At 51.2% G+C, this 57,671-nt stretch carries 49 protein-coding genes and 1 tRNA gene (1 of these 50 running past the window's edge); 16 read left to right on the top strand and 34 right to left on the bottom strand.

Annotation, left to right across the window (positions count from 1 at the left end):
• The first annotated feature begins 457 nt into the window (after positions 1–457).
• Positions 458–1,327, top strand: coding sequence for a hypothetical protein (locus JMI88_RS17850; protein ID WP_201363281.1), 870 nt, complete (start codon positions 458–460; stop codon positions 1,325–1,327).
• Between the two features lie 91 nt (positions 1,328–1,418).
• Here JMI88_RS17850 and JMI88_RS17845 read toward each other — a convergent pair whose 3' ends face one another.
• The 14 genes from JMI88_RS17845 to JMI88_RS17780 form a co-directional block, all read right to left on the bottom strand.
• The gene (locus tag JMI88_RS17845; protein WP_201363280.1) at positions 1,419–1,925 is read right to left on the bottom strand and encodes a hypothetical protein; all 507 of its coding nucleotides are present in this window, start codon (positions 1,923–1,925) and stop codon (positions 1,419–1,421) included.
• Positions 1,926–2,004: 79 nt separating this feature from the next.
• Complete coding sequence (locus JMI88_RS17840) at positions 2,005–2,661, bottom strand: biotin/lipoyl-containing protein (protein ID WP_201363279.1); 657 nt, start codon at positions 2,659–2,661, stop codon at positions 2,005–2,007.
• A 98-nt stretch (positions 2,662–2,759) separates the two neighbouring features.
• Positions 2,760–4,385: a DHA2 family efflux MFS transporter permease subunit gene (locus JMI88_RS17835; RefSeq protein ID WP_201363278.1), complete on the bottom strand. Its 1,626-nt coding sequence runs from the start codon at positions 4,383–4,385 to the stop codon at positions 2,760–2,762.
• 509 nt (positions 4,386–4,894) lie between these two features.
• Positions 4,895–5,434, bottom strand: a complete 540-nt coding sequence (locus tag JMI88_RS17830; protein ID WP_201363277.1) for a hypothetical protein — start codon at positions 5,432–5,434, stop codon at positions 4,895–4,897.
• Between the two features lie 82 nt (positions 5,435–5,516).
• Positions 5,517–6,176, bottom strand: a complete 660-nt coding sequence (locus tag JMI88_RS17825; protein WP_201363276.1) for an HlyD family secretion protein — start codon at positions 6,174–6,176, stop codon at positions 5,517–5,519.
• Positions 6,177–6,290: 114 nt separating this feature from the next.
• Positions 6,291–7,919, bottom strand: a complete 1,629-nt coding sequence (locus JMI88_RS17820) for a DHA2 family efflux MFS transporter permease subunit (protein ID WP_201363275.1) — start codon at positions 7,917–7,919, stop codon at positions 6,291–6,293.
• 156 nt (positions 7,920–8,075) lie between these two features.
• Positions 8,076–8,732, bottom strand: coding sequence for a TetR/AcrR family transcriptional regulator (locus JMI88_RS17815; protein WP_201363274.1), 657 nt, complete (start codon positions 8,730–8,732; stop codon positions 8,076–8,078).
• 101 nt (positions 8,733–8,833) lie between these two features.
• Positions 8,834–10,138, bottom strand: a complete 1,305-nt coding sequence (locus JMI88_RS17810; RefSeq protein WP_201363273.1) for a hypothetical protein — start codon at positions 10,136–10,138, stop codon at positions 8,834–8,836.
• Positions 10,139–10,195: 57 nt separating this feature from the next.
• Complete coding sequence (locus tag JMI88_RS17805; RefSeq protein ID WP_201363272.1) at positions 10,196–12,433, bottom strand: protein kinase family protein; 2,238 nt, start codon at positions 12,431–12,433, stop codon at positions 10,196–10,198.
• A 4-nt stretch (positions 12,434–12,437) separates the two neighbouring features.
• A complete protein-coding gene (locus tag JMI88_RS17800; protein ID WP_201363271.1) occupies positions 12,438–14,606 on the bottom strand; it encodes a hypothetical protein in 2,169 nt (722 codons plus the stop codon).
• Between the two features lie 33 nt (positions 14,607–14,639).
• Entirely contained in the window at positions 14,640–15,527 is an 888-nt protein-coding gene (locus tag JMI88_RS17795) for a vWA domain-containing protein (protein ID WP_201363270.1), read from the bottom strand.
• A 352-nt stretch (positions 15,528–15,879) separates the two neighbouring features.
• On the bottom strand, positions 15,880–16,776 hold the full coding sequence (locus JMI88_RS17790) for a COG3942 and LysM peptidoglycan-binding domain-containing protein (protein WP_201363269.1): 897 nt from the start codon (positions 16,774–16,776) through the stop codon (positions 15,880–15,882).
• Between the two features lie 426 nt (positions 16,777–17,202).
• A complete protein-coding gene (locus JMI88_RS17785) occupies positions 17,203–18,315 on the bottom strand; it encodes a Gfo/Idh/MocA family protein (RefSeq protein WP_201363268.1) in 1,113 nt (370 codons plus the stop codon).
• Positions 18,316–18,476: 161 nt separating this feature from the next.
• Positions 18,477–18,893, bottom strand: coding sequence for a hypothetical protein (locus JMI88_RS17780; protein ID WP_201363267.1), 417 nt, complete (start codon positions 18,891–18,893; stop codon positions 18,477–18,479).
• A 228-nt stretch (positions 18,894–19,121) separates the two neighbouring features.
• Here JMI88_RS17780 and JMI88_RS17775 point away from each other — a divergent pair, with 228 nt between their 5' ends.
• Positions 19,122–20,162 (top strand): NAD-dependent epimerase/dehydratase family protein, encoded by a 1,041-nt coding sequence (locus JMI88_RS17775; RefSeq protein ID WP_201363266.1) that lies wholly within the window; start codon positions 19,122–19,124, stop codon positions 20,160–20,162.
• Positions 20,163–20,383: 221 nt separating this feature from the next.
• Here JMI88_RS17775 and JMI88_RS17770 read toward each other — a convergent pair whose 3' ends face one another.
• The 10 genes from JMI88_RS17770 to JMI88_RS17725 all read right to left on the bottom strand — a co-directional run bounded on the left by JMI88_RS17770 (position 20,384) and on the right by JMI88_RS17725 (position 31,802).
• Complete coding sequence (locus JMI88_RS17770; RefSeq protein WP_201363265.1) at positions 20,384–20,635, bottom strand: hypothetical protein; 252 nt, start codon at positions 20,633–20,635, stop codon at positions 20,384–20,386.
• Positions 20,636–20,655: 20 nt separating this feature from the next.
• Positions 20,656–21,384: a response regulator gene (locus tag JMI88_RS17765; RefSeq protein ID WP_201363264.1), complete on the bottom strand. Its 729-nt coding sequence runs from the start codon at positions 21,382–21,384 to the stop codon at positions 20,656–20,658.
• Positions 21,385–21,610: 226 nt separating this feature from the next.
• Positions 21,611–23,152: a tetratricopeptide repeat protein gene (locus JMI88_RS17760; protein WP_201363263.1), complete on the bottom strand. Its 1,542-nt coding sequence runs from the start codon at positions 23,150–23,152 to the stop codon at positions 21,611–21,613.
• A gap of 212 nt (positions 23,153–23,364) precedes the next feature.
• Entirely contained in the window at positions 23,365–23,739 is a 375-nt protein-coding gene (locus JMI88_RS17755; protein ID WP_201363262.1) for a putative quinol monooxygenase, read from the bottom strand.
• 146 nt (positions 23,740–23,885) lie between these two features.
• Positions 23,886–25,412 (bottom strand): MFS transporter, encoded by a 1,527-nt coding sequence (locus JMI88_RS17750; RefSeq protein WP_236022956.1) that lies wholly within the window; start codon positions 25,410–25,412, stop codon positions 23,886–23,888.
• Positions 25,413–25,516: 104 nt separating this feature from the next.
• Complete coding sequence (locus tag JMI88_RS17745; protein ID WP_236022955.1) at positions 25,517–26,290, bottom strand: sulfite exporter TauE/SafE family protein; 774 nt, start codon at positions 26,288–26,290, stop codon at positions 25,517–25,519.
• A gap of 330 nt (positions 26,291–26,620) precedes the next feature.
• Entirely contained in the window at positions 26,621–28,234 is a 1,614-nt protein-coding gene (locus JMI88_RS17740) for an amidohydrolase (protein WP_201363261.1), read from the bottom strand.
• 303 nt (positions 28,235–28,537) lie between these two features.
• Positions 28,538–29,476: an alpha/beta fold hydrolase gene (locus JMI88_RS17735; protein WP_201363260.1), complete on the bottom strand. Its 939-nt coding sequence runs from the start codon at positions 29,474–29,476 to the stop codon at positions 28,538–28,540.
• A gap of 29 nt (positions 29,477–29,505) precedes the next feature.
• A complete protein-coding gene (locus JMI88_RS17730; protein ID WP_201363259.1) occupies positions 29,506–30,429 on the bottom strand; it encodes a DMT family transporter in 924 nt (307 codons plus the stop codon).
• Positions 30,430–30,776: 347 nt separating this feature from the next.
• Positions 30,777–31,802 (bottom strand): methyltransferase, encoded by a 1,026-nt coding sequence (locus JMI88_RS17725; protein WP_201363258.1) that lies wholly within the window; start codon positions 31,800–31,802, stop codon positions 30,777–30,779.
• Between the two features lies 1 nt (position 31,803).
• Here JMI88_RS17725 and JMI88_RS17720 point away from each other — a divergent pair, with 1 nt between their 5' ends.
• Positions 31,804–32,469 (top strand): transaldolase family protein, encoded by a 666-nt coding sequence (locus tag JMI88_RS17720; protein WP_201363257.1) that lies wholly within the window; start codon positions 31,804–31,806, stop codon positions 32,467–32,469.
• Between the two features lie 1,091 nt (positions 32,470–33,560).
• Complete coding sequence (locus JMI88_RS17715) at positions 33,561–34,457, top strand: DUF4118 domain-containing protein (RefSeq protein WP_201363256.1); 897 nt, start codon at positions 33,561–33,563, stop codon at positions 34,455–34,457.
• A 174-nt stretch (positions 34,458–34,631) separates the two neighbouring features.
• Here JMI88_RS17715 and JMI88_RS17710 read toward each other — a convergent pair whose 3' ends face one another.
• The 4 genes from JMI88_RS17710 to JMI88_RS41220 all read right to left on the bottom strand — a co-directional run bounded on the left by JMI88_RS17710 (position 34,632) and on the right by JMI88_RS41220 (position 39,144).
• Positions 34,632–34,820, bottom strand: a complete 189-nt coding sequence (locus tag JMI88_RS17710) for a winged helix-turn-helix domain-containing protein (protein WP_201363313.1) — start codon at positions 34,818–34,820, stop codon at positions 34,632–34,634.
• 225 nt (positions 34,821–35,045) lie between these two features.
• The gene (locus JMI88_RS17705; RefSeq protein WP_201363255.1) at positions 35,046–35,867 is read right to left on the bottom strand and encodes a class F sortase; all 822 of its coding nucleotides are present in this window, start codon (positions 35,865–35,867) and stop codon (positions 35,046–35,048) included.
• A 228-nt stretch (positions 35,868–36,095) separates the two neighbouring features.
• The gene (locus tag JMI88_RS17700) at positions 36,096–36,731 is read right to left on the bottom strand and encodes a class F sortase (protein ID WP_201363254.1); all 636 of its coding nucleotides are present in this window, start codon (positions 36,729–36,731) and stop codon (positions 36,096–36,098) included.
• Positions 36,732–36,942: 211 nt separating this feature from the next.
• A complete protein-coding gene (locus JMI88_RS41220; protein ID WP_505712011.1) occupies positions 36,943–39,144 on the bottom strand; it encodes a hypothetical protein in 2,202 nt (733 codons plus the stop codon).
• Between JMI88_RS41220 and JMI88_RS39430 the strand changes: the two genes are divergently transcribed.
• The 7 genes from JMI88_RS39430 to galU all read left to right on the top strand — a co-directional run bounded on the left by JMI88_RS39430 (position 39,140) and on the right by galU (position 44,114).
• Positions 39,140–39,313, top strand: a complete 174-nt coding sequence (locus JMI88_RS39430; RefSeq protein WP_236022951.1) for a hypothetical protein — start codon at positions 39,140–39,142, stop codon at positions 39,311–39,313. The two genes, JMI88_RS41220 and JMI88_RS39430, sit on opposite strands and share 5 nt — an antisense overlap.
• 174 nt (positions 39,314–39,487) lie before the next feature.
• A complete protein-coding gene (locus JMI88_RS39425) occupies positions 39,488–39,643 on the top strand; it encodes a hypothetical protein (RefSeq protein ID WP_236022950.1) in 156 nt (51 codons plus the stop codon).
• A 635-nt stretch (positions 39,644–40,278) separates the two neighbouring features.
• Positions 40,279–40,728, top strand: coding sequence for a hypothetical protein (locus JMI88_RS17690; RefSeq protein ID WP_201363252.1), 450 nt, complete (start codon positions 40,279–40,281; stop codon positions 40,726–40,728).
• Between the two features lie 217 nt (positions 40,729–40,945).
• A complete protein-coding gene (locus JMI88_RS17685; protein WP_201363251.1) occupies positions 40,946–41,350 on the top strand; it encodes a Fur family transcriptional regulator in 405 nt (134 codons plus the stop codon).
• 100 nt (positions 41,351–41,450) lie between these two features.
• The gene (locus tag JMI88_RS17680; RefSeq protein ID WP_201363250.1) at positions 41,451–42,038 is read left to right on the top strand and encodes a VIT1/CCC1 transporter family protein; all 588 of its coding nucleotides are present in this window, start codon (positions 41,451–41,453) and stop codon (positions 42,036–42,038) included.
• Positions 42,039–42,203: 165 nt separating this feature from the next.
• Entirely contained in the window at positions 42,204–42,707 is a 504-nt protein-coding gene (locus JMI88_RS17675; RefSeq protein WP_201363249.1) for a hypothetical protein, read from the top strand.
• Positions 42,708–43,244: 537 nt separating this feature from the next.
• Positions 43,245–44,114, top strand: coding sequence for a UTP--glucose-1-phosphate uridylyltransferase GalU (gene galU, locus JMI88_RS17670; protein ID WP_201363248.1), 870 nt, complete (start codon positions 43,245–43,247; stop codon positions 44,112–44,114).
• A gap of 317 nt (positions 44,115–44,431) precedes the next feature.
• Here the strand turns inward: galU and JMI88_RS17665 are convergent, their stop codons facing one another.
• On the bottom strand, positions 44,432–45,628 hold the full coding sequence (locus JMI88_RS17665; RefSeq protein WP_201363247.1) for a M20 metallopeptidase family protein: 1,197 nt from the start codon (positions 45,626–45,628) through the stop codon (positions 44,432–44,434).
• 205 nt (positions 45,629–45,833) lie between these two features.
• Here JMI88_RS17665 and ada point away from each other — a divergent pair, with 205 nt between their 5' ends.
• Entirely contained in the window at positions 45,834–46,898 is a 1,065-nt protein-coding gene (gene ada, locus JMI88_RS17660; RefSeq protein WP_201363246.1) for a bifunctional DNA-binding transcriptional regulator/O6-methylguanine-DNA methyltransferase Ada, read from the top strand.
• A gap of 44 nt (positions 46,899–46,942) precedes the next feature.
• On the opposite strand, the gene JMI88_RS17655 is transcribed toward ada, so the two are convergent.
• The 3 genes from JMI88_RS17655 to JMI88_RS17645 form a co-directional block, all read right to left on the bottom strand.
• On the bottom strand, positions 46,943–47,683 hold the full coding sequence (locus JMI88_RS17655) for a hypothetical protein (protein ID WP_201363245.1): 741 nt from the start codon (positions 47,681–47,683) through the stop codon (positions 46,943–46,945).
• Between the two features lie 487 nt (positions 47,684–48,170).
• Positions 48,171–51,230: an RNA polymerDNA-directed RNA polymerase subunit B gene (locus JMI88_RS17650; protein WP_201363244.1), complete on the bottom strand. Its 3,060-nt coding sequence runs from the start codon at positions 51,228–51,230 to the stop codon at positions 48,171–48,173.
• A complete protein-coding gene (locus JMI88_RS17645) occupies positions 51,230–51,802 on the bottom strand; it encodes an RNA polymerase sigma factor (protein ID WP_201363243.1) in 573 nt (190 codons plus the stop codon). Before JMI88_RS17645 ends, JMI88_RS17650 begins: the two co-directional genes overlap by 1 nt.
• Before the next feature lie 54 nt (positions 51,803–51,856).
• On the opposite strand from JMI88_RS17645, the gene JMI88_RS17640 reads away from it, so the two are divergent.
• A complete protein-coding gene (locus JMI88_RS17640) occupies positions 51,857–52,120 on the top strand; it encodes a hypothetical protein (RefSeq protein ID WP_201363242.1) in 264 nt (87 codons plus the stop codon).
• A gap of 245 nt (positions 52,121–52,365) precedes the next feature.
• On the opposite strand, the gene JMI88_RS17635 is transcribed toward JMI88_RS17640, so the two are convergent.
• Together JMI88_RS17635 and JMI88_RS17630 are read right to left on the bottom strand one after the other, a co-directional pair.
• Positions 52,366–53,103, bottom strand: a complete 738-nt coding sequence (locus JMI88_RS17635) for a COG3942 and LysM peptidoglycan-binding domain-containing protein (RefSeq protein WP_201363241.1) — start codon at positions 53,101–53,103, stop codon at positions 52,366–52,368.
• Positions 53,104–53,359: 256 nt separating this feature from the next.
• Positions 53,360–54,076 (bottom strand): CHAP domain-containing protein, encoded by a 717-nt coding sequence (locus JMI88_RS17630; protein ID WP_201363240.1) that lies wholly within the window; start codon positions 54,074–54,076, stop codon positions 53,360–53,362.
• 383 nt (positions 54,077–54,459) lie between these two features.
• Between JMI88_RS17630 and JMI88_RS17625 the strand changes: the two genes are divergently transcribed.
• The 3 genes from JMI88_RS17625 to JMI88_RS17615 form a co-directional block, all read left to right on the top strand.
• A tRNA-Phe gene (locus tag JMI88_RS17625) sits at positions 54,460–54,532 on the top strand.
• Positions 54,533–54,897: 365 nt separating this feature from the next.
• Positions 54,898–56,634 carry a pentapeptide repeat-containing protein gene (locus JMI88_RS17620; protein ID WP_236022960.1) on the top strand — a complete coding sequence of 579 codons (1,737 nt, stop codon included), beginning with the start codon at positions 54,898–54,900 and terminating at the stop codon, positions 56,632–56,634.
• Positions 56,635–57,359: 725 nt separating this feature from the next.
• A protein-coding gene (locus JMI88_RS17615) for a beta-sandwich domain-containing protein (protein ID WP_201363238.1) crosses the window boundary here: on the top strand, positions 57,360–57,671 show its 5' portion. It continues 2,226 nt past the right edge of the window; the window shows 312 of its 2,538 coding nt (coding positions 1–312); it begins with the start codon at positions 57,360–57,362; its stop codon lies off the right edge, out of view.

Below are 57,671 nucleotides of genomic sequence, written 5' to 3'. Positions count from 1 at the left end.
AGCATTGGCGCTGCTCGCATAATAATATCCATTACTTGCAGTGCAAGTTCTGGAAATCCAATCTTCTATATCGGCAATGATGAATCCATTAAATAGATAAATATATAGATAGCGATCTTAGCAAACTGGGAGACAGATAGTTGCGATAAAGCACCTTTTCATTCAATCCTCTGGTAGGCGTGAAGGGTGTTTTTTGGGGATTCCTGGCGGTGCATGTTTATAGTTGCCTTCTGTGTTTATGAGATGCTAATAACCCTTTGTGTTTAGTATGCCTTATAGGTTTATTTTAACTGGCTTGATGCTATATAGTCGCTATCTGTTATTTGTAGACTGATAGTTATTTTTCTATACACACATATATATACATGTTATGATAGTGCAATATATTGGATGTCGACATATTTCTCGTAGAGTTATGTGCTGCTTCTGGCGGCAATAAGGAGGGATACCTTATTCAATGAAATGCATACGATGTGGATACAAATTGTTAGATGGAGCTCCAATCTGTCCAGGTTGTGGACTACCGACTTCTCAGCCTCAGCAACCAATAAATTATGGCCCAACACCATCGCAACCCGGTAATTATGGTCCTCCAATGGGTCCGCAGCCATCACAGCCCGGGTTAGGCGCGTATGGGCCTGTACCCGGTCAGCCTCAGCCTTCTCAGCCTGGTCTGGGTTCCTATGGTCCGCCACCGATGCCTTATATGCCGCCGAAAAAGAATAGTAATGCGGGCCTGTGGGGTTGCCTGGGTGGCGGCTTGCTGATATTGTTGATCTTTTTATGCATTATGGCTGCGGTATGGCAGCAGAATGTGGTAAGGTCGGACAACGATGCCAATGCAACAGCGACTGCTAATAGCGATGCGACTTCAGCCGCTAATACCGATGCGACTTCGACCGCTTACGCGATTTCGCTGACTCCTACCCCTTATCCACCATACTCTGAGAGCAATCCACCTTCACACCTGGATTTTTCGGGTACCGCCCAGAGTATCCTGACGAATGCGCAGCTGGCCAGTGCGGTATATAGCGATAATCAGCCGAAAACAATATCTTCGCACTTCCAGCCATATGATCATGTTTATCTGACGTATAATCTGACCGCCGGTCATACGGGCTACGCGATGGCCAAGTGGTATAGCCAAGGGGATAGTGGCAAGGAAGGCGATGTGCAGCCGCTGGATGGCCGGGAGGGTCCCGGCTATTTCTCGGCGACCTATTATGATGCAAGTCAGGGAGCGGTTGAGCTCTACTGGTGCGGCAAAGCCGATTGCAGCGATCGGCAGCTGGCCTGGGTGCGTCCCTTTACTATTGACCCGTCTTAGCATGGTCGCCGGACCAGAATAGGCTTCTTTCCTCTAAAGCTGCCAGGCAGCACTACAAAGTATGACCGCAGCTTTAGAGGAAAATGGACGACTAGTCTTTATGTACTTCATCAGGACCGTAGGTGACAGGGCGATAGTATGATGCGTCGTGACGGCCGCGTTCATCCATCCTTTCGATGACGCCACTAAGCTCTACGAGGCTGCGCTCGATCTCTTGCGATTGACGCTGCAGGGCGCGCAGCTGGCCAGCTAGCTCATAAACCTGTCTGTTAAGAGACTGGATGCTGGTGTCCTCGTCATAATAGTGAGGAGCCAGGCTGACCCCCGATCGGGAAAAGCCCGTCGTCTCTTCAGTTCGATCAGCATAGCTTCCCTGATTGTTGGCCATTGCAGGCTTGCGCTCCATGACAGGAGTCATCTCGGCAGTAGGAGCGGTCGCGCTGGGTGAGCCAGCGGTCTGGGCCGCCATCAGCTCGGTCTGGGCCTGGTTATTGGGTAGCTCGGGCTTTCTACGCTCACTACTGTCTCCTCGGGCCAGAAAAAAGGCGAGCAGCAAGGCCACAATAGCTACAGCAATGAGTCCACCAATAATGAACATGCTTCTTCCTTTCGACGTAAGGAACGCCTTTGATGGCGTCCCTCCATCTTACAAGCTTCTTTCCTTCCAGCCTGTTTGCTTAGTGCACGTGAATGATGACTTCTGCGCTCATACCTGGTACGACATTGTCGTTACCTACACCATCCAGGCTAATGACAACGGGTATGCGCTGCGAAACCTTGGTGAAATTGCCGCTGGCATTGTCGGAGGAAGGTAGCAGCGAGAATGAACCGGCGGTCGCCGAGACAATATTCTGGACGTGGCCCTTATAATTGGTGCCGCTAAAGGCATCGATGCTCACATCGACATCTTGATTGACCTTAATGTTATTGATGGCGCCTTCATCCACATAAGCGGTGATCGTCAGATTGCTGAGGTCGGCGACCTGAGCCAATGTCAGACCTGGTGAAACTGTTTGTCCCTGGGCCACAGGCACCTGAACGATCGTGCCCGCGATGGGGCTGGTGACATCTATATCGTTTTTCGCGCCAGTGGTTGGGGTCGCCACAGTGATGGTACCAATGGTCTGGCCAGCGGTTACTTTATCACCCAGTTTGACGGATAATGTGATTAACTGGCCGGCCTGGGGACTGCTCACGCTTAAGATATGCCCGCTAACCTGGGCATCATCGGTCTGATAGTAGTTGTAGTTATTCCAGATCCAATATCCTACACCGCCGGCAATCGCCAGGATGGCAACCATGATTAAGATTGGAACAAAAACCATACGCCGCATGGTACGTTCTCTCCTTCGACATTCGTATCGTTAAATTACTTGATGTAACATCATCTATAAATGGTTGTCTATAAAATCGGACGCAAGGTCCGAACCTATTAAACCGCCATCATGGCCTCTTCGCGCGCTTTCGCTTCTTCGTCGTTCAAAGGCTCTTGCTGGACAGGCTCATTTTTACGCCGACCGGAGCTAACAAAGAAGGCCGCCACCACAGCCACCAGCGTCAGAACCAGGCTAAGCCAGAAGGCATCCTGTATCGCCAGGATATACGCCTGCCGGCGCACCAGGCCGCTGATGGTGCTCAAGGCTGTCCCATAAGCCGCCAGCGTAGATGCTCCATGCGAGATAAAAAGAGCTTGCAGGCGCGGCACCAGTTGTCCCAGCGGGGAGTCTGGTGTGACTTTTTCAGCCAGGTGTGCATAGTGCAGGCTGGTCCGACTCTGTACCAGCGTGGCCACAATGGCGACCGCCAGCGAGCTACCCACAAAACGCAGGGTGGTACTGACCGCTGTCGCCTGGGCCAGCATACGCGGCCGGATCTGCGCCAGGGCCGACACCATCAATGGCTGCATACAGAGGCCAATGCCAAAACCGCGTAGAATTAAGAGCAATTGGAACGATGTATAGGGAATGTAAAGATCTAAAAATGTAAAGCGCCACATGGCGATGGCGGTGATAATCAGGCCCGGAATAACCACGGCCCGCACGCCCAGGCGATCCACCAGACGGCCACCAACTACCACAGCAATCATGGAGGCAAAGGCCTGTGGCAGCAGGAGCAGACCGGCCTGGAAGGCGCTGAGCTGACGTAGATTTTGCAGGTAGACCGGGACCAGGAAGAGGCCACCAAACAGGGCAAAGGTGACCAGGATACTGGCAAAGCTACTGGTTGAGAATGAGTGATCTTTAAACACCCGCACATCCAGCAGCGGCTGCAGTCCCTGGCGTGCCCGGCTCAGTTCTACAAAAATGAATATAACCAGTAGCAGGCCACCCGAGATCAAGCATCCCAGCACAAGACCAGAGGTCCAGCCAGAGGTGCTGGCATCAGATAGTCCATAGAGCAACAGGCCTAAGCCAATCGCTGAGAGCACAAAACCGGATATATCAAAACTGGCGTGTGTATCCGCGCGGGCTTCGTGGATATAGATCGCCGCCAGGATCAGGCCGATAATTCCCAGAGGGACATTGATATAGAAGATGAGTTGCCAGCCGGCAAAGGTAACGATGTAGCCACCCAGGGTAGGACCGAACGCGGGCGCCAGTAGAATAGGAATACCCAGCACGCCCATGGCCGTACCACGCTCCGAGGGGGCAAATTCACGATACAGCAGCGTGATAGCGAGCGGGGAAAGAAAGGCTCCCATAAAGCCTTGCAGCAAGCGGAAAGCAATCAGTACCGGCAAACTCCAGGCCAGGCCACACAGGGCGGACCCCAATGTAAAACCTGCCAGCGACAACATATAGAAACGCTTGATACCGATCCGGTCCGACAGATAGGCGGTGAGCGGCGTGGCCACACCCTGGGCCAGCGTATAGCCGGTCAACACCCATTGCACACTGTTGAGATCGGAACCAAAGGCACTCTGTAACCGTGGGATAGCGATATTCACAATGGTGCTATCTAGAATACTCATAAAGATTCCAAATATCACCACGCAAGCCACAATCCACTTATATGGCAATCCTCCGCTCCGTGGCGCGGCAGGTGCAGACATCTGCATAGACAGAAACTCCTTATGATACGCTGTACACACGCGATATTGCTATATGCATATCGAGAAATTTAAAGCACAAAATACAGGGGCGTTCCAGAGTTAGATGTCAATCGGTAGCAATCAAGTAAGTGACTAACAAGTTGGCATTTGACCGCCAAAGGCTATTTTTGACTTACACAAAGATTTATTGACTACTCAGTCATCAATTTACCAGAAGGTCAAAACAAAGTCAAGGGATAGGAGGGAAATTTTACCGCTAAACGCGGTTGTTCATCATACTGTAATGTAGAAACAGATCACCTATCGTGATCTGTTTCTACATTACAGTATGATGCTAGAGGTTCCCGCCTTCGGCCCCTGACGCTACGCGCCTGCGGCGCTCGCATATTATTATATACTCTGGTGCATTTTTTGCATCGGTAGCGCTGTGCGCTACCGATGCAAAAAATGCACCAGAGTATATAAATACAAAAAAACACGGACTGGAGCATCAGCGGCAGCCCGTGCGAGGGCGCTTATTCGCCGTAGGGCATGGCTGGTACAGAAGAGTTTCTGGCTACCAGGGAGTCCGACCCATTATTGCGATTATTGCGGTTCATGTGCTCAATGACGCCGCTCAGGTGCATGAGGCCCTGCTCAATGTCGCGTGATTGACGCTGCAGGATATGCAACTGACCGGCCAGCTCATATAAGCGGCGATTAAGGGCGGCCACATCGGGCTCAGATTGGCGCACAGGTTGCTCCTGCGGCCAGTACGCCGGCGTGGTATTGAACTGTGTGCTCTCCCCATAATTATTGACCTGAGACATAGCAGTTGTAGGCTCCTGGCTGACATCAGACAGGTTAGGATTTTCAGGGAATTCCAACTGCTGGCTCTGATTTTTGAACTCGGGAGCGGGTATGGTAGCCTTCTTGTCAACTTCAGACTGTGCTGGCGTCGCTGGCTGCGCGCTCTCTACCCTGGCCGGCTTCTCATTCTTATCACCACCACGTGACAGGAAAAATGCCCCCAGCAAGGCGAGAACAGCGATCGCGATGAGTCCTCCAATGATCATTCTTCTCTCCTTATCTTAACCTGATCCGCTAGCTCCTTGCCATCAGTTGATGACGGCGAGAAACTGGCGGACCGGGACTGCATTAGTGCAGGTGAATAGTGACCTCGGCGCTCATGCCGGGAACAATATTGTTGCCGCCATTGTCACCCAATGAGATGACTACCGGAATACGCTGCGAGACTTTGGTGAAGTTGCCGCTGGCGTTGTCAGAGGAAGGCAGCAGCGAGAATGAGCCAGCGGTCGCCGAGACAATATTCTGCACATGGCCCTTGTAGGCGGTACCGCTATAGGCGTCGATGGTCACGTCGACGTCCTGGTTCAATTTCACGTTGTGGATAGCACCTTCATCAACGTACGCCATGATCGTCAGGTCGTTGAGATCGGCCACCTGAGCCAGGGTAGCTCCCGGTGTGACCGACTGCCCCTGGACCCCATTGGCCTGGACGATCGCGCCATCGATGGGGCTGGTAACTTTGATGGTGGCAGCCTTGAGCGCTGGAGCGACTGGAGCCGTGGTCATAGTACCAATAACTTCACCGGCAGTTACTTTATCGCCCAGTTTGACCGACATAGTAGCCAACTGACCCGCCTGGGGACTACTCACGCTCAAAATATGTCCACTGACCTGGGCATCATCAGTCTGATAGTAGTTGTAGTTGTTCAAGAGCCAGTAACCGACGCCGCCGGCAATGGCCAGGATAGCGATCATAACCAGGATCGGTACAAAAATCATGCGACGCATGGTGCGTGATCTCCTTCTTCACATGAGAAAGTAAAAATTTTAGATAAAAACGAATGTATCTATGTATAGAGGAATGATGAATATTCCCTCAATAGTTCAATCTCGGGGCGGTTATTATACCGCCATCAAGGCCTCTTCTTTAGCCAGCTGTTCTTCAGCGGTCAAAGGCCGCTCCTCAATCTGCTCAAGCTGCTTCTTCTTGTTGCTAGTGACAAAGAGGGAAGCAATCACAGCCACGCCAACCAGGATCAGGGTCACCCAGAAAGCATCTTGCATGGCCATCACATATGCCTGCAATTGCAGCCGTCCAGCGATATACTTCAGTGCAGTCGCGTAAGCGGCCGTGGCGGATGAACCCCGGCTCATCATGATCGCCTGCATCTGAGTGATGAATTGGCCGGTAGGCGAGTTGGCAGTGACCATCTCCGCCATATGGGCATAGTGCAGTTTGTCTCGTGAGGTCACATAGGTCGAGATCACCGATACGGCCAGCGAGCTCATCACAAAGCGGAAGGTGGTATTGACGGATGATGCCTGCGAAAGCATCTTAGGCTTGATCTGTGAGAGCATCGAGACCGACAGCGGCTGTAAACACAGACCCATGCCAAAGCCACGAATGATCAGGGCATACTGGAAAGAACCAATCGGCTCGGTCAGGTTAATCGAGGTCAGCAGCCACATGGCAAATCCCATGATCAGCAAACCAGGGATAACAACCGCACGTACACCAATCTTGTCAACTAGACGACCACCGATCAAGACGGCTAGCATAGATGCAAATGCCTGTGGCAACAGGACCAGGCCAGATTGGAAAGCCGATTCGCCACGTAGCGATTGCAGATAAACCGGGATCAGGAACAGGCCGCCATACAGGGCGAAGATAACCAGTGTACTGGCAATGATACTGGTGGTGAACACGCCATTGCCAAAGACGCGCAGGTCCAGGAGCACAGGTTTATCTTGTTTGACGCGTGTCAGTTCCAGCGCCACAAAGATCGTCAGGCAGAACAGGCCACCTATGATACAGCCAAGCACGATCACTGAGCCCCAGCCATCCGTACTGGCATCCGACAAACCATAGAGGACTGCTGCCAGGCCAACGGCCGCAAACACGAAGCCCAGAAAATCAAAGCCTACGCGGTGCCCCTGACTTTCACGCAGGAAGAAAAATCCTAACAGCAGGCCAACGATACCAATCGGCAGGTTAATATAGAAGATCAACTGCCAGTCGGAATAAGTTACCAGGTAACCACCAAGTGTAGGACCAAAGGCAGGCGCCAGCAAAATCGGAATACCCAGGAAACCCATGGCCGTACCACGCTCCGCAGGAGGAAACTCCATGTAGAGCAAGGTAATCGCCAGCGGGGAAAGGAAAGATCCAAACACCGCCTGGATGACACGGAAAATAATCAACGACTCCAGACTCCAGGAGAGTCCGCACAACGCTGATCCCAACGTAAAGCCAGCTAGTGCGACAAGATATAAACGCTTATTGCCAATCCGGCTTGCCAGGTAGGCGGTCAGTGGGGTGGCCACACCCTGGGCCAGCGTATAAGCTGTTAATACCCACTGTACACTGGTCAGATCAGCACCGAAGGCGTTTTGTAATCGTGGGATAGCAGTGTTCACGATGGTGCCATCCAGGATGGTCATGAACAGGCCAAAGACTACAACTATCGCAACAACCCACTTATAGGCAAGTCCCCCCGTTTTTTCCTGCTGAGATACTGCAGAAACTTGCATAATGAGTCACTCCTTACGACGCAATTTCAATACATTTGAACGTAGTTATAGAATAGACAGAGAACATTTTTTATGCATTTTAAATCAGAAAGCGGCATTGCTAAATCTGGCAATAAATGTTCCTTCGGTATATTTGATTTATCGACACAGCTGGCATTAGCCCGCAGGAGCAGGCGCGGGTGCCGTAATCCCGTGGAAGTAGATACATTTCAGGTGGCCAACTAAATCCTCATATTTGACTTGCAGGCCCTGGTGAAAATTTTTGAACAGGCGCGAGACGATAATGCCAAACAAGACCTCTAGCATTACTTCGGTCGGAAGAGCAACATTAAAAATGCCCTCGGCCTTCCCTTCATCCAACATCAAGCCAATTTGCGCACGCATCGCGTTAAAATATTCTTTGATCTCCTGATGGATTTCTGCTTCCAGATCAGTCGCGTTACGAATGATAAAGAACAGTGGATGCTTCTCAGCCAGATGGTAACACAGCGTATCGATCATCAAGGACATCTTTTCTTGCGCATCAACCGACATCTGAGCTATGCGCTCAGTAGCAACTTGTAGATCATGGAATTCACGCTTAAAGAGGACAATCATTAAAGCTTCTTTGCTCTCAAAATGTTGATAGAGCGTTCCCTTGGCGACCCCGACACGCTGGGCAATCTCACCCATCGAGGTATCGTAGTAGCCACGCTCCAACAATAACTCCTGTGTTGCTTGCAGGATTAACTCTTCCCGTTCCTGCCTCTGCTTTTCTTTAAGCGATTGATGTATCATTTTTTCTGCGACCAATTCCTTTGGGAGGTAACTCACTGTTCACACCAGTTGATTTATGACCAGCAATACTAAATTTTGACTGGCCAAATTTCTTTATGACTCTCTAGTCATCAATTTACCAAAAAGTCATCCCGCTGTCAAGAGTTTGTATTTTCTTTGTTGGCGAATTTGAATGCCAGCTCGGCGGCACGCTCAACCGTCAAATCCAGGGTGTCCAGGATGTTTCTGAGGTCGGTTCCCCAGCGGTCCTGCTTCTGGCTGAGGTCCGCCATTGTGTTGGAGACCTCTTCCAGTAACTGCATCGACCGCGAGGCGACCGTAATCAGCGATGCTTGCTGCCTGGCCAGGTCTGCAGTCGGGGCCACCAGGTTCTGTGCCTGCAGAGCCAGCTCGCCGTTGGTTTCTTGAAGGATGGTCGCGGCGGCCCGCACATGGTCGGCCGTTTTGACTACGCCCGCGGTCAGCTTGCCAATCTCTTTCAGATACTTACTGCCCTCCAACAGTTGCTCCAGCATGCGATCAGTCACCTGGCCGAAACGATGCATGACCTGCTGTGACATGCTATCGTACCTGGTGGCTACATCCGTCGTTACGCCATCGAAGCCCTGTGTGAGCTCCTGCGCCATGCCTGTAAAGCGATCAGATACCTGGCGCGTCATATCCTCAAATTGCTCGGTCATGTGCTGAGCCTGGTTATCAAATTGGGTGGCCACCTGTCGGGTCATGCTATCGAACCTGCCGGTAACCTGCTCAAAATTCTTTTCCAGGCGGCTCCCCATGGCATCTATGCGCCGGGCCACCAGGGTCAGGTTCTCGGCTGTACTGAGCTGGCTTTTATATTGCGCCAGGTAGAGCGTGACCAGGGCCAGCATGTGAGTCAGGGAGGCGCGCAGTTCCTGCTCCTGCCGGGCCTGCACCTGCCGGTGCTCCTGCTGGCGTCGCGACGGTCCGATGGTCAGCCAGAGCGAGAAGAGCAGCCACGCCAGCAGCAGCAGCACATCGAGCAGCACTACATTACTGGCCCGCAACCAGCCAGGTAATTGACCATTAAAGCCCTGCTGCCACCAGAAAAGAAAGGATTGGCCGCCACGATTGGCAGGGGTAGACAGGATGGCTGGATATAGCATCAGGGCCTGTGCCAGACTCAGGCCGGTCAATAGTAAAGGAAGGAAAGGCAGCAGCAGACGCAGCGGTCGCCGCCAGCTGGTAATAACATCGGACCGGGTAGGAAGCGAGAGATAACCGTGATAGCGCTCCAATACCAGCGTTGGATCGATCAGCTGATAGAGGTCGGCATCGGCCCAGGCATTGATTTCGCCGCTCGACTCGTCCTGGATGGCATTGTTCAGCAGCTTGAGGCGCTGGGCGCTCTCGGTATCAAATGACTCAATGCGCCGGGTCATCTCCGTCAAAAGTTCTGTTATGTGATTAGTATCTATCATAATGTTCCTCAAAAAGCAGGTTATGCTTTCTCTGCTGTACAGTTGCCATACCGACAGTCATGCTGTAACGGCCAGTTTGCACTGAGAGGTCAGGGCGCAGCCATCTGCGAAGAAACAGCGCTCCTGTTCATCCCAGGAATCACGTAGAGCGCTGTAGCCCTGGATATATAGATGCGCTCCGACCGGCGTATCCAGCAAGATCTCACATGAGCCCTGAACCTGGCCGTTCGGGCGCTGAACCCAGAGGTGATGCTCAGCAGTTGGTTGCTTGACGTGGTTGGCCAGTCTGGGCGGCCAGTGTTCGCTACTCCAGACAATCACGGCATGCTGCACCAGTGGATAAGCAGGCCAGCGCCAGCTGAGGCTGAGATAAGTCGCGCCATCACGCCGACGGATGGCTGCGCTTAGCTCGCTCAGGTCTTGCTGACGGATCAAGCGCAGGGCCGCTTTCTGTAGTTTGAAGCAGGTTAGCTTACTGAGCTGCGTGGCAGCCAATGGCCATGCGCGCAGCAGCGCCGCAGCGTAGTCATGCTCTGAGAGCGCCTGCTCAATCTCAGCGGACGCCAGGGCTCCTTTGATGCGTAGCTGTTGCGCAGGCGAGAACGCCGTAAAACGCTGCTCCAGCTCGGGTTGGTAGGCATGGCGTATGAGCGCATCGTCGTCGTTGGCAATCCCCTGCAGTACCTCGTGCCGCATCGTCAGGTAAGCCTGAGCTGTACTGACCAGCGCCAGCTCCCGGGCGGAAAAAGCGAAGGAGCGTTGATAGGGCGAATCCTGAATCGCTTGATAGGCCGCCAGCAAGGCATCACTATCGTTCGCGCTACAGGCCTGTTGGAAAGCATGAGCCAGCGCCAGCACCGATCTCTCACGCGGCGTCACGCTCTGAGAGGCGTTCAGCAAGGACGCATCGTAGGCCGTAGCCATCTGGAGGGGGCGCTTAGTGGACAGGGCCATGCGAAAACGCGCCAGGGCGCTGCGACGCTGTTGCGCCAGGCGAGCACGCTGCAGCAGCGCCGACGGGAAGAGCAGCTCATCGAAATGTCCAAAATTGCTGATCTCTTCATAGGCGGCGGCGATCGCCTCGTCATCCTCACTCTGGCATATCTGCTTGAAAGCGGCCACCTGTTCAGAGAACTGACGTTCCCACTCACGCAAGGTAAGGCCTGGGGTGGACCGCGTAAGCGGACGACTGTCGGTGCCGCTGCCGATGGCGCTCTGTACCACCTGAGAGCGCTGCGCCACAGGTGGTACGGGCACGACACCCGACCTGGCCACATTCGGAATTGGGGAAGACAAAGACGGCAGGGGTCCACACTCAGAAGGCTGCTCGAGCAGGTACCAGGGGAAACGCACCTGCTCAACTGGTTGCTGGCAGGAGCGCCGTAATGCGGCTACCGCGCTGGCCACCTGTTCATCTTTCAAGCCTGCCAGTGCCTGCCACAGGCTGGAGTGGTCTGGATCTTGATAGTCCTGACGGGTAAATAAAAGATTAGTATCCAGCAATTTTCCCTGCGCATCGCGCTTCGCATATGTTTCCCACAATTCAGGTCGTCGCGCGAGGGCCAGCAAAGCTGTATAGATCACCAGCGCCGAGAAATCATCCATCGTGGCGCTAAAGGGACGCGCCGCCATGTGTGGATGCTGATAATCGGGCTGACCAAGCAAGACGCGCTGTAGATTGGCCGCGCCAGGTCCAAATTCGGGTAAATACACACCATCGTAGTCCACCAACACCATGCGACCATCGGCGTGGCACATCACATTGACGCCAGCCAGGTCCCCATGGGCCATGCCACATTGGCGCAGCTGGACAATCAGCTGAGACCACTGCTGGACCAACTGCTGCAGATGTTTTGTATTGCGGTGGCGGCAACATTCGTCCACCATTTCGAGCAGGGTAAGGCCATCGACCCACTCCATATCGATCACTGGATAGGCACGCGACGGCGACACTCCCTGCTCTTTGACGACCAGGCCATCGGCATAGTAAGAACAGTCTACCGTAATCTCGGGAAGATGAGTGCGAAAGAAAGCGCCGATACGCTCATAACGAAAACGCATATCGGCATCGATAGGCACACGGAAACAGCGCAGGGCCCGTGCCCTGCCACTACTGGTCATAAACTTATAGACGACCGCGAAGCCGCCTTCAATACCCCAGGGACGTTCGACGGGTCCCAGTGCAGTCTGCGTGGTCAGTGTAGCAACTTTTCCTTGCTTTATATCGGGATCCGTAACCTTGAGCCGGACCGCCGAAAAAAGCATCGCCTCATCATAGGCAAGACGATCAGGCATGACATCATCCCTTCCACCAGCTTAAATTCATCACCCAGGGGCAAGCATGTTCCAGGCGCTGCCTGAATTCAACGGCATCATAACCATGCGCGACCTGTAACCAATCGTCAAGTTGCGTAGATTGCTCCCAGAGCAGGTAATCCTCAAAAAGTTGGCGATTCAGGAAGATGAGCAGGATATCTTTGAGCTGGCCTTCGGTCAGCTCCAGCTCTTGTAGCAGGGACCCATAGTTAACCATAGGATCGCTCTTAAAGGCTTGCCATATATCCGGTAGCAGGATCTCTGGTAACAGCGGCATACCAACGCCACTGCTGTTGACAGCCCGAATACCCTCCTGGATGAGGGGGGCATTGACCAGGTCATCCAGCGTGGACTGCTCTAGTTCGACATCGCTGATCTTCTGGTAGATCCAGTGCATTAAATAGATGCGCTTAACTGCACACACTTTCCTGAACCAGGCTTCACTGATGCCGGGACCGTTATGGTTAACAACCTCCAGCGTGGCCGCCACTGTCTGCTGCTTCTGCTGCCATAGCTGCGCCAGATAGGCTTTATCCTGCTCAGGAAACAGGAGTGTCTCACTATAGGGAGAAACGAGGATGGCTTCGACCGCCTCTAACACGGCCTGGTCATCCTGAGCACGGCGCGCATCCACCCAGTGCTGGGCCAGCAACACGATCTGGTGCTCATCTTGCGAAAGGCAGGTAAGGTTACGACCCATCAGGTCTGAGGCCAGAACAATCTGCTCTATGTGCTTGCTGGCAATGGCGTGTTGTATGCGCAGACGATCCTGCTCACGCAGCGCAGCCTGCCGAATACGTTCCTGATCGCGCCTGGAAAGGTTAACCGAGCCAGCGTAGGGAGAGTTCTGCAGGGCGGCTGTAGCTTCAACAATGTTCATATCATCATTTGAACGCAGGGCCTCGCTCAAGGCCTGCTCCAGTTGGAGTTGCTCCTGGCTCTTAAACACTATTTGCATGGGTGCGGCAGTGGTTGACGGCAACGCCCAGCCAACCATGGTAGGATCTACTGGCGCCTCTAACACGATACCGAGCCGCGTCAACGTCTTGCGTACCGCGGCGGCACAGGGCTCCTCCAGCAACAGCGGCTCATACTTCCTCCACGTTGGCAGAATCATTTGGGCGGCCTGTGGACCATTGATTTCGCGCCGCAGCACAGTTAGCATTTCGCGCAACGCATCGGCCACCTGGCGAGCCTGCTGCTTCTGCTCATGCGGAAAAAAGACGCCCTCTTGCTCCAGGTCCTGGCCATCCCCGAAGGTGATCGCGGCCAGTTCTTTATTTTGCTCCTGCACGGCCTGTAGAAAGGCATCTCTCCGGCTGGCGCGCACCTCCGGTCGATGTGCCATGGTCGTGCCCAGCATGGTCTCGCTGCCATCGATCGGATGCGCGTTGAGCGAGAGCAGAATGGCCGTACTATCATCGTCAACCATCGATCCAGCCATACGGCAGGCCCCAACAAAACCCGGCCAGCTCTCAGGCGTCTGCTCTGCTATCGCATGAAAAGCGCTCAAAGCACTCTCGCCCACCCGATTTTCGGCCTCTATAATCCAACGGGCCACAGCATCCGTCGTCAGCAACACACGATCTCCCGCATGCAGATTTATGCAATGCGTCATGCCACGCTGAAAATAGCGGTGGAACGCACTCAACTTTGAAGGTAGACTGATCGGCGGCTGATTGAAATCGGTTGCCTGCGCCAGTGGGAAAGAAAGTACAGTCGGGGCGGCAGCTTTATGGATAAAGATACAGCTATCTCCAAAAGCAAGCATTTTAGCCTGGACATAAGAGGTCTCACCGGTCCCGACCGCCGTAAGCATGCGTAACGTTGCCAGAGTCGAAAAGCTGCCTTCGCTCTGTACTTTTTGCTTCACATTCCAGGGCATACCCTCAAGAGGCGGTAGTGACTGCTGAAATTGCTCCTGTGCCACGCGCAACCACCACTCAACCTCAAAAGGATCTTCGCTGAGAAGAGGCGTAGCTAAGAAATGATCTACGAGATGTCTGGCCCAGATATTGGAAAATAACGTTGTTCCCACCCCATCAGCAACTACCAACAACCCCTCAGCAAGGTTTATACCATAGGCATCTTCACAGGTCTGATCATTGTGCTCAGATTTCCAACATTGCAACCTGGTTACATGTGCATACATACAAATTCAGTTTCTTACGCGTAGCGCGTTCACCTATTCATTAACATTCAAAGGCTGGGTAGCCGGGACACTGGCAAAGACAAACATCTGGCGCACCGAAGCGGCGTCCCCATTAAAGATGATGCCACGTGCACCTGGCTGAATGTCCTTGCTCAGCAACGAACGCAACAACTGGCAGCTGCTCTCAGGAATCTCACTGGAAATATCAAACAGCAAACGAGCATATGCATCAGCGGGCAACTCGTCACTGCTGGCTGGATAAACCAGGGGCGCCAGGTTGAAATCGGTAATATGAACATTGAAGAGTAAGGCATGCCCATCATTAGTACGAATTTCGCTGATCTCCCGCGCCACCGTCGACGGATCACCATCGCTTGCCACACCATCGGTCACATTAATAATAACGGGCGGATAGCTGTCAGGATGGTTAGCGGCCCATTCCTGCGCCAGGTCACGGGCCTGTTCCAGAGCCATACACATGGGAGTACCACCACCGGCTTTTGCCTTCACCCAGACCGGAAAAGGTACTGTGATTTCGATTTCCTGGCCGGTGTCATCGATCTCTGTGCGCTTACGCCTCTCGATGTCAAACGGATTCATCTGCAACTCCGGCAGGCTGATAAAGTTCTGACCCGAAAGATTGCTCTGCAAAACTGGCACCACCGAAATACCTTCGTAACCCAGCACCGCAACTTCGGCACGTGGTCGCACCTCAGTAGTACCATCTCTCTGGGCCACAGTATTGGCAACAATCAATTCATTTAAGAAGCTATTCAATACCGTTGCCACCATATCACATTTGCGCCGGCCCGCTCCGGCCTGAGCCATCCCAAACGGATCAGCCATTGAGCCAGATTGATCAAGCAAAAAGATCAGGCATCCCGGACGCGAACCCGCCCAGGCCTGTGTATATGTATCCATAAGTCTAACTCACTAGTTTTATGACTAACTCAAACAAACAATGACTACACAGTCACCAATTTACCTAATAGTCAAAGTAATGTCAAGTACACTATACTATGAGGGGTAAACTATACAAGTGATGGGCGGGCGCTAAGGGTGGGGATAAAATGCGGGGGCCAGGCATCAGTGTGATGCCTGGCCGTCATGCTGTAAGGGCAACCGGGAGAGTTGCCTCTGCAACTGCTCCTGATAGAAACAATATGCATGGGGTCTTTAAACGTTATCACTAGCCCGCCTATGCGTCCTCTATGCATCTTCGACAGATGAAGTGAGGGACAAAAATACTACAGGCAGGCGTCCAGCAACGAACTTACTGACTTATGAAAGCTACGCCAGTCCCAGTATAGAATACAGTGTTTGTGACCGCGTTGGGATTGTTTCCCCAGTTCATCGAACTGGCAATCACTGCTTGATTGTTAAGAACCTGTTCAACTACAGCAACATGTCCTACGAGCGAGGATCCTTGCACGCCCCCCTGCAGGACGATAATCGAGCCAACCGTGGGAATGCTGGATACATGCCACCCAAATTGCTGGGCACGATCGACCCATCCTCCAGCATTAGCATTCATCCATGGCACAAATACATCGTGCAATTGATAGTAGCGCTCCGCGGCCCACCAGGTACATTGCCCGGTCGGATATGCATTGCGAAAGCTGACCGCCATTGAGAATGGAGCCAGGACTGCCAATCCCCCCCGTGCTCTTCTAGGCACAATTGAACTGATAGGTAAATCTGATTCTGGGGATGGCACAGCTTGAAATTCTGGAGCCGCTGGCTGATCGCGCTCCTCTAAATCCATGTGAGCTGTTTTCCTCACCAGTGCCATAGGTGCCGCTAATTTACGCAGCAACTTATGCGTATGAATAGCGCTACTCATGTCTTCTATCGGTATGCTCGGAATACAAATACTCTGGTTGATGTAAATTGAATTGGGGCCACCCAAGTGATTATAGGCCACAATACTCCGTTCGCCAAGACCATAATACGCTGCAATACTCGCAAGTGTCTCATTCCTGATTACAGTATGAATGCGATCAGCCTGTGAGCAAGCAACAATAGTTCGCGCGTGCGCACCCTCCATATTCGCTCGCGACGTTACTCCAACTAAGCCAATTCCAAAGACGATGATAAAACAAGCACTCACTACAAAACTCACTACGTTGTACCGCTGGGGAGTTTTCCAGCTTCGTCGTTGTGTTTGCAATGTATCCTCTTTCGAATATACAATTTGCAGACCCCCCGCAAACATCTTTAATGCATCCTGTAACCTTTTACACTATCAAGTACACTATCAAGTGCACTATCAGATTGTGTTATGCCTACATTGATGATCACAGACGTATAGTTGCAATATACACTACCTACAACAATGAAACATGTTAATATATCAGGTCATTAGCTATGTTTAGGGGTAAAAGGGGGTAAAAATAGGCGTGGTATTAGATGAAATACATGATTACAAGCAGCAAGGAACACGAAACATCATAGGTGTGCCTTGCGGGCGCACCTATGATGTTTCGTGTTCCTTGCTGTGTTTCGTTTGCCCGGCGTTATGTGACATGTATTGGCCATTCAGCCGGTTTTTCTCTCCATGTATAATAACATTACTATTCATGTGTAAATACCGAGATTACAAACTTTTTTTGTCGATGAGGTCTACCAGTAGAGCTGCATATTTCTGTCGGTCCAGCGGCAGGTCAGCCGCGCTGTGGGTATAGTTAGAATATATACAGGCATTCGCTAGCTCTAGCGCCATAATCCCTTGCGCTCCCGCTGAGGTAAAGGGCGTACTATGCAGGACAGCATCATTGAAAGCTTGATAGACGGCAGCGTGATTACCAGCGGTCGTTGTATCCAGGGTAATCGGCAGCTCGTGGCTGGCCGGGGCGGCCATCGGCTTAGGAGAAGTAGCCACAAAGTCGGCGATATCCATTTCCAGTCCACGAGCGCTTAATTTGCCGCCATTGAGCTCCAGCTGTCCATGCGTACCGACGATCTTCAGGTATTCGGCCTGGTCGGCCTCGGCGGTGCTGATATGGAGCGAGCCCAGTGCTCCATCGGGCCATTCCAGGGTAGCCTCCACCGTATCTTCGGTCTCAATCGAGTGCAGGAAACGCCTGGTCCAGCTAAAGACACGGGCGGGCTGGCCCACCAGGTGACACAGCAGATCCAGGTGATGAGGGGCTTGATTCATCAGGACGCCGCCACCTTCGCCCTTCCAGGTGCCGCGCCAGCCAGCGGACTGATAGTAGCGCGCCGTACGAGTCCATACCGCTGACATGGTGACATGCTGGATGCGACCAATTTGCCCATTCTGCAATAGCTGATGGGCCGCCCGAATTTCGGGGCGGAAACGGTGCTGAAAAACGACACCCAGCAGGCGTCCGGCCTGGTTGGCAGCCTCGACCATCGCGTCAGCCTCGCCAACGTGAACGGCCATTGGCTTCTCTACCAGCACGTGGCAACCAGCCTGCAAACAATCGATCGCGATCTGCGCATGGAAAGGATGCGGGGTCATAACCACCGCCACGTCCGGCCGTATCTCGCTCAACAACTGACGATGATCCGAGTAAGAGGGGCAGCTCCACTCCTCTGCTCGTTGCTGCGCGGCCTCTGGATTAACATCTGAAACCGCCACCACGGCGATCGAGGGCGACTGCAGGGCCTGGCGATGCATTCCTAACACGCCAGCGCCGGCGCCAATAATCGCATAGCGTAATTTGTTGGTCTGCGTTGTCTCCATAATTTAGAACTCCTTATCTTTATTATTCGGCAGCGCTGAAAAAATTTATTAATAAAACCGCCATCATTCACTGAGCATCGCATTCCGTTGGTCATCCAATGGATAACCAATTCTCATGTGGCTGACGGCGGTCGCGTTAGTAGACAAAAAGCTTGCTTTCCTTACAAGCGTTTCTTACGCTTGCCCAGAATATCCTGGCCGGTAGGCTTCTGGTCAAAGCTGACCAGGTCACCCATGGATGGATCGGGCAGAGAGCGCAATGGGCTATTGCTACCGGGTTCACCAGTCGCCTGGTTATAGCCGATTTCGCTCACCTGTTCCGGGCGGAATGGATTAAATGAGCGCATTCCTGGAGGGGGTGGGGTCGAGCGTGGGCCGGGTTTGGATGTGGGCCACGACGGCCATGAGGGCTGCACAGCAGCAACAGTATTGCGATTGTCCTGTTCCACGACCTGCAGCGGGGCCGCCGACGGTGCTGTAGCAGGTTCCGCAGGTGCGGCCGTCTCCACAGGTGTCTGCTGCACTTCCGCGATAGGCTTCTTAGTCGCTTTATTTTTTACTTTTTGGTCACGAGCCATAGATTACTCCTTTATAGCAATGTTAGATAGAGCGAACGAGAGAGAAAATAACAACCAGTCGATAATAACGTTTTAACCCGTATGACTTTTTACGACATATAAAATCAGTACTTACGGGTACTGAGTTCCTTATAATAACATCACTCGTTCCATAAATTGGGCAAGCTAATCTTATAAATATTGTACACCGTCATAGCCATATATGCGATGGAGGTTGGAGGGAAGACAATGAAAATATTGATTACTGGTGCGACTGGTTTATTAGGCGGCTACCTTATTAAAAAGCTCCAAAAGCGCGGCGAACAGCTACGCGCGTTGATTTTACCACTTGAAGATGCCAATCTATTGATTCAGCAGGGTATTGAGATAATCAGGGGAGATATTACTGATCCCACCACATTAGGTCCAGCGGTCAAGGACGTTGAGCTGGTGTTTCACCTGGCAGGCATGATGGGCGTCTGGCGTCCCCTGGCAGATTATCGCCTGGTCAATGTTACGGGCACCCTGAATTTGTATCGGGCTGCCCAGCAAGCGGGAGTGCGCCGTTTTGTGCATACCAGCTCACACACCGTCTACGGATTGGGACATGGACGCTTTCTAACCGAGGGTGCGGCCTTGAGACCAGATCCTGACCCATATAGCTTGAGCAAAGCAGAGGCTGATCGCTTACTGCGCAGACTACTGCTCACCAGCAATATGGAAACGGTCATCATACGGCCGGGCACCTTCTTTGGTCCAGGTGACCATCTGCACTTTGGGCGCATGGCGCAAAAACTGAAAGCTGGCAAAGGAATTGTGCTGGGCAGCGGCGCCAATATGCTGCCTTTCTGCTATGTGACGGATGTCGCGCAGGGTTTTATCCTGGCTGGCTACCATCACAATGCCCCCGGTAACACCTACAACATTACCAATGATCGTCCTTTGACACAGTTACAAATGCTCAACCTGATCGCCGACGCAGTAGGCGGAAAACGACCGGCGCTGCACGTGCCCTATACGCCTGTCTACTATGGAAGCATGGTGGCAGAGCATGTGCTGGCCCCACTGACACAGAGCAAGCCGATCGTGACGCGCCTGGGCGCCATGATGTTTGGGACGGATAACCGCCATAGCATCGAAAAGGCGCGGCGCGAGCTGAGCTATTATCCGCAGGTCGACCTGCCAGATGGAATTCGCCAGGCGGCTCAGTGGTTTAATACAGGCGGCATGGAGAAGCCTCCCATAGCGGCGGCCAGCCATATGGCGGCCCTGGCCGCTATGCGCCTTTAATGGGAAGCCAGGCGCTCCCGTACGGGCGGATGCATACGCACCCGAGCTTGTTTTATGTGTTGGTGCAACCTGTGCGCAAAGCACAGGTTGCACCAACACATAAAAGGTCTAAAGAGCGCCGCAGGCGCGTAGCGTCAGGGGCCGAAGGCGCGAACCCTATGGCTTTCTGACATGCTTTAAAAAGGGCTCGGGCGCGCCTGCGCCCGCCAGGGGCGCACCTGCTACACGGACGTAGCAGTTCTTCTCCTATGCAGCCAGGAAGCGGTAGGGCCTGTATCAATGCGGCGACTGGTTTCCAGAAGAAACGAGGCAGTCGGGGCATCGGCCGTCAACTGGTGCTCCTGACGTAAACTGACCAGTTCTTTATAGTGCTGCTGAGCCCAATAGAGATTGACCCGGCACCGCTGGCAATTCTTGGCCGTAAACACATTCTCTGTCCGACAGCGTGGACAGAGCGTCTGTACCTCCTCCATATAATCCTCCCACCTTTTTCTCAAATTAAACCCATACGTAGAACTTCGGCGACCGCCTGGGCGCGATCTGACACCTGGAGTTTGCGGTAGATCTCTTGCAACTTGCGCTTGACAGTAACTTCGCTCCAGAAGTGACGCAGGGCAATTTCTTTATTTGTGCAACCCTCACCCACCAGCCGTACTATTTCAATCTCTGTCTCGGTCAGACCCGAATGGATACGTGTCTGCTCACGGCTAACACGGCCAAACTCGTCCAGCAGCTGGGTCAGGGTATGGGCATCCATCAATACACGCTCGCCCTGTCGGACAGCTCGCAGCGCCGCCAGCACGCCTCTGGTTGAGAGCGATTTTTGCAAGTACCCATGCGCGCCAATACGAAAGGCCCGAAAGAGCGACTCATCATCAAAGCAGCCAGTAAAAATGACCACACGCGCATCAGGGCAGGCTCGCAACAACTGCTGAGCAATATCGAGTCCATCGGTCTGGCCTAAAAAGACATCCAGCAAGATGATGTCTGGATGTAGCTCCAATGACAGAGCGATAGCTGCATTGCCCTCCGACACCTCGCCTACCACTGAAAAATCTGGCTCGGCCGCCAGAAAAGCGCATATACCTGTACGTACGACCTCGTGGTCGTCAACAACCAGTACCCGAGTCGGTGCAGTCACAGCCGGAAGCAGCTCCTTTTCTTCAACATACCGGGACTCCAGGACCGGCTCCAGCTCTAAACGTTGATCGTCTATATCCATTTCCACCCCCCAACTATTAACCACAACATATCTTTTCTTTACACAGTTCGTGTGAGGGCCAGCAATCCTCTCTTGATCTGCTTAATTATATTCGTCTATACACAAATTACCCTTTGGCACCTACTTTTCTATCCAGCACCAATATTACTTATTTTACTCGCCCACAAGAATTATATTCTGTTCTGGTAGGAAATATGGTTGCCTGAAGGTTTGCTCCGATAGCCTATCAGGCCCGATTAAGGAAGGACATCGCATGCCTGGCATAAAAATCTGCGTGTTCCTGCTGCAACCAGTGCAACGGGGCCAGTAAAATAGAAGGAATATTCAAGGCCACGGCTCGTTCAAGTGAGGTCAGGGCCTCCTCGTCGTGATCCAGGCTGGCGCTAATCATTCCTTTCCAGAAATGGGCGTCCCAGCGATCCAGGTCGAGGGCCAGCGCATACTCGAGTTCCTGGAGGGCCAGCGTATGGCGCTGTCCCAGGAAGTGGGCGACACCACGACAGACATAGGCGGCATAGACGGCTGGTTCAGCGGTAGCGATCTGTTCCAGGCGTTCAGGCACAGCAGCATCGGGCCGTAACAAGCACATATCAACCCACTGCGCCATCCAGCCATGGTCGGCGTGCGACGCATCCAGGTGCCAGCTACGGCTGCAATCACGGGACGCTTGCTTCAGGTCACGTAAATAGAGATAAGCTTCGCCGCGATTGGTATAGGCGCAGGCAAAATCTGGTCGCAGCTCAATGGCTCGGTTAAGATCTTCAATCGCATTCCTGGGTTGTGACAGATAAAGATACATAGTGCCACGGCTAAATCTGGCCATGACATCACAGGGATCATAGGTCAGGATACGACTATAGTCTGCCGCAGCTTCCTGGTAACGCTTGAGGCGCACATAGATGCCAGCCCGATCATGGTAGACTGCTGTAAAGGTAGGGTGCAGCGAGAGGGCCATGGTATAATCAGCCAGCGCCTGTTGCGTCGCCGACAATCCATCGTGGGCCAGGCCCCGATTATAGTAAACGGTCGCCAGATTGGCATCCAGCGATAGCGCTTGATCGAAATCCGCGATCGCCTCTGGATAGCGTTCAAGCAGACGATAAGCCTCGCCACGATTATTATACGTAAAGGCCGTCTGTGGTTGGAGGTCAAGAGCTTTATGATAATGTTCCAACGCGCATTCGGGACGTCCACTATCCGTGTAGGCAGCGCCCAGGCGATTGAGCAGGATCACATCGTGCGGTTTAAAATAGAGGGCATGCTGGAAATCCGCGATCGCCTCGTCTAAACGTTCCAGCGCCGCGTAGGCCTGTCCACGGCTGGCATATGCGCCCAGGCGGCCAGCATTATGTTCATCCAGAACGAGAGCGCGATCCAGATTCAAGATAGCCTGTTCATGCTCTTCCATCACATTATAGACCAGGCCACGACCGATCAGCGCCTGCACATCCTGTGCATTCAAAGCCACAGCCATGCTGAAATCGTAGAGCGCGCGCCGATTATTATGCTGCAAATAATAAATAATGCCGCGTTGATAATAGGCCTGCCCATATGTTGGTTGAAGTTCAATTACCCGCTGGATATCTCTTAGAGCCTGCTCATATTCACTCAAACTACGATACACTAGAGCCCGATTATAGTAAGAGGAGGCTTCCTGAGGATGATTTTGGATCGCCTGACTAAATTCTGTCAGCGCTCGCTCATAATCGCCAGACAGCGCATAGTCAGCGCCACGCTTGTTATACTCCGAAACGTCACCAGTGGTCATCGCCTCTGTCTCCTTTATCATCTTTAATGATCTATATCAATGTATGGATTATATAGGCGTATATTAGTAAAGACGAATAAAGCGAGTATTTCTATCAATGGATCATAATGGGCTAGTGTATTGGTGATAAAAGGCAGGATAGCCAACGGCTGGCCGGAGTCAGACATGTCTGACTCCGGCCAGCCGTTGGCTATCCTGTCCAATTCTCTCTCTTAGGCACTACCAACCTGTGGTAGGGGCCTGGCAGCGGTTGGAGGTCGCTGAAAGACCTCATCAGTATATGCTACCCGGTACAACTGAGAGGCCACTGTCGCCAGTTTGTTAACTTCCTGCATAAACTCTTGCACAGTGGCGTCGCGCATCATCGCCTCAATATCTTCCTGACTGCGCCATTGTGCATAATTGACCACGTTTCTCCCGTCCAAACTTTGATGAAAGTTCGCCGAGACATAACCAGGCATATGGCGTATCACTACATTTGTTGCCTTAATTAAGATATTAAGTAAGCGCTGCTGATTCTTTGGCTCGACCGTAAAAACACTCACCACTGTGATAACTGGTCGATCCTTGGCAATTCTAGTCATCATAACATCTCCACCCGATAGAGTGCCCATTATTTCCCCGCATACATATCACACACATCAGGATCATGCTTGCGCTATCCTTCCTTATATTTCTTATTCAAGAAGGACGAAGGGTGATACTTTTCAGGGTAAACAACGCCACAAATACGCTATCGGGTCTTCAGGCGGCGTGTCTCTTTGCCGCGCACGAGAGAAGCCAGCACCCCCAGCGCGGCGATGCAGGCACACACAACAAAGGTCTGGTGAAAGCTATACACAAAGGTCCGTTGCAACTGTGCTAGCTGGCCACTGGCATTCCCAGAGACCAGTATCCTGCCAGCCGTTGCACCTCCCAGAGCGGCGAAAATCGCTCCGGCCAATGCAATACTCAAACTTTGCCCCATGGTGCGAGCAGTGGCCAGAAAGCCCGAGGCACTGCCCTGATGCTGGGGAGGGGCCGCTCCCAATAATGCGCTATTATTCGGCGTCTGGAAGATTGACTGTCCAATACCAGTCACCAAAAGCGGCCAGACAATATCCCAGATGGAGCTACGCTCATTTAAGAAGCTAATGCAGACCAGGCCAATAGAGGCAATCGCCAGCCCACCGGCGGCCAGCCAACGAGTACCGATGCGATCAGCCAACGAGCCGCTGATAGGCGCAATAAACGCAATGGTTAGCGGCAATGGCGTCAGCAGGAGGCCCGATAGTTGCGTAGGGAATCTACGCAGTTCCTCCAGGTAGAATGGCAGCATAAAGCTGACCGCGAACAGGGCCAGGAAGCTAATTATCAGGCTAAGCAGAGCTGAGGTAAAGACGCGGTTATTGAGCAGAGAAAGAACAATAGCCGGATTAGGCACCCGCAACTCCACAAAAGGCAGTATAATCAATGCCAGCAGCCCCACGATCAACAGCATAAGAATCGGAAGCGAGTTCCAACCTAATTCCTGGGCAAAGGAGAGGCCTGCCGTCAAACAGGCCAGTCCAATCGCCAGCAAGGCGGCCCCCAATGGATCAAAGCGACCGGGACGGCGCTGCACTTTCTCTTTGATAAACACCAGCGTGGCAATCAGGCCAAGGATGCCAAAGGGAAGGTTCACATAGAAAATCCAGCGCCAGGTAAAGTAGCCAGTAATAAAGCCGCCCAGAATAGGTCCAATGCTTACTCCCAGCGATACGGTAATGGCATTAAGACCCAGCGCACGGCCACGTTCATGGGGAGAGAAAGCGGAGGTCAGCATGGCGGGACTAACAGCCAGCAAGAGTGCTCCACCCAGACCCTGCAGCGCGCGGGCCGCGATCAAAAAAGCCAGGTTGGGAGCCAGTCCACACAGTGCCGAACTACCAGTAAAAAAAACCAGGCCGGTTAGCCAGACGGCCTTGCGGCCAATCATATCCGCTAGCCGTCCAGCCGTCAGTAAGGTCGCCGCCGTCACGACCAGATAGGCGATCACTACCCATTCAATTGCTCCACTCAGAGGAACGCCAAAATTGTTCGCGATCGCTGGTAAACTGATATTGACGATCGACGAATCCAGCGTCGCCATAAAAACGCCAATCGCCACCACCAATAACGTTGTCCATTTCCCCGTTTGCAGTTGTGGCACAGCCTCTTTGCCAGCATTAGCATTAGAGGCCACAACACGTGGATCGTTTTTTTCCATGCCAGATTGAGAAGTTTTTTCCTCTTGCTTCATGTCAAAAATCCAGATTTCCAGTGAGTTAAAAAGCCACATATATAAATGAAAGCATCAGTTAACTATCCTAAAAAACAGACGTCGTACATGACCAGTTCCAATACTTACCAGGCTTTGATAAAAAAATACAAAGTCATAGCGAATCCTACCACAATCACAAAGAGACGAATCCACTTTTGATCAATCTTACGCGCAAAATAGGCGCCACCATAACCGCCAACAATGGCCCCCACTACCATCACGATAGCTTCAGGCCAGTAAACGGCTCCGGCCACAATAAAGGTAATCACAGCTACACCATTGATACAGGATGCCAGCAAGGTCTTGAGGCCATTCATAATATGGATGTTTTCCAAACCCATCAATGCCAGCGTGGCCAGCATCAAAATACCAATGCCGCCGCCAAAATAGCCGCCATAAATGGCGATAATCAGTTGCGCGACCGATATACCAATCAGATGGCCAATCGAAAGGGACGACTTTTCAACCCGCTGCATACGTAAGCGTCTGGTAACCGGGCCACTGAAAGCAAATAGCAGAGTAGCGATCAACAACAAATAAGGGAGTAGCGTCGTGAAAATGGAGGGCGGGGTAATCAAGAGCAAGAGAGCTCCCAGGATCCCTCCAATCAAGCTGGTAACCACCAGAATAATCAGCAGGCTGCGCTCGATCACCTTTAACTCGCGACGATAGGCGCCCACACTGGCCACCGATCCAGGCCAGATGGCAACTGTGCTGGTCGCATTCGCTGGAATCGGCGGCACGCCCGCAAAAATCAAAGCTGGAAAAGTAAAGAAACTTCCGCCGCCCGCCACTGCATTGAGTGTTCCGCCAATGACCGCCACCAGAAACAACAATAGTACAGTTGAAAGAGACATACAGACACCTTTATACCTATTGCTAATAACAAAGTTCGTAAGAGAGGGTCTGCTTCCCATGATCATGGGAAGCACGTTATACCCCAGCCTGGGGGCGCTGACGCCCCCAATCTCTTTTTTTCTGTTGGTGCAAAAAGTGCGCTATGCGCACTTTTTGCACCAACAGAAAAAACCTCTTTTGAGTTCCGCAGGAGCGAAGCGTGAGGCTGAGAGACCACTATGGGCGTGGGAGTCCGACACTCTCTAATATTGACAAGTATATCATTATGAAGGAACCAGGGATGCAGGAAATGTTGTTTTCCAGCCTCCCTTTGCTTTTGTAGAAATACGTTACAGAGAACCGTACACCAGCTGACCACCAAGAATAGTGGCCTGTACACCATTTTCTGAAATATGTGCCTGGTCCACGCGTAGAATATCATCCCGCAATACAACGGCGTCTCCCAGTTTACCAACGGTCAGCGAGCCTTTATGCCGCTCTTCGGCGCCCGCATAGGCTGCTCCCAGCGTATAGCCGCCTAGCGCACTGACTACCGACAGCGCCTGGTCAGGAAGCCAGGGTGGACGTTTCGTGGCGGGATCGCGGCGGACGGTGGCCGCATAAATGATGTTCAGGGGATCAAAGGTTTCAACCGGCGCATCCGAGCCCATCGCCAGTGGTATGCCCATATTGTGCATGGTGCGATAGGCATAGGCGCGGCGGTGGCGCTTCCCCCAGTAGCGCTCAGCGATATCGCGATCCGCCACGGCGTGAAATGGTTGGATCGAGGCAATCACACCCAGGCGGCGCATCCGCTCCAGATCCTCGGGCGCGATCAACTGCACATGCTCCAATCGATAGCGCAAATGCTTAAATGGAACGGCCGTATCGCGTTTCATCAGCAGCGACCGCTGCGCCTGCTCAATGGAGTTGAGAGCCACGCGCGCAGCCCGATCGCCAATCGCATGAATGGCAATCATCAGATCCATCTCGGTCGCCACGCGCACGGTATCCATCATCTCTTGCTCAGGAATGGCCAGGATGCCGCGATTACCAGGGCTTCCTTCAAAGCTATGCAGCATGGCCGCGGTCTGGGAACCCAGAGTACCATCGGCAAAAATTTTGATGCCACCAATACGCAGCAGATCGTTCTCGCCATTGGTAATCTCCAGTGTGGGCAATTTGGCCAGCATCTGGCGCGGCATGATCATCTGGACACGCACACCCAGCTTTCCTTCATCGCGCAGTTGACTAAAAATATTCAGTGAGAGCTCATCCTCAATATCATGGATGGTAGTAATGCCACTACGCTGCAATTGAGCCAGGGACTGCTCCATCAGTTGCCAGCTTAAATTGGGATCGGGCGGCGTAATCACATCAAACACCAGGCGCGTAGCATCCGCTTCCTGCAAAACACCAGCGGGTTCACCAGTGCCATCGCGCAAGATAGCACCGTTAGCAGGATCAGGCGTCTCGGCGTTAATATGCGCCAGCTCTAACGCACGCGAGTTAACCCAGAGCAGGTGTCCATCTTTACTGGAGAGAGCCACTGGATGATCGGGGGCAGCCGCATCCAGAGATGCGCGCGTAGGAAAATTATTGTTCGCCCAGGCATTGCGATCCCAGTGACTGCCCTGAATCCATTGTCCAGCCGGCGTAACAGCAGCGCGAGCCCGTACCAACTCGGCTACCTCTTCCTCACTGTTACAGGCTGCAGCATCCACACGCTGCGACCGATAAGCGGTCGCCAGGAGATGGATATGTGCATCAATAAAACCAGGTACAACCGTGCGGCCACGCAGATCCACCAGTTCGGCATTCTGACCACCTACGCGACGTACCTCGTCATTAGAGCCCACTGCCAGAATACGTCCACTCCCAGCATCTATCGCCATCGCCTGTGCATATGGTACCTGGGCATCCATCGTATAGATGTTGCCATTCAGATAAAGTACCTTGCTCATCAAGCATCTCGCTTTCTATCTAGATTGAAAAAAACTGTCCATAAAGTATTTTATTCCCACGGCCAGCGGGATCGCTCGCCAGGGAATGGAATCGCTCGCCAGGGGCACCAATCGGGCGCAAAGCCCGAACCTATTGGGGCGCTGATGCCCCCACTCTTTGCTTATGGGTTGTTGCAGAAAGTGCGCACATGCGCACTTTCTGCAACAACCCATAAACTTTTTTGAGCGCCGCCGGCGCGTAGCGTCAGGGGGCCGCAGGCACGAAATGTACGCTTTTCAAACGCGCTTATAGCGCTCATTTATCTATTCCTCTAAGAATTTGAGGATCGCTTCACCAAGTACTTGTGGGCGCTGTAATTGAATATCGTGGGCCGTTTCAGGCATCCATAGTACAGAACAATGCTGAATAGCGCGCGCCACCTGAGCTGCCATCTGTCCCTTGGCGGCCGCGAACTCATCGGCATGCTCAAGGCGTTCAGGCGGCTCCTCGCCAGGCAAAGGTCGATCAGCGGCCGGAACCAGCAGCACCGGACAGCTTAATTTACTGTAGTAGGATAGCGCGCGATCTTCCCACAACGATTCACGAATCGCGCACTGCAGCTCGGAGCGCAAACGTTCCTGCACGGTGCCATCGGGCAAATCGCGAATGTACGTCAGAACAATGCGCTCGATTTCGGGCGTCCAGGCAAACGGCATCTCCGTACGCAACGCCTGCAAATAGGCCGCGCGCGACGGGTAAAGCTCGGGCGTTGCCTTCTCACGGATAAAGCGCTCACGCGTCATTCCCGGCCAGTGACGCGGCTCCACATGTGGGCAATCTACCAGTACCAGGTGGCTGACCAGGGCTGAATGGCGCGCAGCCAACACCAGGGCCACGCGCGCGCCCCAGCCGTGTCCGACCACAGCTACTTGTCCCAGACCCAGTGTAGCCATGCCGCTGATAATATCCTCGGCAACCGTAGTCAAATCGTAGCCCGTTTCTGGCTGAGCGCTCAAGCCATGCCCACGCAAGTCAAACGCCAGCAAAGGATGGCGCTGATAGAGATGCTCAGCGAGCAGACGCCAGGTATCTGCCGTCGCGGCCAAGCCATGCAGCAGCACAACAGGAATATCGTCTGTAGTATCTTCATATGCCGCTGGCGAGGCCTCACCAGCCGACGACTTATGTATGGTCGGGTCCCATTCCAGATAATGAAGACGCACATCGCCCGCATCAACAAACGAGCTGCGAGGTTCGAACATAAAACATACCTCTTTCTCAATATATCTTCTTATTCCTGTTTAGAAATTAAGTAGACGCTGACGATAATGAGCATACCGCCAAAGATGGTGTAAGGGGTAAGTTCTTCATGCAATAGTAGCACTCCCAGCAAAGGTCCTAATAATGGTTGTATGAAGAGTGTCGAAGCCGCCGCCGAGGCTTTGACTCTCGTCAGGCCTTGAAACCAGGCCAGATATGCTACACATGTACACGGAATAGCCAGCCAGAGCGCGCTGAGCCAGCCAGCCATATCAGGCATGCGCCAGCCAGTCGAGAGAAATTCCCAACCTGCCACCGGCAACCAGAAAAGCATACTGCCCACAATTGACGCCGCCGTAATCAGCAGGGGCGAATGCCTGGTCAGTAATGCCTTACCACGAACAGTATACAGAGCCTCAATCAACAGTGCCGCTACGACCAGCAGGTCTCCGACAATACGCCAGACCCCACCATCGGTGGGCAGATTAGGCAGCAAACTGCGCTCAACGATCAAATACACGCCAAAAAATCCCAACCCTAAAGCCCCAATCGCCCGTATACTTACCCGTTCTCGCAATACTATCCAGGATAGAGCAGAAGTAAAAATCGACTCGCCCGTAATCAGCAAGGCCACATCAGAAGCTGTAGTTAACGATAAACCGCCGAATTCCAGTATCTTGTTAACCACAAAGCCGATCAATGACAAGAGTGCCAGTTGAGGAACATCGCGCCAGGTCAGATCTAGCAAGCTACGCCTGGCAATCAAAAAGGGAAGCAATACAATCCCCGATAGACACATTCTTAAAGCAAGCATCAACGGCAATGGCATCGCCGCGAGGGCATACTTGGCAGCCACATAGCTGGTAGCCCATAAAATATTAGCCCCAATCAAAATCAACCAGGACAGGGTATGACGAGACGACGAAGAGGACGGGAGGCGCGCGGAGATAGGCAAAATGATGCTCCTTACCAGGTATCAAGACATCAGTACGCCGTGACCGGAAACAGGCCTGTGCGTCACATTGTACCGTATAACAATATTTTTAACATTTTAGTTAACCTATTTCCAGGGCTTACCCGTAGGTGCACCCCTTGCGGGCAATTTTACCCTTACCCGTAGGTGCGCCCCTTGCGGGCGCTTTGACCCTCCAGGCTCGAAAAAAATAATCAATAATAATGTCATACATCGAATCAGAACTCCCACAAGGGATTCTCCTATGTTGACGTGCGGCGAGGCAGTAAGCGCCCGCAAGAGGCGCACCTACGATTTTATCATTCTTTTCGCGTATCAATATATTCTTCTCACCTGGCTTTGGCGGGGCGTGGATTGGTCGCATAGATCACTTTGTAGCGATTATTGCCAGCAACTTCTCGCACCTGATGAAAGCAAGCCTGCAAGGTAGGCTCGTACTTAAGAAAGCGATTGGCGACCAGGTAGAAACGACCATCCGGCTCCAGAATCTGGGCAGCCTGACGAATAAAGCGCTCGGCAATCTCCAGAGTCTGTACTCCTCCCTGGTGAAAAGGAGGATTGGTAGCGATCAGGTCAAAGCGTTGGCTCAGTACCGCCTGGGCACCATCGCTGGGAAGCACACGGACATTGGTTTGACCCGCCTGGCTCACCGCCTGCTGGCTGGCAGCTACCGCCGCCAGGCTGGCATCCACCATCGTCACCTGCCCCTGAGGGGCCAGACGTGCTATATGCAAACCAATAAAGCCAGCGCCACAGCCAATATCCAATGCACGATCAGCTGGCCGTACATCCAATGCAGCCAACAGCAGCTGAGTGCCTTCATCCAGATTGCTATCCGCGAAGATGCGCAACGTAATCACCGGCAACTGCTCAACGGTAAAACTGTGCTGCTTGGTCGAACAAAGCACGCGATGCCCCTTGCTAATCGTCAACGTCTCGACATTCCCAAATAGCTCGCGCATGCGTTTAGCCACAGTCAGAATACCACGATCCTTCGCCCCCGCCACGTAGAGTTTACCACCGACCTTGAGCGCAAAGGCGGCCACACTCAACCCATAAAACATCCAGATATTGCCCGGCTGATACAACAGGTTCATAGCCGCCACATGTACCGTCTCTGGAGAATGATGTAAGATGTAATCATGAAACGCCACATCGCGCACAGAAGAAACGGCAGTGTGAGCCTTGAACGCTCCCAGGGTCGCGATATTATCTTCCGCCAGGTGCAGACAGCCCGTCGTCAGACGTTGCCGCGCCAGGGCTACGAAGGGATCGGCAGCCGAATTAAGGATTAACACTTGATCTGTTGTGTTAAATTGTGCGAAATCAGATAATAATCGAGATTGGAGCATCATTATGGCCCTCTACATTGATAGTGCTTACCTGGATGATATCACAGCGGTAGCACAAACATTACCAGTTGCCGGCGTAACCACTAATCCGACCTTGCTTTTAAATGCCTATCAGAACGGTCAGCGCACCAGCGCCAACGAGCTGGTAGCACAGCTACTGAAGCGCACCCGCGGCACTGTTTTTATGCAACCCACCATGGTCAACGAAGAGGCAGCCTATCGAGAAGCCCACTCATATATTGAAGCCGACCCCGAAAGGGTGATTCCTAAAATCCCGATGAATCGAGCAGGAGTACGCGTGGGCCAGCGCCTGTACGCCGAGGGACATCATATCGCCTTCACCGCCATCACCACGGTCTCTCAGGCCTATGTCGCCTCCCTGGTAGGTGCGAAATATATCATCCCCTACTATAACCGTTTAAGGCGCAGCGGGGTAGATCCCTGTGAGCGCATCGGGCACATGGCCCGCGTCATCGCCGGCCAGACTCCTGGTACCCGCATCCTGGCCGCTAGCATCAAATCCACTGCCGAGGCATCCGAAGCACTACTCAGTGGAGCACATGACCTCACAATTCCTCCCGCCATCTTGCTGGAAATGGCTAATGATCCCGAAAGTGAAGAGGCCATTATGCGGTTTGAGCAAGATTTAAAAAAGATGAAGAATCTGTAATATAATTCTTGTTCAGCTTTTCTCGTATTATGAACATTTATTCAGCATAAATGAGTATCAATTCATGGCATAGTCATGCACGCATGTTATATTAGTCTCTGTAAGCGGATAGAGAAACGTGACCCCTGGTGGATGAGGGGATGGAAGAGGCGGGGGGCAAGGTTCGCCATTCTTGCATTGGTAGTGGGGGGTGAGGTAGTGGGCAAGGATGGAACGTGGTAAGGGATAGAGCTCAACGTTCTTGCAAGTGGTGAGGATGGAAGTGGATGTGGGCAAGGACGGATACAGGTGGGGTTGGGTAAAAATACCAGTAGCCTTGCATGTGTAGCGGTGGTAGTGGTGAATGTGGGCAGGGTTGACATGGTATCCGGGTGAAAGTGAGCAACGTTCTTGTGGGAAGGCTACGTGGTAATGGGGAGGCGGACAAGAACGTGTTGGATAGAGGGGATGAACCAAATTTTTATCTGGTTGCTATAGACAATGAGACATGTTGGGAGGAAGCGCGGTGTACAGGTGGCAGGTGGGATAGGAGTGCACGCTACGTGTGGTGGCAGTGGCGGATAGGAGGTCCCGAGCATGTTTTCGTAGGGGGGAATACCGAGGTTGGGTGGTGGAGGAATGAGAAAGCCTGACAGGTGTATTTATACACCTTCAGGCTTCTATATATCTCTTCCTCCTACAATTATATAAAAAAGAAAGTGTGCCCTTCGCAGTGCATTGGGAAGGGCGTTGACCTGTTGCGGGCGGGCGCGGATGCGCCCGCCCCTTTTTTATTCAGATAGTGCAAATTTTGCGCTGTAGGCACGTTTGCAACCCCTGTTCTTTGTGCCTTCGGCCCCTGACGATTCGCATGGCTTTTAGTCACTCTCTTATGGTGTGGTGCGTAAAATGTACTTGGAACATTTCACACACCACACCATAAAAAATACGGATCTGAAATTCTAGAATTCCTAAGATCTTCTGGTTTTTTGAGTCATTATTGAGGTCCAACCGGCAATTTTTGAGACATCCTTGACGTTTTTAGTTGTATCTTAGAGAAGGACATACAAACAATGTAAAACAGCTCAGCTATACTATTAAGAGGTGGTCAAATGCAAACAATCGAACGCATTCCACAGATTGAAACGGGGATAAAAAATAAGTGGCAGTATTATGTCTTTGATGCATTGATCGCTGTGACCGGCTCGCTCATTATTACCGGCATGATTTACTTTTCCCATCTGTATCCACGCATCTCAGATATCGTCATCATCCATTTAATCTGGATTATGGCTATGGCCATCTGGCGCAGCCGTTATGCCGCTATCATTGCCGCCATCGCGACATTTCTCTCGTTTGACTACTTCCTGGTGCCCCCACTCTTTACATTCACGATAGATGATCCGATCCAATGGGTAGCCCTGTTTGTATTCCTGTTCACAGCGATCATCACGAGTTGGCTGGTTGGCGCGGTCAGAAAGAGCGCCGAAGAGGCCCGGCAGAATGCACACGAGTTACGCATCCTGTATGAGCTGATACGGGTCTGCAATAGCACCAATAATTTTGATGAGCAGCTCGATATTATCGCGCTATCAACGTTACGCATTTTCTCGTCACTGGGTGTGACAGAATGCGTCCTGCTCTCGCCAGATCAAACGGGCCAGATACAGGTACGGGCTGATGCTCCAATCTGCATCGATGAGTTTCTACCAACGCCAGAGGAAATACGTCATGTCACACAGGTATATAAAAGCGGAGTACATGCTGTCATCAAAGATGTAAATGTGCCACATTCGCTGGTCCATTATATCCCTTTGAAATCCAGCTCTCATGTTTTCTGTGTTCTCTACCTGCGCGTGCTCAACGGAGTGCCCTGGTTAGAGGATGAAGTAGTGATGGCCAGTGCTCTGAGCAATGCATATCAACCTGCCGAATTTTTCCGTACCTTCCTGGATCAAATCTCTTCGCTAATCGAACGCTCACTTTTGCGCGAAAAACTGGCGTCATAGAATGGATATGCTTCCCAGTGCACTGGGAAGCGTATCGACCCTTTGCGGGCGTCCGCATGCGCGGCCGCACAGTTTTTATGTAGTGGTGCAAACCGTGCGCAGTGCGCACGGTTTGCACCACTACATAAAAACTGTTTTGAGCACTGAAGGTGCGAATCGTCAGGGCCGCAGGCATTAAACCACGAAGCGATAGCCAACCCCCCAGACCGTCATAATCTTTTCGCCAAGCGGCCCCATTTTTTTGCGCAGGCGGGTGATATGGGTATCAACCGTACGATCAAAGCTATCATAATCATAGCCCCACAGCTCCTGCAACAGGTACTCGCGGCTAAAAGCGCGCCCTGGATTCCTGCTATCGACAATGGAGACAGGAGAACAAAATTGAGATCGAGAAACACTGCAGTCAGTTGCAACAGTTTATCGTGAGTGGACAGTGGGAGAGGGGAGACCCGTAGGTGCCGTCCCTTGCGGCTGGGCGCTTTTGTCCTTCCCATTCGAAAACGCATCTGAAAAGTAGAAGAGGGAAGATCCGGGGAAGAATGAAAGCGCTCGCAAGGGGCGCACCTATTGAGGGTGATCGAAGCTAAGTCAACTCGAGATAGCATGCACCACGATCTGGGGTGCCCCTGACAATGTGGGTATCCAGTTATCATCACAGGTAATCAGATTAAGATAGGTGCCACTTCCATTGCCAAAAATAGCGGTCGCGGGTGTCTGATCAGGTGGATAACTGCGCACAGTCAGAACACTAAAATGCTGCACATTGCCATTCTGATTAACAATCAAGATGACATCGCCCTTGTGTAAATTAGCCAGGTTACCAAAAACACCCGGCGTACCATCTGGCTGACTGGCATAACCATCAATAACGGCGCTCCCCATACCACCCAGTCGCGGGCCATTTATGAACCAGCCCACACCATTCGCGCCATGTAGCGACGGCACATCCATACGGTTATTCATATTTAAACCGACGGCTTCGACCGGTGCATCGACTTTAATGGCGGGAATCTGCAAATGCGCGCCGACATCCGGATTTTGCATCGATAGAGCAGGATCAATAGTCGGGGTTGGAATAGGAGTGGGTAGCGAACCGTTGTCACTATCGTTCAATGGCGCGTTGTTGGCTGGCTGAATCAATAATCGAGCGGTCTCATGATCAAAATTGGTCGAGATCTGATCGCCACTATTGTCGACCTTCTTGGGGGTAGAATGGGCAACGTCTGGAGTAAATACTACATCTGGATGGGTAACTTGATACGCCAGCGTAGAGCCAGAAGAAATGTTGCACATTCCCCAGCCTGTAATGACCCCGCCTAGTAGTAATAATAAGGCCAGAGCAAATAACAAATTCGTCTTCGCATATGGTGTGTTGTTGGCTGATCGTGAAGGCCTGAAAGGCGGTTGCATGAAATATCTTCTCCTCTCAATAGCATTCTGACCATACATAGATCATGGTTAAACTCTGAAAATGTATAACGCTCGGTACAGATCAAGTATAGCCAGAGATGCCAGCGTATAGCGATCAATATGAGAAGTCATTGCCAGGCCTTACCATACACATACATAATAAGGCCCCGCACAAAACAAAAAGGATATGTAATATATGAAGGAAAACAAGTGAAAAAAATGCCAGAGCTATGCAACTCTCTGTGTATAAACAACCAGGCGTTCAGAAGTCTGGTTCTCTTCAGGTACCCACACGCCAGCACAAGTAATCAGGTTCAAGAACGTACCATCCTGGCGGCCAAATATTAATTTAATTGGCGCCTGAGCGGGCTTATAATTGGCTACCTTGATAACCTTAAATTGCGCCGTATCACCATTTTTTGCCTGAACGATTACAGTGTCACCGACGCGCAATTTCTTCAAGTCCCAGAACACAGCTGGCAGCCATCCTGGACGATCCAGATGTCCATCAATCACAGCTGTTCCCTTCTGACCGGGAAGCGGCCCCTCTTTATACCAACCCACGCCAGTCCACTGATTACGTGTTGGCACATCCAGATAACCAGCCGAGGTCTTACCCACGGTTTCAATGGGAGCATTCACCTTGATAGCAGGAATAATCAAGCGCCCCCCCGACGCCACATTGACGCCATTACTCAAGTCGGGCGTAGCAGTAGCAGTTGCCACAGGATGATTCGCTGTAGTCGGCTGCTTCACTGTTTTTTGCGAGGAAAGGATATTACTCCAAACCCAGCCCCCCAAAGCAATACTTAGCATTACAAACAGGATAGCCAGAAAAAACCAAAAACGCTGTTTTGTATGCATCGTATATCAACTCCTTCCATGAGCATGTACCAGACACATTACACAGAACAACTCATCATCACTCCTGTGAAGTAAACCAGGAGTGATGATGATAAAACAGATCCTATTGAACAACCGGGATCAAAAGGGAAGTCAGTAGAACAAACATGCTTACGCTCATTGTTTTCCTGGCCTTCCCTTTATCTCAGAACAACACGAATACCAGCCGATCCTAGCGCCTCAATCGAGGATCTGGATCAGATCCTGTTGGAGGCAGGCCAGGGAAACCACCGGCACCGGCACCAACAGCACCAACAGCGCCAACGGCGCCAACAGCGCCATGGACGTTAAAGTGGTTATTTTGCTGATTCTCGTGATGCTGATGATGTTCCTGTTCCTGTTGCTGTTCCTCTTGATGCTGCTGGTGATGATGTTTTTTCACAAAGATCGTATACATCACTGTATTGTTGTTGGTATTGCTGTCGCCTTCAACGTCTACAGTAGCAGTATCGGTTAGTGATGGAACGGCATCACTGGTCAGCCGACCAGTGATGGTAATCACCGGCAGGGTCTCGCCAGGCTTGAGTTGATCACTACCAGTAAAGCTAGCATCAATCACCGAAGGACTTGTATGATCACTCACCTTAAAGTGCCAATGTTGACCATCAGCGTGAATGTTTTCGAGTCCAATCGGGATGACGTCCTCAACTGAAATTGTGGATGAATCGTTCACGCTCTCGGACTTAGACACATTCGAGACTGCAATAACGAAAGTTACATCATCGCCTACGCGGAAGTGATTACCATCCAGACTGCTCTTAATAATTTGCAGATCTGGACCCTTGTCAGAACTGTCATCCTTGCTACCCTGGCCACTTTGATCAACTGGCTCACCCGTACCTCCTGAAAAGCTTGGGCCTTCTGGGTTGTTCAGGCCTTCTGGGCTACTTGGTCCGCCTGGGTTGTTCAGGTCTTCTGGGCTACTTGGTCCGCCTGGGTTGTTCAGGCCTTCTGGGCTACTTGGTCCGCCTGGGTTGTTCAGGCCTTCTGGGCTACTTGGTCCGCCTGGGTTGCTTAGGCCTACTGGGACTGGCGATCCACTCTGGCCTTCTACTGGAGTTGGTGATCCACCTGGAGCACCTGCGGTAGCTGCAACACTGACAGTATCATAGCTCGAATTGTTAGGCTGATTCGGAACATCAGACGAGTTGACAACCGCCGTATTAGTAAATGATGGTACAGCAGCACTGGTTAATGCACCGCTAATCGTCAATGATGGCAGGACTGAGCCAGCAGCAACTGGATATGTACCGGTATACGTTGCCAGAATTGCCGCTGGACTGGTGGTATTTACCAGATTTACATTCCAGTTCGCACCTGAAGCAGTTACGTTGGTTAAGCCAACAGGAACCAGGTCAAACAGCGTAATCGGCTGGCTCTCTGATGCTGCACCTGCCAGGTTGCTGACAGTCAGAACATAAGAGACAGTGTCTCCGATCGAGTAAGCCTGTGACGCGCCCAGATGCGAATTTTTAATGTACAACGAAGGCTTGTCAGAAGTTGACACTGAGGTCGCTACAGTTGTTGGTGATCCTACCGAGATCACTGTGCTCGTCGTTGTCGGCAATGATGCTACCGGTATATTCGTGCCCGTCGCTATCGGCGATGATACTACTGATGTATCTGTGCCCGTCGCTATCGGCGATGACGCTACCGGTGTCTCTGTGCTCGTCGCTGTCGGCGATGATGCTACTGATGTATCCGTGCTCGTCGCTGTCGGCGATGATACTACTGATGTATCCGTGCTCGTCGCTGTCGGCGATGATACTACTGATGTATCCGTGCTCGTCGCTGTCGGCGATGACGCTACCGGTGTCTCCGTGCTCGTCGCTGTTGGCGATGATGCTACTGATGTATCTGTACTCGTCGCTGTCGGCGATGATACTACTGATGTATCTGTACTCGTCGCTGTTGGCGATGACGCTACCGGTGTATCTGTGCTTGTCGCTGTCGGCGATGATTCTGTAGCGGCTAATGGTGCAACAGACAGAATCGAGACGCTGGAAGTTGAAAAGTTGTTAGCAGGATTGGTATCGCCAGGGACTAACACCTGGGCAGAAGTGGTAAATGGATTATTAGCGGTTGGGGCTACTGTACCCGTAACAGTAATGGGTGACAAGACAGCACCAGATGCGACTGGATAAGTACCATTATAACTTGCTGAGATTACGCATGGGCTAGTCAGTGAAGTTGAGCTCACGCTCCAATCGGAATTGCTGCTCACACTTACGTTGTTTAAACCAAGCGGCAACGTATCAGTGACAGCGAGCGGCGTCCCGGTCGTAATCTGGCTCGTACCCGTCGAGGACACTGTCAATGTGTAAGTTACGGTCTGTCCAGTTGCAAGGCTTGCAGCAGAAGCCGCTTTATTGATCGACAGATCAACACCTGATGAGCCAACGGTTGCCGTTGCGGTTACCGTTGCATCAGATGGCTGGGAAGGAGTACTACTAGCTACTGGTGCATTAACAGCGGCAGAAGTGCTACTAGCTGTCGGCGGAGCACCAACGGTTGGTGTTCCTTCGTCGGCAATAGTTGTCTGAACACTAGCTGAATTATCAGCCAGGTTGATATCGCCAACCTCAGACACCTCAATACTAACTGCCTGCGACCTGGTCAGATTGCCAATATGAGTTGCGGTAGGAATTGCAGAGATAGAGATACTCGGCAACGCCTGTCCGGGTAGAATTGGTAATGCGCCCGTATAGATCGCAGAAATGACCGGGCCATTGGTCACAAAAGACCAACCACCAACTGAGGCTGCAGAGATGTTCGTAAAGCCAGCAGGCAACGTAATCAATGCAGTTGGAGCAGCAAGAGCGTTACTTGCGCTTGCCGAGTTGACGATGGCTGCCGTAAAGGTTACGGGCTGACCAATCTTCAATGCTGACGAACTCTGCGATATGCTCACCCTCAAGTCGGGGCCAACAGCTGCTAAGCCTTTTTTCTTTATAATTTGAGGCTTTGTTGTCCTCATATGAGGCGTGATTAATGAATGAACGATGCCTCTACCATGAGAATCACCAGCAGCTTTGACGCTAGCCAATAAGCCAGCGCCTATAGAAAGCTGACTACCTAAGAGTAGTAAGCAAAGAAGGACAACTCGAATTGACGAGATTGGTGTTAGATCCTTTCTAACACGATGAGGTTGATGCATCACTAAGAACCCTTCTTCCACTATACTAATTTTTTACCAAAGAAAGTGATGACTAGCACGAATTCACACATACCTTATTACACTGCATCTATATCTATAAAGCAGCAGCTACCCATCATGCTAGGTTCAAATCAAGTATACAGACAACCTCCAAAAAAAAAGAATTTCAGAGTACATATAGCACAAAGAATATATTTACATTTACTGTTTATTTTCCAGGAAAATAAACAGTAAATGTAAATATATTCTTTGATTTGGAAAGGGAAAAAGAGGCGAGGAGGCTGCTTGGAGATTATCGAATTCATGCGTTTATACATATGAAATGACAATTAAAATCTTCAGGGAGATTATATGTCGGAGACAACAGATATTTTAATTAGTGTGGCTGAGCAGGAATTCGCGCAGGCCAAACAGTCAGAGGATCAGCGGGCGAGTATTACAGGATTGGTGGTGGTTGTAGCTTCGGCCATCCAGGGGGGACTGACCCAGACGGGTCTGACAAAGAGTGCACTCCCGCTTACGCTGATGCTCATGGCTATTGGTGCCTTCGGAATGCTGGCCAGTATCAAGCTCTATGAACGGTTCAGACGCCATGTACGACTAAAATTCAAGATCCGTCAGCGTCTAGAAGAACTGCATCCTGATATCCAACTTCAATCATTACTAGATCTCACCCGGAAAGAGCAACAGCGAGATTTTCCTTTCTTGAGGGGCGTCCGCCTCTACCTGATCTGGGTCTGGCTACACTTTTTTATCATCGTATTAGGAATTATCTATACAATTATCGCATTATTACATTAGTCATAGACGGGAAGCCATTATAGAAAACAGCCTTCCCGTCCCGTCCATCCACCCTGACCTCTCGGTTTCCCTCAATATCACCTGCCAACCAGTTTTTTTCAGATTTGTAATTAGCCTTGACATAGGCTAATGGGGATGGTATAGTTCTGGTGTCAGAAAAAGTGAGAATGATTATCATTATTAGGGTGCCCTAATAGATAGAAATTGGAGGCTGTATATGAGAGAGAAGCTGAACACTAATGCCCGAGCAGTTTTAGAGATGGTACGTGCAGCCCATAATCATCCTACGGCCTCTGAAGTGTATGATGCAGTTAAACAGGTTCGTCCCCAGATTGGGCTGGCGAGTGTATATCGTATCCTCCATCACCTGGTTGAACACGAGTACATTAAGGAGCTCAGGCATAGTGACGATATCTGCCGCTATGATGGTCATGTATCACGGCACGATCATGCAATTTGTACCGAGTGCGGAGCATTACTGGATGTCCCGATAGATATTCCTCTTACCCAGGAAGTATTGGAGCAGGCGGCCAGGGCGACTGGCATTGAGTTGAGCTCTCACGAGTTGCGGCTCTATGGACGCTGTCCGGAGTGCAGTAAAAAACAGGCGGCAGCACAATAAAGACGCGTTCCACCGCCATTGTCCATGTATAAGTAGGGTACATCCATCCCGATAGATAGCAAAGTAAGTAGCGCAGTCAGAGTAATAAGGAGACTGTTTAATGGTGCAAGAGAAAAATAACTTAGATCGACCGGAAGTAAAAATAGAGCAGCAGACCGAGAAGGTAACGGTCCGTCAGGAAATTGCTGCCATCATTAGCGCCCTGCGTAATAATGACGATACCTCACATGATTTCTTGCTGCGTGTAGTGCAGCCTGGTTTGGCAGGGTTGATGGACGGCTCAGTGTCGACGCTCGCACCTATCTTCGCTACCGCTTTCGCGACGCATAATCCTTTTACTGCTTTTCTGGTTGGTATTGCCTCAGCTACAGGCGCGGGCATCAGTATGGCCTTCTCAGAAGGACTTTCGGATGACGGTACCTTAACCGGGCGTGGTAGTCCAGTGGTACGTGGTGGGATCACCGGTATCATGACGTTCCTCGGGGGTGCGCTACATACTTTGCCTTTCCTGGTAAAAGATCTTCATTTCGCCCTGGTGCTGGCTTACGTGGTCGTAGCCATTGAACTGGTACTTATTGCCGCGATTCGCCACCGCTATTTCAAGACCCAGTGGCTAAAATCAGTCATTCAGGTTGTGGGCAGCGGTATTCTGGTCTTTATTGCAGCTATGATCTTTGGTAATGCTTAAGCGCCAGAAGATGCCAAAAAAGGCCAATATATGATAGCATATGAATGGGGATGTCTTTACATCCCCATTTTTATTATTCTATAGTATCCAGTCGAAACCGCTTGTAGTATGGGCCGCGTGTTACACATAAACATACCTTATACTAATATAAGGAGTACTGATTATATGGCACACGAACTCACGGTACCAGCACCAGCGTTTACTCTTCCGTCATTGATCGGGGCAGCGGCCGGCGCGACTGCGACCATTCCTATGACACTTTTTATGCTGGCTGCGCATAAATTTTTGCCACGCTGGCAGAAGGATGCATTGCCACCCGAGAAAATTACGGCAGAGATGACTGAGCGGGCCAATGTCTCAGTAGATAAACCACAGTTGCTGGGAGGCAGTCTGGCGGCTCATCTAGGCTATGGAGCCACTATGGGATCGCTCTATATGACCTTTACCAGCAAGTGGGCTTTTCCTCCTTTGCTCAAAGGAAGTCTTTTTGGCCTGGGCATCTGGGCAGGGAGCTACATGGGTTGGCTGCCTGCGGGAAAATTCGCGGCAGCTGGAACTAATGAGACGCAACAACGTAATATTCTTATGATTATAGCTCATCTTATCTGGGGCGGGGTTACTGGCGTACTGGCCGATAAGCTTTTACACCAGTTGGGGGCAGAAGAATAGTTTTCCAGCTTTTCAAGCCTACAATAATTTACATAATGTAAAACTCTTTAACCACGAAAGATGTGATATAACATAGGAAGAGTAACTTAATAGGCCAATACGACAAACTTTAAAGGAAAGAGTGCATTTGCTATGAACCTGAACGTGGCGAACAATACCCTTTACCTCAGTATTGAGTTGCCTTACCTCATCATTATTGTGGTTATCATTATTGTTCTTTCTTTACTGCGCCGAAAATGATGAGCTATAAAAAGAAGATGGAATGTGCGATGCACCTCCATCTTCTTTTTATATATTGTTGAGAGGCACTTTCGGGTGCCACCGGCGGCGATGAGGAAAAGAAGAGCCTTCACAAAACCACCATCTGTCTTCTGGCAGAGGGTTGGTTGGTTGCGTTCTGCGTTTTCGCTGTCAGTCACGTTGTTCAGATTGACCTCAGCAATGCAATAAAATACAATACAATACGATACGGATCATGAATGTTATAGATAGCAGGCATGTCAGTTTGATTGCCTGTGCTTATTATAAGGAGGATAGATGCGCATTCGTAAAGCAGTACTGCCGGTGGCCGGTCTAGGCACACGGGTACTCCCTGCTACTAAGGTTGTGCCAAAAGAGCTTTTGCCTATTGTAGATAAACCAACCGTACAATACATTGTGGAAGAGGCGGTGGAGGCCGGCATCGAGGAGATCATTTTTGTGACAAGCCGCAGTAAGCGCGCAATTGAAGATCACTTTGATGCTTTTCCAGAGCTAGAACAGGCCCTGGAGCGGAAGGGGAAGGAGAAAGAGCTAGCTGCCGTACGGCACATTCAGGAGATGGCAAAGTATGTGTCGGTACGCCAGGCAGAACCGCTCGGGCTAGGACACGCGGTACTGTGCGCTAAAGAGGCGGTTGGCGATGAGCCATTCGTGGTCATGCTGGGCGATGAGATTTTCGCGCCCGAAACCCCCTGTCTTCCACGCTTGATAGAGATCTATGAAACGTATCAGACAACGGTGCTTTCTCTCTTTTCGACGCCTCGTGAGCTGATCCCATCTTATGGTATCGCTTCGGTCGAGGAAAAAGGATCGTATACCTATCAGGTGAAAGATCTGGTGGAAAAACCAGCCATTGAAGAGGCTCCTTCCGATCTGGCGGTCGCGGGTCGCTACGTTCTGACGCCAGATATTTTCACTATTCTTGAGAAAACAAAACCCGGCCGAGGTGGTGAAATCCAGTTGACGGATGCGTTGCTCGAACAGGCTCGCGCCGGGCGCTGCCATGGTTTGCATTATACAGGCAACCGCTATGACATGGGCACGCCACTGGGGCTTTTGACGACCTCGATTGCCTGGGCTTTGCGTAATCCAGATATCGCCCCTGCATTACGCGAATATATGCAACAGGCATTAAACGAGAAATAGTGACAAAAGAACGGCTCTGATTCCCAGTATGTTGGGAATCAGAGCGCTCCTGGGCCTGGGGAACGCAGGCGTCCCCACTCTCTTTTTTTCATGGGTGGTGCAGCAGGTGCGCGAATACGCATCTGCTGCACCACCCATGAAAAATCTTTTGAGCGCCGAAGGCGCGTAGCGTCAGGGGCAGAAGGCGCGAACAGCATGGCTTTCAGACGTGCTCTTATACAGTTTTGCCGAAAGCGCGCACAGCGCGCTTTCGGCAAAACTGTATAAAAAAGATATGGGGGCGTCAGCACTCCCAGGCTGTTGCACAAAATGGAAGATTAAAAAAAGGCAAGAGCGGAGCGCACTAATACCTCAACAGCAATCGGCAGCGCATCCTCATCAACGTTGAAGCGGGGATGATGATGTGGATAGCGAGCACCTTTCTCTTCATTATTAGCGCCCACAATAAAGTAGCAGCCAGGGACCGCATTCAGGAAATAAGCCATGTCGTCGGCACCGGTCGTGCGGATGTCATCGCCGGTATCGACGAACTCCTGACCAACAGTAGCAACGGCGGCTCCCTGAACCATTTGCGTCATGGCGGCATTGTTCACGCAGGGTGGGCAGCCATCAAATACATTAACCGTGCAGGAACCTCCCATGGCGGTGGCTACGCCATTAGCCACTTCCTCGATACGCCGGGTCAGATAAGCGCGGTGCTCTTCTGAGAAAGCGCGTAAAGTTCCACCCATCTCAACTTTTTCGGGGATAATATTGAAAGCGGTACCGGCATTAATCGTACCGATGGTAATCACGGCTGGACTAAAAGGCGAGGTCTCACGGCTAATCAGGGTCTGCAACGCTGTAATCACATGGGCCGAGATCATAATTGGATCCACCGCACCATCCGGGATACCGCCATGACCACCCTTACCATGGACGGTCAGAGTCAACTTATCGGCACTGGCAAAGGTAGTACCAGCGCGCACGCCCACACGACCAATCGGATAGACACTGAACAAATGCAGGCCAATTACGCCATCCACATCATCCATCACGCCTGCCTCCACCATCGGTTTGGCTCCGCCAACAACCTCTTCAGCCGGCTGAAAAATAAACTTGATGTTCCCCTTCAATTCAGAGCGTCGACGGCTCAAAATATCGGCTACAGTGAGCCCAATTGAGGTATGACCATCATGACCGCAGGCATGCATTTTGCCGTCGACCTGTGAGCGATAATCAATAGTATTCAATTCCTGAATAGGCAAGGCATCCATATCCGCGCGAATAGCCAGCGTTCTGGCATCAGGGCCAGCGGCACCGCCACGTAAGAGGCCAACCACACCAGTCTTAGCAATCCCTGTCTGAACCTCAAGGCCCAGGGCGCGCAGGCGCTGCTCGGCAATACTGGCAGTGCGGACCTCCTCAAAAGCCGTTTCGGGGTGCTCATGGAGATCGCGCCGCATGGCCACCAGATCGGGCACGCGTTCATCAATCTCTAATTTCAAGCTATCGGGTTGAGATACCTGCTGCATAAAGACCTTCTTCCTTCCTGGTCAATGCTCGCCTCCAGCTTCTTTACGCAAAAAAGGAAGCCGTGGCGACGCCAGCGATATTAAAAAACAAGAAACAGATAGATTCTGAGGGAATTTTATATTATCATCGTAACATACCAAACGAGAAAATTCCTAGAACATCTGAATTTTGCGAGCGGCTACCAGCGCTCAATCAGGAGTACACATGAACACAACGCAGGAAGAACAACGCTGGCTTGCAGTGATGGGGAGAGATAATCATGCGGATGGTGCTTCTGTCTATGGAGTGCGCTCTACGGGCATCTATTGTAAGCCATCCTGTCCATCACGCAAGCCATTACGAGAGAATGTGATGTTTTTCAGTGACACGCAAGCTGCCGAAGAAGCGGGCTATCGTCCCTGCCTGCGCTGCCAACCGCAACGGCAATCAGGCACCAGTACGACCAATGAGGAGATTATCCAGCGCATGTGTACTTACATAGAAGAACATTTAGAGGAGCGCCTGACCCTTGCTCAGTTAAGCCAGGAGGCCCATCTCAGTCCCTTTTACCTGCAGCGCATCTTCAAACAGGCCACAGGCATCACACCGCGACAATACGTAGAGTCTCAGAGGCTCAAACAACTCAAGAACCGCCTGCGCGAAGGAGAAGCCGTCACGGCCGCCCTCTACGATGTTGGCTATGGCTCGATCAGCCGCCTGTACGAACGCGTCCCGACCCATATGGGCATGACACCCAACACCTATCGTCGCGGCGGCCAGGGCATGCAGATCGCCTATACCATCGTCGACAGTCCTCTGGGCCGCCTGCTGGTTGGAGCCACTGAGAAAGGCGTCTGCGCAGTCAGCCTGGGAGATCAAGATACGGAACTGGAGCGTGAATTGCGCAAAGAATATCCAGCCGCCGAGATCCAGCAGGATAACAGTCAGCTAGAAACATGGGTCAGAGAGCTCCTTCAGTTTTTGCAGGGAGAGCACAGCTGGTCCCAGTTAAATCTCCCCATCGATATCCAGGCCACAGCCTTTCAATGGCGCGTCTGGAACGTCTTGCGCAACATACCACAAGGGGAAACGCGCTCGTATGGAGAAGTTGCCCGCAGTCTGGGAGACAAGAAGAAGGCACGCGCGGTCGCCAATGCTTGTGCCACCAATCCAGTGGCCCTGATCATACCCTGTCACCGGGTGGTAAGAGAAGACGGCGCCGCCGGGGGATACCGCTGGGGCATCGAGCGCAAACGCCGCCTCCTTGCGCAGGAGAAAGCTGATTCATAGATAAATTTCTATACAATACATAAAAAATTCTATCTAAAACATAATCAGCGCGGATGGAACATCTTTCCATCATTGACGAAGGTGAAATCCTGGCTACCGACATGGACAATCAGATTGATTTTTCCCTGCTGGTTGACCACGTTCCCGGTTACGGGAATGAGATCCTGGCCAGAACCATCAAGAACAGGGCCGTTAAAGATACGAGTTTTCGAAGTATCACCACCTGGGATTTCAATAACTTGGATATGTCCATGGAGATTAATAAAAAGAAAGTGGGTGAGGTGATCTTTGCTATCGTTATGACCGACCACTGCATCAATCTGAGCAGTGCGCGGATAACCATAGGTCATATCTTGTTGAAAGCCCTGCCACCATGAAACCAGTGATGTCAGACCGAACAGAAGCACCACAGCAACGATCATGCCAACAATTAATGTTGGTACAAAGCGCCGTGGCTGCTTGCGTGGGTTTTTACCATTGCGATTGCGATCGCGATCATGATCATCCAGGCGAACATCTACCGTTCTGGATGGTCGGACAGCACTGGAAGCAGCACTACCTGGTTGCCGTGTGGTATATACACCCTGATTTTTCGTGGTTGTATTGCCACTTGAACGACGACGTTGAATGGAAGACGTGTTCTGGTTTTTTAAGACCAGAGGATCATCTATTGTCTCGTATGGCTTATAGCGACGGGCGCTACTCGGCATACGCGTCACGTAGAGATCGTCACGATCCTCCACATCGTAATAGGCGGGCTGCCGGCGGGTATAAGTCGTTCCCATTACGATTCCTCCTTCTAGTTAGATTTTTTAGAACATTTGTTCTTATGCATAAGTATAACAGAATAGATATTCTCGTCAAGCGGTGGGATGTAACTACTCACGCTCTGGTGAACCTGGTAGGACAAGCAGATATATATGCGGTAGATACCATATATGGCCCAGGTGAGGACTATCCTGTCTGCCTAGAACAGGTCTTAATAATAGCGCAAAAGCATAAAAGACGCAAATATATCCCCAATAAGTCAGATAGTACTAGTACGCGAGGGTAGCTCCCAAGCCCCCCTAGAGTGATTGAGGTTAAAATAGCGGCGACAAATGGACACGAGGGTCCTATTTGTCGCCGCTTTAATATAGTCAATAGTGCAAAAAGTGCGCTGAGCGCACTTTTTGCACTATTGACTATATTAAACAGAGGGTCGGTGCGTCAGCCTGGGGGCGCTGGCGCACCCGCTCGCGCGGGGCGCTTTGATCCCCATTGTGATGGGAATTATAGGCCAACGAAGAGCCGGCTATCGGTGTCGATGAGGGGATCGACCTCGCGCTGCAAAGCGGCATGGGCAAAGACCATGCCGGGCTCGGAGGAGCACATGGCGCGTCCAAGCACATGGTAGCTTTTTGTTCTATTTTGCGCCTGAATCTGCTTGCCAATCATGTCCCATTCCTGTAACACATCGGCAAAAGATTGCCGGGCCCCCACGGCCTGGGCATACAGCTCCTGAGCGGTCAGACCATCGCAATAACCATGTGTAATTGCCACCGGCGTTCCATGGACATCTGAGACGGTCTCCTGGCCAGCGTAGAGGGCTAGCAGGTGAGGAATATCGCCCAGGGCGCCGCTCTTCACCGTCAATAGCTGCGTACCCTGATCGGGATCTGCATAATCGACACTGGCCCCCAGGTATTCGGCTTGCTCAGCCAGCCAGTGTGACCAATCCTTGGCACGAACATCAGTGGGGGGTCGATGCTGTCGTACATCGCTACCAATAAAAGGATTGATCGAGACGCCAGCGAGCCGAGCCTGCTCAAAGCCGCGCCGCCAGACGCGCTCAAGCGTCTGTACCACCCGCTCAGAACCATGCTGTTGGAGCAACATTTGCAACTGTTCCAGCAGCATGGCCTGGGTCAGGATGATATCAGACAATACATTGGCCAGGGATGGATTGAGCAAGGTAACCAGTTCGGATCTACCTTCGGATGTCTGGCTCATGTGAGCCAGCCCCCACATGATCTCGTGTGAGGGCAGCAGAGCCTTTATTAAGGCAGGATTATGACTCAGCTGGGCAACGACCGACAGGCGCGCGCCGGCCTCTTGCTGCGCGCCTGCGCTCAGCGGCAAGAAGACCGCCACCTGATCGCCATCAAAATCGGCCTGTATCTGGCGGCTCACCAGGGGATGGACATGTAACGCAGCATCAGGATAACGCACCGGGTGACAAGCCACAAAGGTGCGTAGATCAAAAACGGGTGCACGATTGAGTATAACCCAGGCAACCTCCATCAGACGATCCAGCAGCTGGCTGGCACGCTCGCTACGCTGTTCAACCTCCGCAGCATCCAGCTCGCGCTTCAACTGCGGAGCAAAGAGGAACCAGGCCATCTCCTCCGGTATGCCAACCTGGTCATAGTGTATATCCAGCGTAGGCACGACTACCGCGCGCGACGAGGACGAGGTAAAGGCATTAAAGCGCAGTTGAGTGGGCGTGATCAGAGCCCGACAGAAGGCATGGACATGCATGGTCAACTGGTCCAGCGCCTGGCGAGCCAGACTTTCCGGCGCCTGACTGGCAAGGATGCGTTGTAAGCGCGTATTGGCTGCCACCAACGCTGGATATTCCGCCAACTCATGGCAGACGCGATACGCACCAATGCTCGTCAACTGCTGGTTCTTCAACCAGGGATGAGCAACAGGCCGGGCCAGTTGCAGCACCTCACCGGTGGGAGGGGCCAGCCTGAACACCAGTCGCCGTTCAGCCGTCAGTTCGGCATGGATGCCAATGGCCGCCAGACGTCGCGCCACAGACATAAACTGTGGAGCCAGCGCGGGCGCTTGTTGTCCCACCTCAGAACCAGAATCATCAGCAAGCTCCTGCGGAGCCAGTGCGCAGGAATGGAACTGCTCACGAATATTCTCAAACGCGCCACCATTACGCAAGGCAAAGTACTCAAGCTCACCGCGCCGCTGCCCGCGTTGAGGATTCAATCCTGCCTGCAACTTTTCCTGTGCCATATGTGTCAGGCGCCCCCAATAGATCCAACCTACGGTACAGCGCTGCTGCACAGGCTCGCCGGCCGAACCGACAGTCAGCGTTTCCATACCATCTTTCGGCAACCCACTGGCAGCCAGCGCGGCCCGTATTGACTGCTCATCCGGAGACGCAAAAGGAGGAACCACAGTCGGTATACCCTGTGCATGCGCGATACGCCCCAGCACAGCCTCCCACACCACACCGAACGACTGATGCACATGCAGACTAGCAACATTATAAACCAGCTCGACCGGTGTCCCATCCGCCAGGTGCGGCATCTGCTCATCCGGCACAATGCGGCTCACCACCCCCTTAATACCATGGCGATTGCTCAACTTATCGCCCGGCTCAACAGCGCGTGGATAATCCAGCCGCCTGGCCGCCGAAGCGCTCAAGAGAATCCCATCATCAAAGGTATCCACACCCCAGGAAGTCAAAGCCGTCAAAAAATTACGACCGCACCAGAAATCTGGTGCCACCGGCTCATTGCCGCTCTGCACCAGGGCCACCTCAGGCTGCGGTGGCTGCAACCACTGGCGCAGCATATTTGCGCCCATCAGCAGGCTACGTGGATGATCATGCTCCAGCAAAGGAATCATGGATGCCTCTGGTCCCAGCATTGCAGCGGGTCGATCATCCAGCACCACAAGTTTACCGGACCGAATAGCCGCCCCAAGGACCAGAGGGAAGATGCGCCCAATATTTGGACCCTCTGGAGTCTCGAACGGACAGACACGCCCAAAGTGGGCTGGAGTAAAGAGCCGGGTACGATCCTTGACATACAGACGAAACAGATGCTGCCGGGTCGCCAGCCAGTTAGTCTCATCCAAACGCTGCGCTGTCGATGGCAGATCGGACAACTGGCGTTTATCGACCCCAAAGAACTCGCGCATCCAGCGCTCTATCGGCAGCCATGCCCGCACCAGAGCTTCACTCCACGGCACAGCATCCGGCACATGGTAACTCAGGAGTTGCTGGCAATAGTGTAGTAGTTGCTCGCCTACACAAAAGATATCAGCCTCAGCCAGATCATCGCCTGAAGCATAGGGGACCACCACATAGCGCTCTCCATCCAATACAAACACCCCCTCAGCATCTGACTGCGGCAAATCCTGATACGTGACCGTCACTTCCTCATGCCCAGAAGACAATGTCAGATGCATCTGATAGGTATAAGTACCGGTCGAATTAACCTGGTAGCCCACCAGCGGCAAACGCTCAGCCAGCAACGCGGGTAACCACTCATGGATACACTGCTCAAAAGTAGCTTTGTGCCAATCAGCCAACAGCTCACGGCTCATTATAGATCCTCCTCATCCTTATTCAGATCAGACCATTGGCGAGCAAGTCGTTTAGTAGCATAGTGCAAACGCGACTTCACCGTACCAGTTGGAATCGAGAGTATGTCAGCGACCTGCTGCAAACCCATATCTCCATCGTGGACCAGGCGAAAAACCTCACGCTTCTCCGCTGGCAAACCCTCAATCAGCCCCTGCAACAATTGCTGATGCTCCCATTGCACCAGTAACAGACCAGGTTCAAGGGCCTGCTGATCCACCATCCAATCAGGGATACACTCATGCTCATTTCCATCCTCCGTAACCTCTACAGGTACATCCAGAGGCAACTGGCGACGCCTGCGCACCGAGCGCAGATAGTTTAAAGCCTGATTATGGGCGATGCGCAAGAGCCAACTGTGCAGCGCGCCATGCCCCTGCCACTGCTCCGCCCGTAGCCAGAGCAATAAAAAAACCTCCTGCACCACATCCTCCGCCGCGTCCGCATCATGAACGCATGCAAAGACATGCCAATACACCGATGTTCGATAACGACTCGACAACATCTCAAAGGCTGCCGTATCATGGGCACGCACCCGTTCCAGCAACTCCTTTAGTCTTTATCAGCCTATTCGCTCAATAGACACCATGTGGCAGCTAAAAGTTCACAAAAAAGAGGATTTATCAAAATTATTTATAATGAGTTGCCAACAGTACGCTGGCAACTCATTATAAATAATTTTGAGCGCCGAAAGCACGAACTATCAGGGGTCGAAGGCACGATGCACATGCTTTTATATCAGAGGGAGGGGGAAGAAGATAACTGGAATATACTTCCAAAAATGGAAAGAGAAGATGCTCCAAGATGGATCCACTATCTTTATTATCCTCGCAAAGCCGTTTTTCCCTACTAGAAGAGAAATTAGGAGCATCTCTGTTCTTAGTGTAGCACGACCTAGAAGCGAGCAAAATAAATATGATACAGCCCAATTTATGTATATTCTAACGTTTAGAAAAGCAGGCCTCACCACGTTTCACGTGAAACGTATATAGCTATAGGAAATGCGAACAACATATAGGAAAGCCCGTGCGCATGGGCGCTCATAGCGCACGGGCGGTTGCCATATAGCTGGTGATTACATACCAGTATCGGCCACACTTAAGCTGAGATAAAGGAGACTCCAGGGCCAGGATAGAACTCGAAATTGGTTACCTGTGAATAATTCGGGCCCCAGTTCATACTACTGGCAAGCACATGCCCATTGCTCATCACCATCTCGACTACCGCCACATGGCCCAACCCTTGAGCCCCCTGCACCCCTGGCTGCAGATTCATAATGGATCCCACCGATGGGAGAGATGACACATGCCAGTGAAACTCCAGCGCCCGATTCTGCCACTGCCAGGCATTAGCGTTGGTGGCCCAGGGAACATAAAAACCATGTAGCTGAAAATAGCGCTGACTGGCCCACCAGGTACACTGTCCATAAGCAAATGGATTAACTCGACCTCGCACGGCGGCCAGCCCCACGGGTACAATAGGCTGGTTACCCGTTGGATTCCCTTTAACAACGCCATGGGACTGAATGCAAATACGCTGATTCACAAAAATGATATTTGGATTAGCCAGATGGTTATAAGAAGCCAGGCTCTGCCAGGTCGTAGCATGCGCGGCGGCAATCGATCCCAGAGTATCGCCTCCTCGCACCATATAAGTCTGATCACTCTTAGCGCAGGGAGCCTGGGCCAGCGCACTAAATAAAGCCGGCGCAAAAGCAGTGCTCAACCAGACCAGCCCCAGAACCGTCACCACCACCACATGACCAGCAATAATACTCACTGCACGATGCTGATTCAAATACGTCCAGATACGCTGATGATTCTTAGTAGATAACAAATGGACTTCTCCTCTTTTCCTCAAAACAACACAGGCTCCATTACCTGCTACCATAAATAAATGTATGTCAATGCATATATTAGAGTAATTACGGCGAATCGTCATGAAATATGATGAAACATAGGAAAAAAGGGAGATACAAAGTTAAGATCCAGCTAAATCTTTTTATAAGAATTTAATATAAAAGTAAACAGCCAGAAAAAAGGGCATAAAAAAAGAGGCCAGACATAGTCCAGCCCCAATTGCATCAATTAGACTAGTTGGCAGTGATGAAGAATACACCAGGGCCCACAGAAAACTGAGATCGAGACTCCACACCAAGGCTAACCCAGTTCATCTGACTGACTGTGAAACGTCCTTTACCCTGTATACTCTCAACAACCCCTACGTGACCATACGAACCAGCACCTTGCACCCAAGCATTGAGCTGCATAATAGCGCCAACGCGAGGAGTGGTCGAAACTTTCCAATGGTACTGATGAGCCCTCGTAACCCACATCTTAGCATCCGAGTTGGTCATCCAGGGAACATAAATACCGGTCAACTGGTGATAACGATTATCCGCCCACCAGGTGCACTGACCTGCAGGGAAAATGTTAGCTGTGCCATGTACGGCCTGGGAAACAGGCTTGGTTACTGGAGCTCCAGGCTTGGTAGCAGCTTTGACCGGGATGCAAATAGTCTGGTTAACAAAAATAACATTCCCATCCGTCAATTTATTGTGCGCAACCAGATTCTGCCAGGTCGTGTGATTACTCTGAGCAATAGCATCCAATGTATCGCCAGATTGAACAGTATACGATTTGTCTCCTTTAGCACAAGCAGTTGCAGCGAAAGCTCCATGTACATCAGTAAAGAAAACACTGCCAAGCAGCATGAAAACAAAAGCAGTTAGTATTACAACTAGTCTTGCGACAGTCCTGACAAACTGATGTCTGGATCCAAACTGCGAAATGCTAAGTGATTTCGGCATAAATATGAGTCTCCTTTAGCTACGACTTCCAGGATCACTACTGTGATGATCCAGAAGTATTGACTGGTTGTATTGATATTAGCGCATCCATAGATGAAATGCTATGATACATCATGAAATATAGGAGAAAAGTAATAAACATAATGGAACAAAGAGCAGCACCATTCACCAAAAAGTTATATAAATTGAATTCACGATCTATATACAAAAAGTATTTAAAGTAGCATCGGGCATAAAGCTCACACCAAAAAGTAGACAATTGTGGGGTTTATATGATGAGGTTTTTTTAAAACAAATTCGCCACAAAAATTATGCCACCGCCAAAAAAGCCGTCAAAAAAAGGGTTGACGAAAACCGAAGAACATGCTATATTATTGCCACGCGCCAAGATAGCTCAGTTGGTAGAGCATAGCACTGAAAATGCTAGTGTCGACGGTTCGATTCCGTCTCTTGGCACCCTTTCATTTTTGAGACCCGCGCCCATCAGCTTTACTGGCTGATGGGCGCGGGTTTCTTTTTGGTGAAAAGTCGTGTTTGATACCAAAACTGATACCAAAACACAGTTTTTGGGGGATTTTGTGTGGGACACCTAGTTAGCACTATTGATAGATATTAGTGTGTACAGCTAGGCTTCACAAAAATTCAAGAGCTGACAGCTCCTCAGCTTGCGAAAATCGTATAGTTACATATATTGGTTAAGATGAAATAAATTGCGTTTAAGTAAATGAGGCGAATGCAGGGCGCAACTTGCAGCAGAGTAAAAAATCAATACCTTCCTTTTGGGTAATATTTTAGCTATTTGTAGGACGGAGGCTGTGTTTATGCACTGGTATAAGAGCAAGCAGTGGAGAATTAGTACCATCATTATTGGTGTGTGGCTGCTCCTGATCTTCATAGTGTGTACCCAGGGATCCCCCGTTCATGCACAAGATAAAAAATCAAGCTTCATAGAATTAGGAACGGCTACGGTACAGGCAACACCAACGGAAGATCCAACTGTGACAGCATTAAATAAAGAAAAACTAGCTCAGGAAGTCAAACAACTTGAGAACCAGAATGAGCCAGATTCTCTGAGTTGGGTTCGAACAAACGCCTCCATATTCCTTTCCACCTTTGTTGTGGTCATCGGTGGCCTCGTCGGTCTCTGGCGGTGGAGGGCCGACCGAAAAGAAGCTCAGGACAAAGACCTAGAAGATCGCAAAGCAGACCGTGAAAAGAGGGCAGAAGAAAGATTTCAGTCTGCTGTGATTGGATTGGGTGACGAAAAAGAAGGTGCTCAAATTGGTGCAGCGATTCTCCTTCGAACGTTTCTACGTAAAGGTTACGAGCAATTTTATGTGCAGACTTTTGATCTTGCGGTCGCTCATTTGCGTCTTCAGAGAACATCTAATCCACAACAAAACATAGATACTCCTCCACTGACTACGTTGAGTCAGGCACTAATCATGGTCTTCAAAGAAGCATACCCTCTTGCCCGAAGTCAAATGGAAGGGGAGAATAAGCTTCTAGATGCAAGTTACATTCAATTAGATAATGCTAATCTCGGTGCTGCTGATCTGCAGCGGGCCTTGCTTCAACAAGCATCCATGCGAAATATAAAGCTTTATTTTGCTACATTGAACCAAGCTATTCTATTCAAAGCTAATCTGAGCGGAGCCGATATTCAGAATAGTGACCTTAGCGAGGCCCGTCTCGCATTGGCTAACCTAAGTAGAGCCACTCTCTTCCAAGTGAAATTAAGGGAAGCTGATCTTCTTGAGGCTAATTTGAGCGAGGCTGATCTGCGAGGTGCAGATCTTCGTCATGCCTTTTGCCCACGCGCTAATTTGAGCAAGGCTAATCTAAGTAAAGCTTCTTCACATATGGGTGATCAAAGTGAAGGTAGTTTAAGTAAAGATTCCTACAAAAATGCCGATCTTCGGAATGCTGATCTAAGCGATGCCGATCTCAGTGAAGCTGATCTGAGTGAGGCTGATTTGAGCGGAGCTGATCTAAGCGGAGCCACACTTAGTGCTTGCAAACTCATCAAGGCTCAATTCTGTCTGGCTATGTTTTTCAAAGGGGAGTTACAAACTATAACAAATGATGTAAGCGAAGCCAAATTAAAGGCCGGTAAGGCCAGGTTTCGGGGAATCGAGGTCCTTAGAGTTAAGCTCTCTGGTGCCCATATGAAAGGGGCCGATCTCACTGGAGCCAGGCTAATTAGAACTGATCTTCGGAATGCCGATCTCAGTGATGCCAGGTTCAACTCAGCTGAGTTCATCAGTGTTGACCTCAGTGGTGCTCGCCTCAATGGAACCAATATTGAAGAGGCTTTATCCTGGGAAAATTCTAACTTACGTGATGTCAAAGGGCTAACCAAAGAACAGTTGGTGATCTGTAAAGCAAAGGGTGCTATCATTGATGAAGATGAAACGACCTGCCTCTCCCAAACAACAGACTTACATTCTACCTCCTCACAAAATGACGCAATTCAGACTCCGCCAATTCAAGTGAAATCATTAACATCTAATCCAGATAATAACAATCTTTCTTCTTCAATATCAGATCCAGAATAATAAGGGGAAATGAAAGTTTTAGTTTCCAAAGAGCTAAAGAATATGCTTTATATAAAAGCCAAGATACTGAAGATGATCGCTGGAATACGCAAGTGGTTCCGAGTTTCTACAGGTTGAAATGCAATAGGCTGATCCATAATAGCCTCCTATCTTGCTACCCTGTACCACTTGGGAGCTCATAAACAGAAGCTTCTATGCTTAGCTTCTGCTCTTAGCAGTTAATTTTCCTCGCTTTTTTTCCTCCAGTAACGTGAGATTGTATAACTGCTGCAATCTCTCGTTTTTCAGTGTGCGCCAACCTTCTACTATATTTTGTGGATAATAGTACTTTTAGCATGACTATTTATTTGAAGCTTGCCAGATTCCCTCATTATAGCTGTGTCAAATTGCATCCAGATGATTAATCTTAAATGTACAAATTTATGAATTGACGAACTATTGACATGCTATCTGTATATTAGTTATATTGTCTAATGCACTTAAAATTCATAAATCATAGAGCGTTTCTCAAGTAAAAAAGGTCCGGTGATTCGACTCGCATCAAAATGGCAGTCGATAATATTCTATCTTCCGAAAAATACTGTTTTTGCGTTTTTTGCCCTTCGAATGGCGCTTGTACTTCCCATCTGGGATTTACATATATGCATTTATATGTTTATTGATCTTGAAACACTATGAACTTTTTATGTAGACACCGATTCACAGAATCAGGAGAACAATATATTATGAATCCGGATCATGGGCAAGAGGTGGCCGAGGGATCGCAGCCAACCTTCTTCCGCCGGCGCAGCAAACTGCTGCTCTCTTCTGTCCTCTCTCTTATTGTCATCGCTGGTACGGTCTTCTCGATTGCCAGCGTGTTATCACAGCCTCATATATCAAAGGCTGCGGCTCCCGGTATTGTTGGTGATGTTGCCACCTATCAAAGTAAGACACAACTTGCTCAGGGTGTTCGTGCAGTGCCTCCACAACAGACACAGTTGCATTCACGTGCAGCGACGACGAATACTACTCCGCTCCCGGCTTTTAATAACGTA

The sequence above is a fragment of the Dictyobacter formicarum genome, assembly GCF_016587435.1.
This window is presented reverse-complemented; position numbering and strand designations above follow the sequence as displayed.

Bases quoted from the DNA above. Each gene is read 5' to 3' on its own strand.
- JMI88_RS17675 (WP_201363249.1), top strand. From the start codon at position 42,204: ATGGCACACGAACTCACGGTACCAGCACCAGCGTTTACTCTTCCGTCA.
- galU (WP_201363248.1), top strand. From the start codon at position 43,245: ATGCGCATTCGTAAAGCAGTACTGCCGGTGGCCGGTCTAGGCACACGG.
- JMI88_RS17770 (WP_201363265.1), bottom strand. From the start codon at position 20,635: ATGGAGGAGGTACAGACGCTCTGTCCACGCTGTCGGACAGAGAATGTG.
- JMI88_RS17825 (WP_201363276.1), bottom strand. From the start codon at position 6,176: ATGCGTCGCATGATTTTTGTACCGATCCTGGTTATGATCGCTATCCTG.
- JMI88_RS17780 (WP_201363267.1), bottom strand. From the start codon at position 18,893: ATGGCTCGTGACCAAAAAGTAAAAAATAAAGCGACTAAGAAGCCTATC.
- JMI88_RS17750 (WP_236022956.1), bottom strand. From the start codon at position 25,412: ATGAAGCAAGAGGAAAAAACTTCTCAATCTGGCATGGAAAAAAACGAT.
- JMI88_RS17735 (WP_201363260.1), bottom strand. From the start codon at position 29,476: ATGTTCGAACCTCGCAGCTCGTTTGTTGATGCGGGCGATGTGCGTCTT.
- JMI88_RS17700 (WP_201363254.1), bottom strand. From the start codon at position 36,731: ATGCATACAAAACAGCGTTTTTGGTTTTTTCTGGCTATCCTGTTTGTA.
- JMI88_RS17650 (WP_201363244.1), bottom strand. From the start codon at position 51,230: ATGAGCCGTGAGCTGTTGGCTGATTGGCACAAAGCTACTTTTGAGCAG.
- JMI88_RS17845 (WP_201363280.1), bottom strand. From the start codon at position 1,925: ATGTTCATTATTGGTGGACTCATTGCTGTAGCTATTGTGGCCTTGCTG.
- JMI88_RS17715 (WP_201363256.1), top strand. From the start codon at position 33,561: ATGCAAACAATCGAACGCATTCCACAGATTGAAACGGGGATAAAAAAT.
- JMI88_RS17765 (WP_201363264.1), bottom strand. From the start codon at position 21,384: ATGGATATAGACGATCAACGTTTAGAGCTGGAGCCGGTCCTGGAGTCC.
- JMI88_RS17630 (WP_201363240.1), bottom strand. From the start codon at position 54,076: ATGCCGAAATCACTTAGCATTTCGCAGTTTGGATCCAGACATCAGTTT.
- JMI88_RS17665 (WP_201363247.1), bottom strand. From the start codon at position 45,628: ATGCAGCAGGTATCTCAACCCGATAGCTTGAAATTAGAGATTGATGAA.
- JMI88_RS17810 (WP_201363273.1), bottom strand. From the start codon at position 10,138: ATGATAGATACTAATCACATAACAGAACTTTTGACGGAGATGACCCGG.
- JMI88_RS17720 (WP_201363257.1), top strand. From the start codon at position 31,804: ATGGCCCTCTACATTGATAGTGCTTACCTGGATGATATCACAGCGGTA.
- JMI88_RS17685 (WP_201363251.1), top strand. From the start codon at position 40,946: ATGAGAGAGAAGCTGAACACTAATGCCCGAGCAGTTTTAGAGATGGTA.
- JMI88_RS17795 (WP_201363270.1), bottom strand. From the start codon at position 15,527: ATGGATACATATACACAGGCCTGGGCGGGTTCGCGTCCGGGATGCCTG.
- JMI88_RS39425 (WP_236022950.1), top strand. From the start codon at position 39,488: ATGACCGGGCCATTGGTCACAAAAGACCAACCACCAACTGAGGCTGCA.
- JMI88_RS17805 (WP_201363272.1), bottom strand. From the start codon at position 12,433: ATGCCTGATCGTCTTGCCTATGATGAGGCGATGCTTTTTTCGGCGGTC.
- JMI88_RS17725 (WP_201363258.1), bottom strand. From the start codon at position 31,802: ATGATGCTCCAATCTCGATTATTATCTGATTTCGCACAATTTAACACA.
- JMI88_RS17800 (WP_201363271.1), bottom strand. From the start codon at position 14,606: ATGTATGCACATGTAACCAGGTTGCAATGTTGGAAATCTGAGCACAAT.
- JMI88_RS17830 (WP_201363277.1), bottom strand. From the start codon at position 5,434: ATGATCATTGGAGGACTCATCGCGATCGCTGTTCTCGCCTTGCTGGGG.
- JMI88_RS17620 (WP_236022960.1), top strand. From the start codon at position 54,898: ATGCACTGGTATAAGAGCAAGCAGTGGAGAATTAGTACCATCATTATT.
- JMI88_RS17840 (WP_201363279.1), bottom strand. From the start codon at position 2,661: ATGCGGCGTATGGTTTTTGTTCCAATCTTAATCATGGTTGCCATCCTG.
- JMI88_RS17850 (WP_201363281.1), top strand. From the start codon at position 458: ATGAAATGCATACGATGTGGATACAAATTGTTAGATGGAGCTCCAATC.
- JMI88_RS17680 (WP_201363250.1), top strand. From the start codon at position 41,451: ATGGTGCAAGAGAAAAATAACTTAGATCGACCGGAAGTAAAAATAGAG.
- JMI88_RS17655 (WP_201363245.1), bottom strand. From the start codon at position 47,683: ATGGGAACGACTTATACCCGCCGGCAGCCCGCCTATTACGATGTGGAG.
- JMI88_RS17775 (WP_201363266.1), top strand. From the start codon at position 19,122: ATGAAAATATTGATTACTGGTGCGACTGGTTTATTAGGCGGCTACCTT.
- JMI88_RS17690 (WP_201363252.1), top strand. From the start codon at position 40,279: ATGTCGGAGACAACAGATATTTTAATTAGTGTGGCTGAGCAGGAATTC.
- JMI88_RS17820 (WP_201363275.1), bottom strand. From the start codon at position 7,919: ATGCAAGTTTCTGCAGTATCTCAGCAGGAAAAAACGGGGGGACTTGCC.
- ada (WP_201363246.1), top strand. From the start codon at position 45,834: ATGAACACAACGCAGGAAGAACAACGCTGGCTTGCAGTGATGGGGAGA.
- JMI88_RS17835 (WP_201363278.1), bottom strand. From the start codon at position 4,385: ATGCAGATGTCTGCACCTGCCGCGCCACGGAGCGGAGGATTGCCATAT.
- JMI88_RS17740 (WP_201363261.1), bottom strand. From the start codon at position 28,234: ATGAGCAAGGTACTTTATCTGAATGGCAACATCTATACGATGGATGCC.
- JMI88_RS17705 (WP_201363255.1), bottom strand. From the start codon at position 35,867: ATGCAACCGCCTTTCAGGCCTTCACGATCAGCCAACAACACACCATAT.
- JMI88_RS17745 (WP_236022955.1), bottom strand. From the start codon at position 26,290: ATGTCTCTTTCAACTGTACTATTGTTGTTTCTGGTGGCGGTCATTGGC.
- JMI88_RS17755 (WP_201363262.1), bottom strand. From the start codon at position 23,739: ATGATGACTAGAATTGCCAAGGATCGACCAGTTATCACAGTGGTGAGT.
- JMI88_RS17760 (WP_201363263.1), bottom strand. From the start codon at position 23,152: ATGACCACTGGTGACGTTTCGGAGTATAACAAGCGTGGCGCTGACTAT.
- JMI88_RS17785 (WP_201363268.1), bottom strand. From the start codon at position 18,315: ATGGAGACAACGCAGACCAACAAATTACGCTATGCGATTATTGGCGCC.